The sequence below is a fragment of the Companilactobacillus paralimentarius genome, assembly GCF_963227125.1.
GTDB classification, from domain to species: Bacteria; Bacillota; Bacilli; order Lactobacillales; family Lactobacillaceae; genus Companilactobacillus; species Companilactobacillus paralimentarius.
Map to the genome: position 1 here is coordinate 1,384,118 of NZ_OY724131.1, position 57,671 is coordinate 1,441,788.

Consider the following 57,671-nt stretch of genomic DNA (forward strand, 5'->3'; position numbering starts at 1 on the left):
TGCGCAAATGAGTCTTATTCTCTTAAGAAAATGGTCAAGATTTCTGAAGCCATAACTGATATGTTTGAGTTTTTTTATCTTTCCAATGGTCCCTTCAAGAGGACCATTGGAGTACGGCATTGTGCAACTATTCTTTACATAATTTAAATTCTTACGTAACGTTGAAATAGATGTATCCATAGCGGTATTATTCTTTTTATATCCATAGATGGTTTCTTTGAGTAATGATATATCGTGTTCATGTATCGCTTTCTGAATACCTTGATAAATATCATAAGTATTTTTAAAAACTGGTAGATTGTCAGTGGCTATATCAATAACGTTTCGCGTTGTAGTATATTCGTTGATTCCAAAAATATATTTTACTTTCTTGTCGTCTACATCTGCCTCAGGCAGATGATAGAGACGCCAATTAGACTTAAGTGCTTTATACAAACGGGAATGTTTATCATTTATTTTTTTAAGACAACTGATTCTAACTTGATCCAATGCCCGGCTACATAGCTGAACTATATGAAATCTATCAACTATTATTTGAGCATTGGGAAAAATTCTATGAATGACCGACTGATAATTAGCATTCAAATCAATAGAGACAGTCTTAACGGCTTGCCGTTCTGACAAGCTATAGTTATTTATAAAGTGTTCAATAACTGTTTTAGAGAGTCGATCATGAATCAGCTCAATTAGATGATGTGTTTGTGCATCAATAGCTATAAAAGTAAATATACCGTTAACTGAACGAAATTCATCAAAACACAGGTTTTTTGGAAGACAATCACATCTATTTGGTAATTTGGTATTGTCATATAAGACTCTGCTTACTGTATTTACTGATACTCCGATGATCTTAGCTATTGATGTTAAAGTAAAGGATTCCTTTGCCATAACGAATATTCTGTTTTGAACTTGTTTAGTCATAGTATGATTTTTGATTAATAAATCACTGTGGGCACCGCAGGTGCCACCACAGTTCTTACAAATATAACGTTGTTTATTGAGCATCAAATGATACTCAATACCGTTAAAACTGGCTAATCTAGCATTAGTTTTTCTTTTTCCATTTTTGACTAATGAATTTAAACCACATTGTGGACATCGATACAGTTTATAAGTTAAATCAGCGTTTACGATCTTTATATGCTTTATAACGCCACGATTTTTAATCGTAGCGTCCTTGACTGAAACATTACTTATATTATTGTCTTTTATATCGAGTGCACATAGTATAGAATTGTCTTGGGACATTATTGTTTTCTCCATGTTTGATTGGGTTTGGTCGCTTAAATCTTAACATGAGAACAGTGATGTTCTTTTTTTATTTTCTAGAGATTAAAAAACTGGTATTGATTATTCATCAATACCAGAAAGTATAGAACCATAATGGCAAAATTGAACCTATTATGGAGTAATTTTACTATTTCTGGAATTCTGACATTAATTTTCTCCGCAATAGTCATGTTCTTAATGGCTCGAAAGATCAATCGTGTCGATATGCTTGAAGCACTAAAATCAGTCGATTGATTAGTAACTAGAGAAATAGAATCTAGTGTTATCGATATTTCGAAAAGAGATAAATCAAATTAAAATGAACAAATAAAAAGAGACTATCCAATAAATTATTAAAGGACAGTCCCTGACCCAAATTGCTGGAGTTGCTCCATCTTTTTTTCTTAAAGAACTGCGAACTGTAATTCGACTAAGTCTTCAAAATGAATCATAACCAAGATCAATCATCAAACACTAGATGTTTTCTACCTAACATTGAAAAGAAGAAGTATATCAACAAAGGGATTTTCTTATGCTTCAAGCATATTTAACATGTAACTCGATTCCATTTAGGGTTAGACAACTACTTCAATAAGTAGGAGGTCCATTTTAAACCACACAGCCACATCGGCTTCAATTCAGTCCTTCAAGTTAAAAAAACGTATTGTTCATCTTGAACTTTAAAGACCTGTAATCTTATATAAGAATTACAACCAAATATTATTTTCTGCCCCAACACAGGGAAGAAACATACTGATAAAAGAGGTCCTTTATGCCCTAAGCACAATTTTATAATAGCGCCCTGAGGTCTCAGGGTAAACTTCTAGACGTAGACACTTTGAATATTCTCTCAAGCCTGGTTATATCAATGATTTAATCTAATTGAAGTGAAGCCTGCAATCGTTTGATAAATAGTTGATCAACTTTTGAAAGCACAGTATTTTTCTTCCAGACCACTGTAATTGGTTCTGTCAATTCAGGCTCCAATGGTCGAAAAACTAACTCTTCATTGTTGTTTTCATTTAAAAGGTGCTTGAAGGTCATCATGTAAGAGTGACTACTCTCAACCAACAGTTCCGCATTGAAGGCTAAAGTGAATGTACCGGTGATATTCATTTGTGGTCCTAAGTTTCCCCACCAATTGTCAAAACGATTACTAGTCATAGCTTGGGATGAGATCAACAACGGCAAACCTAGCAAGTCCTTTGGTGTAACGACTTGGTTTAAGGCGAGTAGGGAATCTTGTCTCATGACTACGCCCCATTGATCAATTTCAGGAATTTGCAAATAATTAAAATCGCTTAAATCTCGTTCACCCATGAAAACAGCAAAATCCAAAGTACCATTATTTAATTTACTTTCCATCTCATTAGCGTCTCCACTGACCAAATGAACCTTAACATCAGGATAATCTTGATTAATATTTCCCATAACATCAATAATTCGTTTCATACTGACACTCTCACCAGCACCAATCGTCAAATCTCCACCAATCACTTGATCCGTCAAAATGTTAGCTGTAGTTTTATCTGCTAAATCAATGATTTCACTGGCTTTGGAACTAAGGTATTCGCCTTCGGAGGTCAAAGTGATCTGTCGATGTCCACGAATAAATAATTTTGCACCTAATTCATTTTCTAAATCCGACAATTGTTTGGATAGCGCCGGTTGAGAAATAAGCAGTTTCTCGGCAGCCTTAGTAATATTCTTCTCTTGAACAACGGCTAAAAAGTATCGTAATACACGTAATTCCATCATTGCTTCTCCCATAACTTTTAATTATGCTTATCTATATTTTAGAAGTATTTCAAATATATATAGCAAATCCTTTTATACTATAGTCATTCAGTTGAAAGGGGCACATAAGATGACATGTCAAACAGATTTATTCAAGCTTGATTCTCGTCTAGTAGATCAAAACCAACGTTTATTGCAACATTTAAATACTGGTCGTACTTGTTCAAGGGAAACCAATCAGTTGCTAAGCGAAATATTTGGTTATCAGTTAGATCCAACGAATGAAATTAGATTACCATTTCATACTGATTATGGTCGCAATATTAAACTTGGAAAGAACATTTTTATTAATTGTAACGTCACAATGATTGATATTGGAACTATCAAAATTGGGGATGATGTGATCATTGGCCCTGATACAACTTTACTGACTACCTATTACTCCACTTCGAAAAAAAAGCCAATTGTAATTGGAGAAAATGTTAACATTGGTGGTCATGTAACAATTTTACCCGGCGTCACAATAGGCCCGAGGGCCATCATTATTGCTGGTTCAGTTGTAACAACCGACATCGAGAAAAACGTAACTGTTTCCGGCAACCCAGCACACATCATCAAAGAAGGGAACAAATAAATGAATATAGAAAATAAAGTTATTGTTATTACTGGGGCATCCAGTGGAATTGGAGCCGCAACCACCAGAGAATTAGCTAAGCACCATGCAAAATTAGTTATCGGTGCTAGAAGGTTGGACCGCTTAAATAATTTAAAAGCTGAATTTCCAGATGAACAAATCATTACTCAAAGAGTTGATGTCACTAAATTTGAAGAAGTTCAGGCCTTGGTCGATACGGCTAATGAGAAATTTGGACATATTGATGTTTTGTACAATAATGCAGGTATAATGCCCGTTAATGCATTAATTAATCGTGCTCGTGACGAATGGCAACAGATTTTAAATGTTAATATCATGGGTGTATTAAATGGAATTGCGGCTGTTCTACCAACTATGGTCAAGCAAAAATCAGGTCATATCATTGCAACTGATTCCGTAGCTGGACATGTAGTTGTTCCTAATCTAGCCGTCTATAATGGTTCTAAGTTTGCAGTTAGAGCAATCATGGAAGGATTACGTCAAGAACAGCACAACAACAATATTCGAACAACCATAGTTTCACCGGGTTCAGTTTCTACAGAATTATATAAATCAATTAAAAATCCTGATAATCAAAAAGCTGAAATAGAAGTAGAGAATCAAATTGGTTTATCCGCGGAAAACATTGCTAAATCCGTTGCTTTTACAATTGATTCCCCAGACAACATGGACGTCAACGAAATTATCATTCGTCCCATCAAACAAGATATATAATGAGAAGAAAAGAGAAAATAAATTATGAGTAAATTAGCAAATGACACAAGAGTTTTCAAAATCAATCCCGAAATTGACGTACAAAACGTTCGTTTTAAAAATCGCTTTGGCTTTATCTTGGCAGGGCATCTATACCTACCATTGAACTTTGATAGTAATAAACAATACCCAGCCATTGTTATTTCAGGACCATTCGGTGCGGTCAAAGAACAATCAAGCGGTCTTTACGCTCAAACATTAGCTGAAAAGGGCTTTGTTACTGTAGCTTTTGATCAGTCAACTACTGGAGAAAGTTCTGGTAGTGTTAGAAATGTTGCCTCACCAGATATCTTTGTCGAAGATTTCTCCGCTGCGGTTGACTTCATTGGACTTCAAAAGTTCATTGACCGCGAGAGAATCGGTGTTATTGGTATCTGTGGTTTGGGTAGTCATGTTTTAACTGCGGCATCAATCGATGTTCGTATCAAAGCTGTCGCCACATCAGTTATGTATGATATGTCCGATTCAATGTGGATGGGATTAAATAATTCTAAGACTGAGAAACAACGTGAAATCGAAAAGCAAACTTTGGCAAACCAACGTTGGGAAGATGCTGAAAAGGGTACATCTGCTACCGGATTACACGAATTACCATTTGATGGAAATGACAAACCACTTCAATCAGATACTCTATTCCCAGAAAACTTACCAGCTAATGCTGACTCTGTAACAAAAGAGTTCTTTAATTACTATCGTGGTCGTGCTTTCCATCCCCGTTCAGTTAATTCAGCTTCAGCTTGGACTGCTACAACTCCATGGAGTTATTACAATTTCCATTTGCAAGAACATATTGAAACAATTTCTCCACGACCAGTCCTTATCGTTACCGGTGAAAAAGCTCATTCACGTTATATGGCCGAAGAATCATATAACCGTTTGAAAGATCCAAAAGAGTTAGTTATTGTTCCAGATGCTACACACACTGACTTATATGATCAAATGAATTTGATTCCATTTGATAAATTTGCTAGCTTCTTTAAGGAAAATCTTTAATTAGTTATTTCTTTGTGTACAAGCAACTTCAAAAAAATACTACTATCGTTTTAAAACAGTTTTACCTGCCAAGCAAAAAATTTGGTATCAGTAATCCTAGTACAGATGATGTACTTCATCGTATTCGAAAAATTGAACATGATTTCTAACAACAAAAACTCCTTACAGATAAATTGTAAGGAGTTTTATTATTCTTGTAAAAGCAGAAAAGTGATTTTGAAAGGTAACAAAAGAGTATTCTCCGGACCATTAAAATTTTATTAGTTACTTATTAACACTATTAAGATAAAATATTATATATTAATTATATAAGAAGCAGTTAATTAGTTTTTAAATACTGTATTGAAAGGGATGTGAGAAAATTGGTCTTTCTAACTTTGATTAAATATCAAAAAACATCAGATAGATATAATTAGGAGAAATATTAAATGCTAGATGAAAATTCGTACCAAAATGATGAAGAATCCCAAGCGGATCTTCCCCCGAGTCACAACGAAACAATTTGGAAATTAAATGAGGCACAGTTAAAAAAGATATATGGAACTGACCTTGAAAATGGATTAACAGTTACTGAAGCTGAAAAGCGTCTTAAAGAGAATGGCAAAAATGAGTTAGAAGCCAAAAAGGTTTCTAAGTTCGTTCAATTCATTAAACAATTCAACAATAGTATCATTTATATCTTAGCTGCTGCAGCCATTATGACTTTCTTAATGCATCGTTATTCCGATTCAATTGTTATTGGATTAGTCATTATTGCCAACGCTATTATTGGTTATATTCAGGAACAGCAAGCCGGTAACGCTCTGGAAAAAATTCGAGAAATGTTGGTCTCTAAGAACTTTGTCTTTAGAGATGGCGAAAAATTGGAATTGGATGCTCGTGACTTAGTTGTTGGAGATTTAGTTAACCTAGAAGCCGGAGATGCTGTTCCAGCTGATATGCGACTAATTTCCGCCGATAACTTAAGTATTCAAGAATCTGTTTTAACTGGTGAAACCAACCCAGTCAATAAGATTGAGGAACCAATGGATGCAGACAAGTTGCCATTAGCTGAACGTCAGAATATGGTTTTTGCTTCAACTGCTGTTACTAGTGGTTCTGGACTAGGTATTGTTATTGCTACTGCTGGTGATACTGAAATTGGTAAAATTCAAGATTCTGTTGAAACAGTTAAAGAGAAGCCAACACCACTAATGCGTAACTTGAACTCATTGGGCTTCGGTTTGTCAGTTGCCATTGTGATTACTGCTGTACTTTTGTTCGTAGTTGGGTACTTCCTTGATACTTATAGTTTGCCAACTTTATTGATCTCGGTTATCACTATGGTGGTTGGTTCTATGCCTGAAGGATTACCTGCAAGTACTTCAGTTGTTTTAGCCATGGGGACACGTAAGATGACCAAACGTAAGGTAATTGTCAAGTCATTACCCGCAGTTGAAACTTTAGGTGCTGTTGATATTGTTAATACTGATAAGACTGGTACCTTAACTAAAAACGAAATGACTGTTAAAAAAGCTGTTACCCCAGAACACACTTTCAGTATTACTGGTGTCGGCTATGATGCTAATGGTGGTCTTGATTTCAATGGTGAATTGGAACTAGGTACTGAAAAATATGACTGGCAAAAAGATGAAGGTATGAAGTGGTTGGTCAATATCGCTGGTCAAACTACTGACGCCCAACTACATTTTGAAAATAATCGTTGGGAATTAACTGGTGAACCGACTGATGGTGCTTTAACAACACTCTACCGTAAGCTTACTGGGAAAGATCCTGAAGTAAACGAAATCGATTCTTTACCATTTGACTCAGCCTTTCGTTATTCGGCTCGACTAGTCGATTTTGACAATCAGAGAATTCTCATGGTTAAAGGATCGCCAACAACTATCATTAATGCTTCTAAACAGGGCACTGATGAAACTTATTGGAACGAAAAAATCACAGAATTATCAACTGATGGTCTTAGAGTTGTAGCTTTGGCCTATAAAACAGTTGATTCGTCTGTTGATAATATTTCTAAGGATCTTATCGAGAACCTTAATATGGCAGGTATGGTTGGGATCATTGATCCGCCTCGTGAAGAAGCTAGAAAATCAATTCATGAATTAAGAATGGCCGGTATAAAAGTCAAAATGATCACTGGTGACCATCCTGATACAGCTTCTGCCATCGCTAAAAAGCTAGATCTAGATTCCGTTGTTAAAGCCATTACTGGTCCAGAAATTGACGTTATGTCCGATGAAGAACTAAAAGACAAGATTGATGACTATAACGTTTTTGCGCGGACAACTCCTGCTAACAAATTACGTATTGTTAGAGCACAACAAGCTAATGATCACGTTGTCTCCATGACAGGGGATGGTGTCAATGATGCACCAGCTTTGAAACAAGCAGATATTGGTGTTGCTATGGGTATCAAGGGTACCGAAGTTGCTAAAGAATCAGCTAACATGGTTCTAGCCGATGATGACTTCTCCGATATCGTTGTAGCCGTACGTGAAGGGCGCCATGTCTTCGATAACATCCGTAAAACAATCCGTTTCTTATTACCAACTAGTTTTGCCGAAGGTTTAATTGTTGTTATCAGTATTTTAATGGGACAAGAATTACCACTTTATCCAGCACAATTACTTTGGATCAATATGGTTTCAGCTTTAACGATTCAATTTGCTTTCATCTTTGAACCACCAGAAGCCGGAATTATGGCACGTGGTCCGAGAAATGTTAAAGCGGGATTATTGACCAAACTAGACACCTTTGAAATAATTTATGTTTCATTATTAATTTCTGGATTAGGCATTTGGGCCTTTGATTTCTTAACTGGTAAAGGTTTGCCAGCAATTGTAGGTAGTACAATGGCATTGAATATCATTATTTTTGGTAAGATCTTCTATCTGTTCAACTTAAGAAATGATCATCCGGTCATTTCTAAATACTTCTTCCAAAATAAGATGGCCTTCATAATTGTTGCAATCTTAATCGTTCTACAGTTAGGAATTATCTACTTGCCATTTATGCAATCAATCTTTGAAACAACTAATATCAATTTCTATTACGGCTGGTTTATCCCAATCATGGCTGGTGTTATTGTTCTAGCCATTACTGAACTAGGAAAATTCATTCGCTTTAGAGTTTTGAAAAAAACAATTCACTAACAAAAAATCACTCTCAATCTTATCTATTTTTAGATTGAGGGTGATTTTTTCTGTAATAATCGTATTATCTTCATCAAAAACTCTTCAACATTGCTACATAAAAATCAAGGAAGAATCAAGCCAATGAATTAACAGCTCAAATAATTCACTAATATTAAATGAAATAGGAAAACAAATATGTCTGACTATATTTATTTACAGTTTAAAAATACTTGACTGTACTCCCCAACTTAAGAGGAACAAATCCATAATGAGAATACTTATCTATCGTTTTCGAATCGACTTTCTTTAATTGTGGTTCAATGAACTTAAACATATCGCTATATTCACCTGGTAACCCTGAAATACGTTGCTTGAGATTTAAAGTTAAATCGGCTTGTAATAGAGCTGACCTTAAGCCAAGCAGTACCTTAATATAATCCTCATCATTGTTTAAAGCTGTGTAATACTTCAATAACTCTTTTCTAAAGTTTCCATATTTATTATTTTGAACATTATTATAAGCGGTATCGATTAAACGCATCAATTCTGTCTTTTCATCAGCCATAATTTCATTCTCCTTACGATATAACCATTTTTCTTCATGAATAGGGTGATCAGACCAATTATTATTTACTTTCGATTCAATCAAATTAAATTTTAATTTTCTATATAGATTCCGTGCTCCTGTGAGCTCATCAACTGTCCAAAGGTAGACTTCATCAATATTATCCAATTTGATTTGATCTATTAAGGTATTCAAAAGCTTAGTTCCAATTCCTAATCCTTGGTAGTCCGGATCAACGGCAAACCAACGTAACTGATATTTGCCATTGGCATCTTGCACTAGAGAAACTGTTCCAACTCTTCGACTACCTAATTGTGCGATCCAGATAAGGCTTTTTGATGAGTCATCCGCTAATTCGGCTAAAGTCTGTAAGACATACCTATGAAAAATTGAATTAAACGGTATTTCAGTAGAATAAATTCGACTATGTAAATCGGCAATAAAGCCTAAATCAGTCATATTACCACGACGAACCTTAATATCTTCTGTTTGCTGAAAAAGCATCTGTGCTTCAGATACGTCATTAGCAATAATTTCTAAAACAGAAGGGGTATAATCTTTAAAAATATTCTTTAAATAGTCTCTCGCTTTGTCAGCAAGTTCTTTATGCAGCTCTTCACCAGTACTAGTTAAATCTAAAAGGTAATGCCGTCTGTCCTCAGGATTGAGAGTACGTTTCAAAATACCTTTTTTTTCCAACTTTGTCAGCATCTTACTTAGCTGGCCCTTATCAAAACCTAATTCGTTTTGAATGTCGGTAGCTGTACTAGATTGATGGAAGTGCAAAAAAGCCATAACCCGAGCTTCATTCATTGAGGGAAAGCCTTGATATAATTCCTTTTCAAAACGATTAAAGTAATTAGCATAAAAACGGTTGAAATCTCTAATTTTTTCAATATCTTTATTCATAGAAATACCATCCTTTACAAAGTAAGTATAGAACAACTAGTTGACATATTCAACTGTTGATTTTAGAAACTTTTATTTGAAAATTTTCAGAGAAAATTCATTTTATGTATGTGAAAACAAGTTTCAAATTTACCTATAATTCTTTATCAAGCAGCTCTGGATGATAGGCCATTATACGAGTGGTTCAAAACAAAGGAACTGAATATTGTCGGGACTTTTCTAATAGCAAATATATTTGTGTAATCCATAAATATCTATTTTTAGAAATCACATAATTGACGTACTTAAAAGCGTACCTTATAATGTGTCTTAGTTAAAAAGGAGGTATTAGAATCACATGCAAAGAATGGTCAATCCAACTCAAGCGCGTAAAGATTTTTACAAGATAATTAAATCAGTGAATGAAGATTCTACTCCGATTGAAATCAATGGTAGATCTGAAGATGACAGTGCTGTAATTATGAGTTCTAGAGATTACAAGGCACTACAAGAAACACTCTACCTCATGAATGATGGTACTCTTAATAAAGTACACAAAGCCGTAAATGATGACTCTGGAGATATGGATATTACTAATGGTGTTGATTGGGATAGAATCTAATGTCTAAATACCAAGTAAGGTTTCGCAAGTCATCTAACGGTGATTTAAAAAAGTTAAAACATAGTTTATTACGGAAAAAATTCGATGAAATAGTCCAAAAGTTATCAAAGAATCCATATGATCCTTCTGATGGCTTTGAAAAATTGGTTCCACCGGAAAATAACTTTTATTCTCGAAGGCTTAACATTCAACATAGAGTGGTTTACTCAGTTGATGAAGAACAAAAGATAGTTTATATCTATTCGGCATGGAACCATTATGAATAATCTTTTAGATAAAAACTAAAAATTAAATTTTTCAAATTAGTTATGCAAAGTATTATTAAATAATAAATTGGATTTGGTATAATTGCAGGCCCAATAAATATATTGGCCGCTTCTAATTTTAGCAGATCATTACTTACATCGTCACAAAGTGTCATTAGCGTAGTGAGACAAATAGGCTCGGCTTTAGGTGTATCCCCCATATTTTTATCAATGATGAGTTCAAATATAAAGGCTTTAAGGATTATAGATCTAACTAAATTTAATCATGCATATCTATCGATATATAATATATTTCCTTTTGTTAATATCTAAAAGTTGAAAATTGTATATTTTACAAAACCCCGGCATGACGGGGTATTTAAGAATTGAAAGTTCTATTTGATTATATAGCACTAAAAAATCTCTAAATGTTACAATTTTACTTAGCCTGCGCAGCAAAGTCATTAGAAGACCGAACTTAAAGATCCACCTCGTTCCAATGATCCTACAGATTTCATTTATCAGGCTATAGCTGGTGCCAAATCATTTTCACTGGTTTTTAAGTCCCGTTATAATCACAGTCCTTTAGTTTATCGAAAGGAATTATTAAATTAGAAATTCTACATAAAAGACAAGCCTTACATTATTAGTCCTCATAGAATAATTTAACTTATTTTTTGAATGCTTTTATTAATTTTGACAATGCTTGACCAGCTAGTTACAATAAACTTTAGGAAAAGCTTTTAAAGTTTATTGTAACTAGCTATAAATGGGTTATTGCAATCTATTTTTAATAAGGATGGTAAATAATTATGATTGAATACAATAATTCAAAAAAGAAACTTCTTTCTAATTGGGGAAAAATAGTATTTGAACCAATAACTGATGAAAGAAAAAAAGAATTAGAAAATATTTCAAAAGAGTTAAATAAGTCCAACAATAATATTGTTATTACCAGAAAAGGAATTTCGTTTAACAATTAATTATGGATGATAACCTTATATTGAGACCGATTACGATATTAAAAGAAAGAGATGATATTAAGTTATCATCTTTTAACTGTGTACCCAAAAATATTGAAAAATATAAAAACAGTGTATCCGATTATGAGTTAATAAATGATTTTTTAAAAACCAAAGCATTATCCTATTCTGAAAAAAACATTATGCAAACCTTTCTCTTAATCTCCGAGAAGGAAAAAAGGGTAATAGGTTTTTTTTCTCTGAATGCTGGAAGTCAAAGAATATTTAAAAAATTCAGACTTAAAAAGAAAAAGCAAAAATTCGATGTGCCCACTCTTAATAGAAATACTGAATTACCGACCATAGACATGGTTTGGATGGGAATTGATAATGAATACCAACATAACGGATATGGTCAAAAGTTAATGGAGCAAATTTTCTTCGTCATTGGAAATATATCAAATGTTATTGGCGTAAGCCTATTTGCTGTCTGTGCAATAAAAGATTCACAGTCATATTTTACAAAATTTGGATTTATAGATGTTAGTGAGGGAATTGGGAACACCAAAGGAGATCAATTCATGGCGATAACAATAGAGGAACTTCGTATTATTTTAAAATAATATAATGCGAGAATAAAAATTAAAAACAGAACTATTCTTATTGTTCTGCAATCTACCAAAACAAAAAGCAACTATGGTTTCATTCTACAAATGATACTTAATTGAATGTGTTATATTAACAATATTTTTTATTCCAATAAATCTTAAGCTCAAACAATAACCATATTAGCATGTGAAGGATATACTATCCCTTAGGTACACAGATTAAATAATAAAAAATCTGTATATCTAAGAGGTTTTTGTATGCATTCAAACAGAAAGTATTCATTAGTTTTTTAAAAATTTAGCAGAAGATTCTGAGTACTAATAAAGTAGTTTATAGCAAATGGGATGCTATTTTACGGTAAAAAAGTTTAAAACCCAATTAACCGCCTGTTAGTATAAATAGTTGAACAAGTCATTTCCCTTTAGTAATGCTCGTTCATATACGAATGTAGTTGACGATACGTTATGTTGCTAGATAGAGGAATAAATCTATCCCTAATCCCAATTTGAGACTATTCCAATTCTGTATTGTAAATTAATGACCATTCTTCACTTGAAGAATGGTCATTTTTTATGAAATTCTCTTGCAATCCCGTTCAAGGCCCTCATGACATTCACATTTAAAGTATTCCTCATTCATCAATCATTCCTTTGGAAAGGAGATTGACTGGCATAATACCAGCATTGTTATATAAAACGTCAATTCTTTCGAAATGATTTAATGCTGTATCAATTTGGCATGTTATTGAGCCAATATTTTAGTCGTGGCGGCACCAATACCACTTGATGCTCCAATAAGGACAATCACTTTATTTTTAATCATTTTTTGTTCCTCCATTATAAAATATAAAAAAAACAAACGAATAATTCGTTTGTTGTCTTCAATTTTTTGATATATTACAAATTATCTTTAAAGAATGAATCAAATTTATCAAACGGGATCTTATCCATTTGATCGTACAAATCCACATGATCTGCACCCGGGACGACGACTAATTCCTTATGATCCTTAATGTGATTATATGATTCTTCGGCCATATAACGAGAATGAGCATTTTCACCAGTCACAATCAGGGCAGGGCGTGGAGAGATTTCATCAATATGTGCCTGTAGATGGAAGTTATAATATCCCCAAGGCGTCCCTGCTGTCCAACCGTTAGTTGAATTGACTGAACGTGGGTGAACAGCATGATCTTTATAGTAATTGAAGAAAGCTGTCGTTACTGGATCAGTGTTCTCTGGCAATTTAACTGGTAAAACCGCAATTTCCGTCATAGATTTATTGTCAGCATCAAAGTTCAATTCATGGGGACCATTAGCAGGCGTATCAATCACGAATACTATTATTTGGGCGATTTCTTCGGGACCTAACACACTCATAGATTTTTTATATCGGTAGATACTTGTTTACGCAAGGGACTGTTATTGATAGAACTAGCAAGCTCTGTAGCAACTTGTTCAAGGTAAATTGTGGTTGATTTAATTTCATGTTTACCTTTAGCAACATTAATCATTGTTAGTATTTTTTTAAATACAACTTGCTGAAACACGTTCAATTGCAAAATTGTTTAGTGAGTATAGTGCCATGAAGAGGGAACGACCATACAGAGAATTCATATCTTCTCGTTTGTTGGTGTTATCAGGGATACTGGCTAAAATTGGTATCAATTTATCTAGGTCGTTATCCGATAAAAAGCTTTTTTCTGGCAGGTGATGTGTCAGAGCAACGGTAAAAGAGTATTTGGGATGAATTTATCGTAGGTGCGCAAACTCACGAATAATATCGATATAATCATCAGCAGTATCATTTGGAAAGTACTTTTCAAGTACATTATCGTAAATATCACCATAATGTAATAGCCAAATCAAAAAGTCATGACTAGTTACGTATTGTAAGTTCATATTGATTCCAGCATAACGATTAATAACGTCCAAGACATTGTTGAAATCTAGCCAATCCATGAAAGAATGGAAGTATTGTTCAATTTTGTCATTGTTACCATCGCCAATACTAGACAAGCCACCAAAGCTAGCTATCTTCTCTTCAATGATATTTTTCTCAAAGTTCTTCATTAACATACAAGGATCCTCATATTTTTGTTAGTCTTATTTAAAATACAATACAAACATTAGGGAGACAATTACAAGGTTAAATTCTTATGTAGAATTTAACCTTTCATGGTATAAACAAACCGTTTGATATCAACCGATAGAACTAAAAAAAAGATGCCACACGATAAGTCTGAATGAAAATCCTCGTGTGGCATCTTTTTACAATCACTATGTTTTCAATATCTTGGATAAGTCCTACTAGAGACTCAGTCAATTGATTTCACATGAAATCACTAAAACAAAAGTGACAAGGTATTCATATTAATAGTGATAACGACATTGAATAATGGAATCCCTTGTCAGGGTATAAACAATACGATCAGCCTTATTTATTCTTCGAGACCAACAGATATCGAGATTATATTTTAACGGTTCTGTTTTTCCAATTCCTTCAAATGGATGTAGAACTATATCATCAATTATTTTATTCATGGTGATGATTTTCTAAGTAAATAACAAGATTTAGCTTTCGTTGCACATCAATCTGTTTACTGCTAAGTCCATTAAGAATAATCGTATAAATCTAATAAATCTAAAAAATAATTAGAACTAAGCCACCGACCAACATTAAAATGTAAAAAATTAATTTATCTGACATAATCTTTCTGCCAAATTGTTTTGAGTTACTAATATTACCAACAATGGCAAAAATTGCTAGGATTATTAATCCTATACCCAAAAATATAGTCATACAAAGCCTCCATATTTATAAAAATTTCAAACTGATAAAGTTGTAGACCTTTTGTTATGAACAATTTTATTCATAACCTTCTAAGCTAATTCAAATGTCTCTTAATAATGGTATAAATGCTATCAATTCCGTACCTTTTTATATCTTCTTTTTCAGAAGGTAAATGTTTATTATATAATAACTCATCAACTAGAGCGGATATATAATCGAAAATAATAGTAGATAAAAGTCTAATTTCATGAATGTCCGTGTCATTCGCATAATATAAAAAATACTCATAGATTAAACTCACAATTTGATCATTATGTTTTTTTCGCAGATCGAATACCTTAGGCACAACAAAGGATAACATCTCAATTTGTAAGTGAAACTCTTTATCCTCTGCATCAGTTAACTGATCTATTAAATAAGATAGCCAGGATTTAGGATCGATTTTAAATGTCTGAAAGGATTTTTGATCATTTATCTTCTTCAAAACGAGTAAAAAATAATTATTATAATCATTTAGGAGTGCAGCAAGAATATCATCCTTGCTAGAAAAATATGAGTAGAGTGTTCCGATTGAGACCCCGGTTTGTTTTGCAATCTCATTCGTCGAAACTTCAAAATAATTTTTTTCTATAAATAGTTTTCTTGCTGTCAAAAGAATTCGATTCTTCTTATCTTTTCCTCTTTTTTGAATAGGGATTCTAGTATCTTTTCTTTTGTTCATTCTTCCACTTCATTTATATTTTTTGTAGTAGTTTAGTATATCACATAAACATGAGTTTAAGCTCGCTTATTTTGCAAGTATTTTGATTAATATTATTTTCAAAATACTGTTTTCAAGCTCATCATTTGATACTCTTATTAAAAAGATGAGCTTTTGCTCATATATGAGGTGATGTATGAAGATTACTATCTTAAATTATTCCGGACCATAAAGAATCAACCGATTTAATAATATATTTATCCTTTAAACATATTTAAACGAAAGATCAATTACTGAAATTTATTACGGAGGAATGATTTTGAATAGAAAAATAAATATAACAATAGCAATGGCTTTAGGAATATTTCTTGTTATGCTCGATACCACAATCATGAATATAGCATTACCAGCTATACAAAAGGGAATTGAAGTTGATTACAATCAGCTTTCTTGGGCCTTAAATATTTATACGATTATATTCGCCACATGTACAATTCCTTTAAGTAAATTTGGTGATATTTTTGGAAAGAACAAAACCTATATTGTCGGATTAATTCTATTTGGATTAGGCAGTCTATTTTCAGGTTTTGCTACCACATTTATATATCTGATAATTGGACGAATCTTTTCCAGTTTAGGAGCTTCAATCTTACTTCCACTAGGAAACGCCATAGGTTTATCTACTTGGGATATAAGGAATCGATTTAAAATAGTTGCTATCTTAGGATTGACCCAAGGAGGGGCTGCTGCAATAGGACCAACGTTAGGAGGAATTACCACTGATCTTTTTGGCTGGCATTGGATCTTTTTAATGAATATTCCAATTGTTCTTATTGGAATATTTTTATCTGGTATTTCTTTGAACTTTAACAATGATATAAAATTGAAAGAAAAAATCGATTGGGTAGGTAGTCTTATCTCAATGTTGAGTTTATTTTTTCTAACACTTGGGCTGATTAAACTGAAAGATTAGGGAATTCAAGATTTTAAAACTGTTATGTGTTTTCTAATTAGCATTGTTTTAATAAGTCTTTTCATATTTGCAGAAAGAACCGTGAAACATCCGATGGTAAATCTAAACTTATTCAAAGTTAAGGACTTCTCCGCATCTGCAATTGTCGCTTTACTAGCACAATTTTTTTATATAGGAGTAGTAGTTGTTATTCCAAGTTATTTAACAAATGTAGATCACAAAACGGCGTTGGAAGCAGCATTAATTTTATTGCCGATGTCTTTGACTGTATTTGCATTCGGAGGATTAGGCAGTCTGGTTATTAATAAATTAGGGCCAAGATTATTAGTTCTTGTCGGTATGATTAGTATATTGCTGTCTTACATTTTGATTGTAATGAACGGAGCAACAAATTCTACTTGGCTTTCTGTAGCATTGCTTATATTGGGTATCGGCTTTGGCATAATTGCAGGCCCAATAAATGTATTGGCAGCTTCTAATTTTAGTGGGTCATTACTTACGTCATCACAAAGTGTCATTAGTGTGGTGAGACAAATAGGTTCAGTTTTAGGTGTATCTGTATTTTTATCAATGATGAGTTCAAATCTAAAGATTTTAAGGGTTATAGATCTAACTAAACTTAATCATGCATATCTGTCGATATATAATATTTGGATTCCTGTTTTGATATTATTATTACCAGTTATGTTTTCATTTCCCACAAAGAAGAAGTATTTGGTAAAAGAATAAATTATCATATAACAATATCTACTAGATATGTGAACAGGAACATATAATTTATAAATTATCGGAGTATAGCTTATAATACAATTATTCTATAATATATGTTACTCATCACATAAATATTGAACTAATTGGGGTTAGTAGCAAATCTTTATTTGCATTGTATGTGTCACTGATACGTTTTCTATGATTGCTTCGATATAATATACACCATCAACTACTAATAAAGAGTCATCTGATCCGTCAGAATATTGTTAAGTTAGCAACTAAAAAACACATCAATCAAATTTTTCTGACTGATGTGTTTTTTGATTTTCATTTAACAGAACCAATGTAATAAGTGGGAAATAACAGAGTAGCCAAGATTCATTAAATTTAAGGAAGAGTGCTATTTTTATATTTAAGGTTACATAATATGTATTATAAGAAGTTATGTTATTTGGGGACGTGTCAAGTCCAAGTGCAACATCTTATCAAGCATTCTAATATGAGTTATTCAAAAAAGATCAAAGATATAATAACATCTTTGATCTTTCAGTTGCTAATCATTTTCTAAATGTTTTAAATACGACAAAACATCAGGTTTGTAATCATATTTAGTAATGATTTCATTTAAAGCATCATTATTATGAGTAAAAGCTTTGCCTTCAGTAAAAATACGCTCATATAATTCATAGAATGGTAATTTGTTAGCTTTAGCAAACGCTAACTCATCATCAATTGAATAAGAGACTTTCCGGAAGTCAATTCCACGATAACTTGTCTTATCAAAAGTTAAAATAGCGTACTGAGCGCGTCTGTCAGCACTAAACTTATTCCAAGCAGTATAAGGTTGTCCAATGGAGCCCGGATTGATAATTAATTGATCTTTGCTACTAGTTCGCATTAATTGGTGGTGTGTGTGACCATAAATAGCAATGTCAAAAGTTTTATCAAAAAGAAGCTTGTCAAAGTTCTTTTGCTCTGCATAAGGTAACAGTTCATGACCAAAATTCTTTTTAGGGTAATTGTGAGCCAACACAACATTAAAGTTGCTGATAGTGGTTTGATCATAAATAGGCCATTGACGCATCTCTTTTAGATATTTAGGGTCTAGGTGATCATAAATATACTTGTACAATTCTACTATATAGGTAGTTTGGGGTTCATCAATATAGGCTTTGCTAATAGGTAAAATATCTTCAAAAAGAAAATCGTCCCAGTTTCCTCTTAATTTAATAGGGGCATTTAACGAATCAAGCAATTTTAGAATTGAATTTGTTCCTGGGCCGGGCATTAATAGGTCACCTAGAAACCAATATTCATCAACGCCCTCTTTTTTTGCATCTTCGACTACCCTCTCAAATGCTGTGAAATTCCCATGTATGTCCGAAATTATGGCAATTTTTTTCGTCTTAGTTACCTTCTTTTTTGTTTTTTTGATTTGTGTTTTCGTAAAATATTTAATTTAAAATTAATAATCTAAAAAATCTTGATGTCTGAGAGACGTTCTCAGACATCAAGTTCATCATTTTTAACCAAGAGCTCATCATAAAAATCTATTTTTGAACACATATATAGCTCATAAAATGGTCCTTTTACCTTTTCAAAAGCCTTATTATACTTTTTTCAGCTTCCCTATATTTAATAAAGCTTATTATATCAGTATTTATGAAGAATAAATTATTTTTTGCTGTTTTCGTAAAACAATTAGCTTAACTACTCTATCATTTAACTATTAGACCTTTAATTCCTTCTGATATTGTTCTATTTTCGAAATAAACTTTTCACCGTACTGTTCCAATTTTACTTTTCCTACTCCACTAACGGCCAGAAATTCTTCACTGTTTGTTGGCATACTCTGACACATATTCTTCAAAGTTTTATCGGAAAAGATCATGAACGGTGCTATACCCTGTTCACGGGCTAAATTCAAACGTAATTTACGCAATTGTTCAAAGAGTGCCTCATCGAAACTGCCATCAGCAACGATTGACTTCGATTCTGCGACTACCTTCTCTTCTTTTCTTCTAACAACCGAAGTTTTTCCTTTCAAGACATCTAAGCCCTTGTCAGACAGCAATAAAATGGGATACTTTCCCCCACTACTCTTTAAAAAGCCGTTTGCTGTTAAAAAGTCCAATAGACGGCTAGTTTGTTTCAAAGTAATGTCCTTAAAAATGCCAAAGGTAGATAATTTTTCAAAATGATGCCAATCATTAGCCACGTCATCTTTTCCTACTAAAACTCTTGTCACCATCTTTTTACCGTATTTCTGATCCATTCTCACAACACAGCTCAATGCTTTTTGAGCATCTGAAGTGATATCGACAATTTCACGGTCGTCTAAACAGTTGGAACACTTGCCACACGGTTCAGTATTTTCTTCGCCAAAGTAATCCAAAATAAATTTCATTAAACAGGATTCGGTTTCAGCATACTGACTCATCTTAAATAACTTATTCTTTAAGCTTAATTTATAGTCGTCATCACCTAAAGACTTATCAATAAAGAAACGATGCAAATTCAAATCAGCTGGTGCGTACAACAATACTGCTTCGGCTGGTAATCCATCACGTCCTGCACGTCCAACTTCTTGATAATAATTTTCAATTGTTCCAGGAATGGAATAATGCAAAACATAACGCACATTAGTCTTATTGATCCCCATTCCAAAGGCGTTTGTGGCAACAATGACATCTGTTCGATCATAGAGAAAATCTTCTTGCTGTTGATGCCGTTCTTCATCACTCAAACCGGCGTGATAACGTCCGATACGAACGCCTTTACTTTGAAAATAATTATATAGATTATCAACATCTTCACGTCGACCAGCATAAATAATTCCTGACTCTTTTGCATGACTTTGAAGATAATTAGAAACGAATTTTAATTTATCAACACCATGTTCAATCTTTAAGGTCAAATTAGACCGTTTAAAGCCAGTTTTAACGATATTTTGTTCTGGTATATCTAAGATGCCTGCCAAGTCATCTTGAACCTGTTGGGTAGCTGTAGCAGTCAATGCTAGCCAAGCTGGATTTCCAGGTAGTTTTTTCAAAGACGGTATCATTTCTAAATAACTACTACGAAAATCATGACCCCAAGAAGATAAGACGTGAGCTTCATCAATAGCAATCAAAGAAATATCTAATTGTGATAACCAACTGTAGAATTCATCATTAACGATTTTTTCAGGTGCTACAAATAGTAATTTGACGGCCCCAGTTTCAATATAGCGCATACGCTCTTCACGGTCATGCCATTCAACGGTACTATTCAAAAAGGTTGCTGGAATACCGACTTCATTTAAACTGTCAACTTGATCCTTCATTAAAGAAATCAAGGGTGAAACGACCAAGGTCACTCCGGGTAAAACAGTGGCCGGTAGCTGATAACAAATCGACTTACCACCACCGGTAGGCATTATCCCCATTGCCTTTTCACCGGATAAAACTTTTTCAATTAATTCTTTTTGGCCGATTCTAAATGTATCATATCCAAATTCTTCTTTTAAAATGGCTTCTAAATTCAAGGTAAACTACCCCTCAGACTGTTTAAAATCAATTAAAATAAGCATATCACACTTGGCAAATGGAACTATTTTTTAATTGCTAAAATTATTGTATGTTCGATTTTATTTAAATCAGATTCAATCTGTTTTTGATCATCAATTTGTAAAACACGCTGGCTCTGTAAGAAATACAATAGAATTTGTCCAATTACGGTTCTTAAGAACTGTAATAAATCAAGATCATCCCTCAACTCACCGGTTGCAACAAGTGGTTGCCAAACATTATCAATAAATATATCTTTCATCGTTTGAATTTCATTAAACAACATATTTTTAATTTCATCGTTAATTAGAAGCTGTGAAATCAAAATAATTGCTGCATCCTTGTTTTGAACTAGAAATTGATAGCGATTGAAGACAATAAAATGAATAAAACTAGTTAAATCGTCTCCATTATCCCGTAACTTTTGAGCAAATGATTTACCGTATCCTGGCAAAATATGCTTAATCATTGGCGTTACTATAAATAGCAACAAATCATCCTTTGATTTGAAATATTTAAAGATCGTTGCTTGGCTCATTTTTGACAACTCCGCAATCTGAGCGGTTGAAGTCCCATTGTATCCCTGCTTAGAAAAAAGTGTTATAGCAGCCTGTAGAACCCGCTTTTTACCATTAGGCATCTTCTCTACTGCCAACCAATCATCTAGATCCTGAAATGCTTTCTCCATCCAATCAAACCTTTCTATATTTCTTTAGTCCTAAGACATTCAATATTGTCAAGATGACTAAGAATCCTAATAATATTAAGATTGGTGTTACTATCTGTTCAAAGCCATCTCCTGACATAATAATTCCAGTTAATGCATCACCTGCATATTTCAAAGGTAAGATATATGAAATCACTTTAACACCATTAGCCATCGTGTCTAACGGAATAATTCCCGAGAAAAAGACCTGTGGAACTATTACCAATGGGATGAATTGCATCATCTGAAATTCCGATTTAGCAAATGTCGACATCAAAATACCAAATGCTAATGCGACCAGTGCTAAAACGAAGTTAATTAAAATTACGTAAAAAATACTACCAACAACTTCAACATTTAAAGCCCATACAGTAAATAAAACAATTACCAGCGTCTGCAAAATAGCAATCATGCCATAGCTGAGCATATAGCCGAAGACAATTTCAGATCTTTTGACTGGTGTAGCTAATAAACGACTCAAAGTTCCCGACGTTCGTTCATTTAATAAAGCCATTCCTGAAATTAAGAATACAAAGAAGAAGACGAAAAATCCCATTAAAATAGGTACTATCTTGTCAAAGAAATTTGTCTTCGAGCTTCCATAAACATAACTATTATAAATCTTCGGCTTACTTGCTGACACAGCTTTATTTACTGGTATTCCTAAAGCTAGTTGTAATCTTTGTAACTGATGCCTCATTTGGATAGCTGAGTTACTCAGTAAAGTACTGTTTAAAGCCAATTTAATAGCTTTAGTTTTACTGGCGTCGACGTTGCTATATTCAACGTAAAAATTATTATTACGATAATTGATTATTGCATCGACTTTCTTATCATTTAAAGCCTTCTTAGCTTGTTTAGTTTGATTGTATTTAGAAACTGAAACATGGCTAGCTTTATCCAGACTTTCATTCAAACTAGTATTAACATTTACCGTTGCTACATTAACATCAGTCTGTGAATTAACCGAAAAAACTAATTTCATCAAGAATAATATCAAAATTGGCGCCAAAAACATCAGTACCAAGGTTCTTTTATCCCGAAACAATTCTTTAATAACCCTTTGTGCAATCATCAATGTTCTCATTTTTGTTGTGCCTCCGCTTTTAAAAAGACTTCCTCAATTGAATCTACTTGATAAGTTTGTTTTAGCTTAGTAGGAGTATCGTCAGCAATAATCTCTCCACCCAACAAAAGAGCTACCTCATCAGTCAATTCGGCTTCATCCATGACGTGTGTCGTCACTAGAATCGTTTTTCCTTCTTCTTTCAATTTTTCTAGCTCTGACCAAATCTGTTTGCGCAATGCTGGGTCAACACCTACCGTCGGTTCATCCAAAATTAAGACCTGATTGAAACCTAATAAAGCGATGGCTAAAGATAATCGGCGTTTCATCCCACCAGAATAACCGCCAGCACGTTTATCTAAATCAGCTACCAAATCAACTACCTGTGCTACGTGTTTAATCTGCTTTACAGCATCTTGTTTGGTTAATCCCTTCATGTCGGCATAAAATTTAAGATTTTCACGTCCGGTTAATTGCTCATATAAAGCATCTGTCTGAGCCATATAACCAATTTTTCCCAATAACTTTCGATTAGGCATCTTTTTATCAAAAATCATCGTCGTTCCAGAATCCGGTACTTCCATCCCTAAAATAATCTTAATGACAGTTGATTTACCAGCACCTGAGGGACCAATCAATCCAATAATCCTCCCCTCTGATATCTTCAAATTGACATCTTTTAAGACTAATTGCTTATCAAAGCTCTTAGATACATCGTTTATGGAAATAATAGTTATTGCCATCTATAGTCACCCCTGGGAAAAAGTATAGTGAGTAATTATTTACTCACCTAAATTCAAAGGTAAGTTTACCCCTTGATTACAAGAAAGTAAACCATTATTAATTAATTGCTCCTTCTAAGGTTAACAGTTCCCGTTTCATTGCTAATCCACCACGATAATTACCTAATTGTTGATTCTTAGTTATAACTCGATGACATGGAATAACAATTAATACAGGGTTTTTGCCCACCGCAGATCCAACAGCCCGAACAGCTTTAGGATTACCAATAGCCTGGGCAATCTCTGTATAACTAGTCGTTTGACCATACGGAATTTTCTTTAATTGTTCCCAGACTGATTCTTGAAATTTTGTTCCAGAAATATCTAATTTTAAAGTAAACTTCTTCCTCTTCCCTTCAAGATATTCTTGAATTTGATTTGCATACTTACCTGTCATTTGTTCGGCATCCACTAATTCTGCTTCAAAATAAAATTGTCCTATTTCTTTAAGACCTCTATCGCAAGAACCAATGAACACTAGTCCTTTTTCAGTAGCCCCAACTACATACTCATGACCTTTGATTGAATAGGTATGGTAATAAATTTTAGTAAACATTAATTTTCTCTCTTTCAAATTATAAAAAACATTTTTATTTATTGTTTTTATGTTAAGGATTGTGGTATATACCCGTTTTTTATTGAAATTATGTTTCAGTAGTTATACTATATATAAGTGGTTAAGCGCTTTCAGACAAATTTATATATGTTTTATAATAAACAAATTAAGCGCATTAGCAAGTATAAACTTATATCTGTACCATCCTTACTTGCTAAAACATCAAGGAGGAAGATTTAATTATGGGGTTGTTCTCTAGAAAAAAAGTTGATGAATTTGTTGCACCTGCAAATGGTAAATTAATACATTTGGATAAAGTTAGTGATCCAGTCTTTTCACAAAAGCTTATGGGTGATGGTTTTGCCGTTGCTCCGTCAGATAATACGATTGTAGCACCTATCGGTGGTGTGATTGGTACAGTGTTCCCTACTAAGCATGCTTTAATGATTACTTCTAAACATGGTCTAGAGATCATGTTACATTTAGGAATTGATACAGTTGAATTAAAAGGTAAACCCTTCGAAATGTTTATTAAAGAAGGTGACACCGTTAAAACTGGTCAAAAATTAGCAACAATGGATCTTGAACAAGTCAAAGCTGCTAAGAAGGATTCTTCAATTATGACAATCATCACCAATTCTGATGCTGTTAAGGAAATGGGTACTTTCGAAGAAAAAGATGTCCTAGCTGGTGACCAAGCTTTAGATGTAACAATCAATTAATACAATAGCATCCCTTAGTGACAGTGATCATAGATTACTGCCACTATTTATTTGGTCAAAATTAGACTAAATTTGGTTAGTCGTTTTAACTAACGGTATAATGTTGACAAAAGGAGGGTCTCACATGGTAAAAATCCCCTATTTAGCTGGTTTTGAAGCTCATTTAAAAACTAGGCATATTTCCGATAAAGCACACACAGAATATCTGAACTCACTGACTGACTTTTTCAATTACACGGTTCAACACAATACTGAATATAAAATATCCGAAAACATTCAAGATGTTCATGAGATGGACGTTCGTCTCTTTAAGGACTTTATGCTCGAAAACTTGCAGCTCAGTCCTAGCACAATCAACAAAGTTATCAGTAACCTCAATGTTTACTTCAAGTATCTCTTTAGTGTTAAAAAAACACCTGAAATACCAACTTTGAATATCAATAGTGTTACAGTCCCCAAGCAAACTGATTTTCCTACGGTTGTCTTCTTGAAACTACCCGAATATTTGAAATCAGATTTGAGTGTTTACACAAGATTACTGATTCTAATTATTTCTAAAGGCTTTAACTACAAAGAAGCGTTGGCACCCAATTTTTATCGTAAGTTTAATCAATTGACTTTTAATTCTGATGAGCAAAAATTTCTTGATACTTATAAAACTTATATTGAACCTTTCAAGTCATTTTGGGATGATCAAAATCTTTTTCTGAGTCGTAATAAGGCCGCCAATACTCCGCTACTGACCGTTCCTGCTCTACACCGTGACCTTAAACGTGATAGTGAATCTACAGGCTTAGATTTGTCACCTAAGAAACTTTATACAACTTTTATCCTGTTGGCCCTGAGTACTAAAGAACTCTCTGACGATCAACTACGTGCCCTGGATGCTCTAGATACTGCTTCAGTTCTTTACTACCGTCGACTCAAGCGAGAAACTAATTTTGATATTTAATTACGAGGCTAAGAAATGAAAAATATTGCTGTTTATTGTGGTGCCTCTACTGGTAACCAAGAAATTTATACTACTAGTGCCCAAGACCTTGGTCACTGGTTAGTTCAAAATAATTATGGTCTAACTTATGGTGGTGGTAATAACGGTTTAATGAACATTGTTGCTAACAGTGTTTTATCTGATAACGGCTTTGTACATGGTATTATTACTCAACAACTCTATGACCGTCATCTAGCACACGCCAATTTATCCAAATTAGACATTGTTCAAACAATGTCAGAACGTAAAGAGGCAATGTTACAAGATTCCATCGCTAATATTGCTTTACCTGGTGGTCCTGGAACACTTGAGGAAATCTCCGAAGCATTTTCATGGACCATTATCGGTGTCAGCACACATCCCTGTATTTTTTACAATGTAAACCACTATTATGACAAATTGGAAAGTTTTTTCAATGATATGGTTGACCAAGGATTCATGCTACCTGAGGTTCGTAAAACATTATAATTCAGCGATTCTTTGACAGAAATCTATAATTTTATTCAAAGCTATACTCCACCAAAATTACGGAAATATCAAAAATAATTTCAAGACATTTTATTTAACATTCTTTTTAAAAGGAAGTATATTATAGCCGTCAGATAGAAATAGACAAAAATATCTGGCAAAAATATTCTCCTTAGATATATACATTACAAATGTGATTTTCTCATTAATACTACTTATAATAAATATCCTCCCAATTTGTATAGTATTGAGATACAAATCAATTAAATTTATAAACTCTCTGATATAAAATCAATAAATAAACAAAACACGCCGAATTAATTTTCGACGTGTTTTTTAGTTTATTTGAGAACCGATTCGCGTTTTGGAATTGACGGAAAGGCTCCTAATTTTTGAACCGTTAATGATGAAGCTTTACTTGCATAAACAATTGCATCATGAATGTTGGATAGATTTGGATTCAATTCAGACGCTAACGCACCAATAAAAGTATCACCTGCGGCTGTAGTATCAACGGCTTTGACTTTGAAAGCTGGAATTTGTTCTGACTTACCATTGAGAGAAACAAATGAACCTTTTGATCCCAAAGTAATAATGACACCGCTGATTCCTAAATTATGATAGAACTCAGCTGATTTTTTCAAAGAATCTTCATTAGTAATCTTAATACCAGAAATCAATTCGCTTTCCGTTTCATTAGGAGTAATGATATCTGTCAATTTTAAAAGTTCCTTAGGAATTTCTTTGACGGCAGGAGCGGGATTCAAAATAGTCACCTTCTGAGCTGTATGGGCAACTTTAAAAGCAGCAATAGCAGCAGGAATTGGTGTCTCGAACTCCGTCACGATAAAATCACTCTGTTTAATGATCTCTTGAGCCTGATCAACATCTTCTGCAGTTACCAAAGAATTAGCACCAGCCTGATAAATAATGGAATTCTGACCTGATTTCTGTAAAAGAATGTAGGATTGTCCTGTATCTTCCTTGGGAACCACGGTGATATGTTGTGTATCTATGTGATCTTCTTTTAGAAGTTTCAACATTAGCTTTCCATTACTGTCATCCCCAACGCGACCAATGAAACTAGTCTCCGCTTCTGATCTAGCTGCTGCAACAGCCTGATTAGCACCCTTGCCACCTCCAGCTTTTGAAAAAGAATTCATTTTGATGGTTTCACCAGGTTTAGGTAAATTATCAATATGCATGATGCTGTCAACGTTAATACTTCCAATTACAACTACCTTATTTATCATTTTGCTCTCCTTCAAAAAAAGGGAACATGAAGTAAATTCACATTCCCTTTTAATTCATGTTAATTACTATTTATTTAAACTATCAGTTGTTACTAACTTCAATGGTGATTCAATATTCTTTTTAACCTTTTTACCATTAAAGTGATCATATGCGGCTTGTAGTGCTAAACGTCCCATCTCTTCTGGTTGTTGAGCAACTGTTGCAGCCATCTTACCTGACTTAACAGCTTTGATACCATCCTCTTCACCATCGAAACCAACAATGGCAATATCTTTATTAGCTGATTTAACGGCTTGAACAGCTCCTAAAGCCATTTCATCATTTTGTGAGAAGATCCCAACAATATCTGAATTTCCTTGAAGAATATTTTCCGTAGTACTTAACCCTTTGGCACGATCAAATCCCGCTGTCTGCTTTGCAACGATATCTAGTTTACCTTTAGCATATTTATCAAAACCTTTACCACGTTCACGTGTTGCTGAAGCTCCTGGAATTCCTTGTAACTCAGCAACTTTAGCGTTGTTACCTAACTTTTTGATTAAAAACTCGGCAGCCATCTTACCACCTTTTGTAGAGTTAGAAGCAACTAACGTCAAAACTTTGCCGCCATCACTGGAACGATCAACGGTAATAACCGGAATGCCGGCATCATTAGCATCTTTAACGGCCGGTGTAATAGCTGATGAATCCACTGGATTAACAATCAAGACATCAACCTTTTTGGTGATCAAATCTTCAATATCATTATTTTGTTTAGCCGTATCATTTTGTGCATCAGAAACTTGAACACTCGTTCCATTTTTCTTGGCCAAATCATTGATACCTTTCTTAACAGATACGAAGAATGGATTAGACAATGTTGAAAGTGATGCTCCTACTTTAATATCCTTAGGTTTCTTAGTTTCTACTTTGGAATCGCTTGATTCACCTGAATCAAGACCTGATTTTCCACATCCTGCTAGAGTAAACATAGCTAACGCAGAAATACTAACTGCTAAAAGTACACGTTTTAAAGATTTTTTCATAACTGAAAATCCCCCTTAATATGATTAATCATTTGATGAACGTCTATCTAGTAGTACAGCAATCAAAATTACAATACCTTTAACGATTTGTTGATAGAAACTGGAAATTCCCAACAAATTCATACCATTGTTCAATGTACCAATAATCAAGGCACCAATTAAAGTTCCGAAAATTCTACCTTTACCACCAGCTAATGATGTACCACCTAAAACAACAGCGGCGATAGCATCCATTTCATAAGAGGTACCTGCATCCGGTTGAGCAGAACTCAAACGTGAAGTTAAAATAATTCCGGCTAATGATGCCATCAATCCAGAAATAGTATAGATCCACATTGTAACAATTTTTGTCTTAACACCAGCGATGTAAGCAGCTTGTTCATTGCCACCCAATGCATATGTTTTACGTCCAAATGTTGTCTTATGTAACAAGACATATAAAATTAAATAAACAATTGCCATAATAAATATTGGAACAGGAATACCTAATAAGTAGCCACGGCCCATGAATTGGAAAAGAAAACTATTATTCATCTTGGCTCCAGTAATAGGATTACCATTTGTAAATACATATGTAGCACCACGGAAAATGGTCATAGTAGCTAGTGTAGCGATGAATGGTGCAGCTTTACCATAAGCAATCAAAACTCCATTTAGAAAACCAAGGAGTCCACCCATTAAGAATCCAACTAATAAAGCGATAATTGCCGAAGTACCACTGGCTAACATTGAAGCCGTCACCGCACCAGTTAAAGCAAGGATTGAACCAACTGACAAATCAATACCGCCCGTTAAAATAACAAAGGTCATCCCGAAAGCAATCACGGCATTAATTGATACTTGTCTTAATAAATTTAATAAGTTACTAGGTTGAATAAATCCCGGACTTAGAGCAGTAACCAAGATAATCAAAATGATTAAGGCTACCAAAGGTCCTAATTTACTAATAAACTTTTTGAAATTGAAAGTACTCTTTTCGCCTTTTTCAGCGACTTTAGTTTGTTCTTCCATCGTTTGATCCCCCTGTCGCTAAAGTCATAACCGACTCTTGTGTTGCCGTCTTTGTATCAACAATTCCTGTGATTTTACCTTCATAAACAACCGCAGTCTTATCACTCATGCCTAAAACTTCTGGTAGATCACTTGAAATCATAATAATAGCAACATGTCGATCAGTTAATTCATTCATCAAGTCATAGATTTCTCGTTTAGCACCAACATCGACACCACGAGTAGGTTCATCTAATATTAGTACCCTAGATCCTGAACCAACCCATTTAGCTAAAACTACTTTTTGCTGATTACCACCACTTAAACTTCCGGCACTAACATCAGCACTCTGAGCTTTGACCGTTAAGCGCTTCATCAACATATTTGTGAAATCGTTTACTGATTTATCGTCAATAATTCCGTGTTTAACAAAACCATTGATTGATGGTAAAGCAATATTATCACGTAATGAATCATTCAAAATCAAACCTTCATCCTTACGGTTTTCCGTTAAGAATCCAATTTGATTCTTGATAGCTTCCTGGGGAGAATGAATATGCACTTCTTTGCCATCAATTAAAATTTTGCCTTCGTTGTGCGGATCAATTCCAAAGATAGAACGCATAATCTCTGTTCTACCAGCACCCATTAATCCTGAGAAAGCTAATATTTCTCCTTCGTGAACTTGAAAGTTAACATCATTGAAAACACCTTTCTCTGACAGATGCTGAACCTCAAGTGAGACCTTACCAAAATGAGGATTACGATCTGGATAAAAGTCTCCAATTTCACGACCAACCATGTCCTTAACCAGCTGTTTCATGTTTACATCTTTAGTTGAATACTCATTGATAGAAATACCATCACGCATTACAGTTACTTTATCTGCAATTTCAAAAATTTCTTCCATACGATGAGAGATATAGATAAAACCAACACCTTGCTTCTTCAAATCACGTACTACTTCAAATAATTGAGCAATTTCATTTTCAGTTAAAGCTGCCGTTGGCTCATCCATAATGATAATTTTAGCGTTAGTCATCAAAGATTTAGCAATTTCAATCATTTGCTGACGCCCAACACTCAATGTTCCAATTGGCTTATCAACGTCAATTTTAGTACCCAATTTGTTTAAATAGAATCTGGCTTGTTCACGCATTTTACTTTCATTCATAATGCCAAATTTGTTCTTTATCTCCTTGTTCAGGAACATATTATCAACAACTGACATTTCCAAAAAATTATTCATTTCTTGGTGAATAAATGAAATTCCGTGTTGCTCTGCATCGAGTGGGCCACTAAAATGTGTTTGTTTGCCATCAACATAGATTTCTCCACCGTCATCACCATAGAGTCCGGTAAGAATATTCATCAACGTCGATTTACCAGCGCCATTTTCACCCATCAAAGCATGAACTGCCCCGGATTGAACAGTGAAATTAACGCCTTCCAAAACCTTATTAGTACCAAAGGCTTTAGAAATATTTTTCATTTCAATCTTCATAAAAATCACCTCCGGTTAAAATGTGACCCCGCTCTCCAAAATGATGTTTGAATATGGACTAGCCTCTCCAGTACGGATAAAAGCTTTATTAGTGCTCAATCTCTTTTTCATTTCATCATGTGGAATAAATTCAATTGGTACATCGATCAATTTTTTGATATTAGCTAATTGATCAGGATTCTGTGTCTTAATTTCTTCTGCCAAATAAACTTTTTGAATTTGTAATTCCGACAATACATTTTGTAGAACATCAATAAAACTTGGTAAACCCTTCTGAACAGCCAAGTCGATTTTCTTAGTTCCAGCGGGTACCGGCATACCTGCATCTCCAATTGATAAAGTATCAAAATGGCCCATATCAGCTATTACTGCTGAAATTTGAGTATTTAAAACTAAACCCTTTTTCATCGGTTCGTCCCCCTCTTATATTAGTTCTCTCGTAGAATCTCCAATTTTCAATTTGGTATTTAAAATAATTGTCTTCTTAGCACTACTGGGATTCTTGATTCGGTTAATTAATAACCCTACTACTTGTTCACCAATTTCATTTATTGGCTGAGCCATAGTCGTTAGACTCGGTGTTAGATATTTATTTAAACTAATATCATCAAAGCCAACGACCGAGTAATCTTCAGGTATTCTTTTATTTAATAAATTCAGACCTTTGTAAACACCCATTGCCACATCATCATTAATGGCTATAATGGCTGTCGCATTAGTTTGAACAATTTTATGTGCTGCTTCAACACCACCCTTTGGTCCAAAAGTTGCTCTAAAAACCAACTCCTTTTCAATCTTTAAGTTATATCTTTCAAAAGCTTTTTCGTATCCGGTAAAACGTTTTACTAAGTTCATTGTCAACGTTTCAGGTATTACAAACGCAACATGCTTATGTCCTAAAGATAATATATGCTCCGCAATTTTTTCTCCTGATTCTTCCTCATCAATCAAAACTCGATCATCATTAATATTCAAATCGGCTTGATCAGTCAGTACCATGGGAATATTATTATGTGTCGATAATTTATCAACAATTTCTTTAGACGCTCCCGGAGCTGCTAAGATCAATCCCTTTTGCGTTCCAGAAGCAAATTGTTCAATAAAGTAATCGATATTCTCTTTAAAACCATTAACACTAAAGATTTGAGGAAAATAACCCTTGGGGATAGCAGCCTGTTCAACACTTAATCCTAAACTAGCAAAGAAAGGATTCATAATATCTGGAATTACAATCCCAATTGAATTAGTTCTCTGTCCAACCAATCCCCTTGCATAATAGTCCGGATAATAATCTAATTCAGTTTGGGCTTTGTGAACTTTTTCCTTCGTCTCTTCACTGAATCGTTCACCTTTGCCGTTTAAAATTAAAGAAACTGTCGTGACTGAAATACCCGCCTTATTGGCAACATCTCTAATTGTTGTCTTACGATTTCCTTTCAAAATGAATCACCCCTCAAATCAGTAAATCGTTTTACTTAGGTTACGAGCACATCATATCTTTTTGCGTAAGCGCTGTCAATAATATTTTTGTATGACGAATTTACAATTGAAGTGCAACGAGTAAGAAGAAAATAAAAAAGAACTCATAGCCTGAGTCCTGTAAAATGAAGTCACCACAACAATCATCTAAAGGAGATCCTAGGCTATGAATCCGTACAACCATCTTACCTTAAAAGACCGAGAATGCATACTGTTGGGCATCACTTTAAACGATACCTATCAAGTTATTGCGGAGAAAATTGGGTGTTCTAAAACCACCGTATCGCGCGAAATCAAGCGCAATGGTGGTCGTAAGGTATACTCGGCCGTCAAAGCCCAAGAGAACTATCAGGGACGGCGGCTAAAAAGCCGCCGTCCTAAGCTTCTAACTGATTTGAAGTTACGGGATTTTGTCCTTCACTGTATTGTTAAACGTCAGTGGTCCCCAGAACAAATTTCCGGTCGTTTAGTCCACGAAAACAGTGAATGGCATGTCAGTTATAACACCATTTATCGTGGGATTGAACGCGATAATTTAGGCATCAAATGTAAGAATCACGGGGCTCGTGGCTTTGCCCGTAAGCTCCGTCACCGTGGTAAAACCCGAAAGGTCAAGGGAACCATTAAGGAACGTCGAGGACGATTTAACGACGTCCCTTCCGTTCATGAACGACCTGTTTCATGTGAGAATCGAAGCCGGTTTGGTCATTGGGAAGGTGATACCGTTCGCGGTAAAACCGGGCGTTCGGCCCTGGTAACCTTGGTGGACCGCAAATCTCGGTATTTATTATCCCAGCGGGTTCCCAAAGTAAACGCGAAGAACGTCACACAAGCGATGATTGACCTCTTGCATACTGTGACGCCCAAACAAGTTCGGACGCTTACGCCGGATCGTGGAACTGAATTCGCAGGATACCGCGAAGTTAGTCAAGAGCTAAGTATCCCAGTCTATTTCCCAGATCCTCATGCGCCTCAGCAGCGGGGAACCAATGAGAATACCAACGGACTTATCCGTGAGTATTTCCCCAAAGGAACCGACCTAGACCAACTGACTGACCAAGATATCGACAAGTTTGTCAGGGATTTAAATCACCGACCACGTAAGGTCTTAGGCTGGAAGAGTCCATTTGAAGTTTTCTTCGGGACAAAGTTGCGCTTGATTTGACAATTCGTCATACATACTGGAGAAAAATAGTCTCAATCCTTTCGGATCAAGACTTAAATAATTTTTATATAAAAGCTGTGATAATTCCCGCTACAACTACTAAAACCAAACCAGAAATAACCATGATCATTTCTTTATGAGTTTTGCTTTCATGCAAAATATAGATACCACCAAGTGTTCCGATAATAACATTCATTTGAGAAAGAGTAAATCCAGTAGCTAATCCGTTCACATCTTTACGTGATGAGATCAAATATGTCAAAGCAGCAAAAGCAAAGAAGATACCACTAATTATATTTAAATAAGTGCTCTTAGATCTATATGGCTTAGCTTGGCGATTGCTCTTTGTAATAAAGGCAAAAATAGTTGATGCAACTGCCATACCTAAGGCTTGTGGCAAGAATGCTTGAAAACTGTCGACAGACACTGCCTGTGGAAACGCTGAATAACCAACATAACCGATCGTAGCAATTAATACTAAAGAAATACCCTTAACGACGCTTGATTCACTCTCAGCAATTTTTTTCTCACTATATGTTGTTAAGTAAACTCCAATAATAATTAATACAATTGAGAAAAAGCCAATCAACTTAGCCATTACTGAAGGCCATTCACCTAAAACTATTACACCCCACAATGAAGTACCGATCAATTGAAAACCAGTTGAAACTGGCATTGTTTTAGAAACGCCCATTTCGCCAAAAGCATAGAATACTAAACTTTGTGCAATAGACCAACAAGCACCAGATAAAAAAGTAAATAAGAAATTTTTACCTGTTAGCAACGGCGTTTGCATAACGACCGCCACAACAATTGCAGATAGTAAAGTACCATATGTAGCACCAATAATTTGATTAACTGGTTTCCCTCCGAACTTTCCAGTCATAATTGGGAAGACACCCCAACCGATCATTGGCATAAGGCCAATTAAAATATTTACTACATTCATTTTATAAAACTCCCTCTAGTTCTAAAATAAAAAAAGCATTTTTCAGCAATGTTGCCATTATATCAAACTTAAGAATGCGTTTTCAAGGAAAATGTTTATTTTCATTAATTTTATTATCAATATTTTAATTTTAATAAGTCAAATAAGACCGATAGCCATAGCACTTCTTTAAATCTCTTAAATATTCTTTATAAAACTTATTATGAAAACGCATGTTGGAATTTCTGATAGTTTGCTTTCCTATAATATAACGATTTCAAAAAATTCTAGCCACAAAAAAAATAAGAAACCCGAAAAGGATTTCTTGTCTTTTTAAAATCATAATATTAAATTAGAATTTAGCATCCAATGGAGGAACAACTTGTTTCTTACGTGATACAACACCAGGTAAACTAGCCTTGTTGTCTGAAACCTTAGTATTAAGTGCTTCTTCAAATGTCTTGATAGCACTATCGTCACCGATAATAATACCAGTTGTGTCGCTTGTTAGGATATTTGTAATTAGCAATACGAACAAATTGTAACCTTTGTCAGCACTTTCAGCTTTAATATCCTTAACAAAATCTGCTTCGCGTTTAAGGGTGTCATCAATGTCAACAGTATTAACTTGAGCAATACGTACACTATTACCCTTCATATCAAAGCTCTTAGCATCCATATCAATTAGTTCTTGTGTTGATTTACTGTCAAGATTTGTACCAGCTTTCAACATTTCAAGACCATATGATTCATAGTCGATACCAGCTGTCTTAGCTAAGCTCTTCAAAGCAGCTCTATCTTCATCAGTTGTTGTAGGTGATTTCAATAATAGAGTATCGGAAATGATTGATGAAGCCATCAAAGCAGCAATCTTAGCAGGAACTTCGACGTCATTTTCGTTGTACATCTTCCAGATGATTGTACTTACACAGCCAAGTGGTTCTGCACGATAATATAGAGGCAATTTTGTTTCGAAGTTAGCAATTCTATGATGATCAACAACATGAGTGATTTGAACATCGTCGATATCAGGAACACTTTGTTGTTTTTCATTATGATCAACTAACATAACCTTTTTAACTTCGCCATTAATGGCTGAGATAATACGTGGGTACTTAGCATCGAAATGATTATAAACAAATTTTGTTTCCAAGTTAGGTTCACCCAAAGCAACTGCTTCAGTATTATATCCTAATTGATTTTGTAAGTATGAATAAGCAACAGCTGCTGAAACTGCATCTGTATCAGGATTTCTGTGTCCAAAAACTAATTCTTTTTCTTTTGGCATGAATTTGTGCGCCCCTTTTTAATATTTATCTAGAAGATTTAAGACGATCAACATAGCTCATCTTATCTAAGAAATTATCCCATTCATTGAGGAAATCTTCAATTCTTGGAATCTTTTCTTTATCCCCTCGATATACAAATGATAAATCACTTGTTATAGCTGGTTCAAGTGGTGTTTGATAAAGTTTAAACATTGATTGATGTGCAATACAAAAACTCAATGGTAAAACCGTATAAACTCCGGATGATTCCTGTGCAAATTTTAATAATTGATAAGGTGCCGAGAATCGAGCAATTACTTTAGGAAAGTCAACCAATGCATCTCGATATCTCTCACTAATCAATTCATAAAAATAATAGCTCTTCAAATAAGTAGCCCACGGCTTAGCCGTAGCATCCTTGTAACTAACACTTTTCTTTTTATTAATCTTTTCATCATCATGAACTAACATAATATTGTCGCTCATAATCTTCTTAGAACGATATATTTTCCAACTCTTAATACTTTTATCCGGCAAGTACATAATGGCTAGATCAATTTTATTATTTTGGATATTATCCCAAAGTTCCTTACGAGTTAGTAAGTTTAAGTCAATGATGACATTAGGATTAACTCGATTGTATTCAACAATAAAATCCTCAATTACAACCGATTCGGCAGTCGACAAAAGTCCAATACTAATTGTACCGGATCTTTCCGAGGATTCTTGTTGAATCTGATCAGTTACATCATTGATCAAGTCAAACATCTGATGTGTTGCTTTTAAAAGCAGAGTACCTGCATCGGTTAAATAAATCTTCTTACCAATACTATAAAACAGCGGTGCACCAACAACTTTTTCAATTTTTTTGATTTGTTGTGTCAATGCTGGCTGCGTGATTCCTAACAATTGAGCAGTTTTTGTATAACTCATATTCTTAGTTAACTCATCAAAATAATTTAATGCTTTAGAACTAAAAACACGTCTCGATTTCTCATCTAACAATAAGAAGATCCTCCTAGTTTGTGGAAGTAAAAAATAATGTAATTAATAAGATAATAATACTATATAAAACAAAAATCTGTCATTCATATTACTTATTTTCTAACATTTTTTTCACAAATCTAAGTGGAATACCATCCGTCTCAGGATCCATAATAAAGGAACCATTAGAATAACGGTCAGCATTCTGATGCATTGCTGGATCAATTTCAATCTCTTTATTTGAATCAGTTATGATCGATAGTTGTATATCATTATTAATATTTGTTACCAAACAGATTCGGTGTGGTTGACGCTTTAACTCTCTGAGAGTCAAAACACCACGACGAGCACGACTAGTTACGGGTATCTCAGATAATTTCATTTGTTTATATGATCCACGTTGTGTCAAGACTGCAATTTTATCACTGTCGTTAGCTGCTAAGAAGTAGCCAGCTAATTGATCACCGTCTTTCAAACTGACAAATTTAACACCCATTGCTTTTCCACTAACAACTGGTACTTCTTCAATTGGAAAGGCTGAAGCATAAGAATGCTCTGTAAAGACGTAAACCAATTGTTTAGAATCATTTGGTACATAATAAACATCAATTACTCGTGAAGTATCGGACTTCAACTTACAGTACTTGGAAGCTCTAGATTTGTATGTTCTTCCTGGTAATAAATCACTGAATGCCACTTGCTTAATATAATTTTCGCTAGTTCCTATCAAGAAATTACCAGTTTCTTCCAATTTTTTGAAGACAAAAGCCTTGAGAATTGACTCATCTGTATCCAATCCAATCTCTTGAGAAAGATGTGAACCGGTATCCTTCCAACGGCTATCTTCAATTTCAAAAATTTGACGATAAATCAAATTACCTTTGTCAGTGAAAATAAAGACGTGATCCAATGTATTAACATTTTCATCAATAATTGGATAATCTTCATTCTTCAGACCATTATCATCAGCGTCGGAAGCTTGATAAGAACGTAGACTACTTCGTTTAACATAGCCATCATGACTAACCAATAAGCGAACGTCTTCACTGGCAACCATAACCTTTGTATCAACTTCAATTTCAGCAACTTTGGCTTCAATCTTAGTACGACGTTTATCGGCATAAGTATCACGCACTTGTGTCAATTCTTTTTTGATCAATGTCATTAAAGTAGTGTGGTTATCAATAATTCCGTTTAAATGATCGATTTGCTTATGAAGCTCAGCATCTTCCTTTTCTAATTCCGTTACATCAGTATTAGTTAAACGATATAACTGCAAAGAAACGATAGCTTCGGCTTGTTCATCACTAAATTTATAACTCTTAATCAAATTGTTCTTAGCATCAGACTTATTCTTACTTGAACGGATAGTCTTAATAACTTTATCCAAGATCGATAAAGCCTTGATCAACCCTTCAACAATATGAAGGCGCTTCTTAGCCTTATTCAAGTCAAATCTACTGCGACGTAGGACGACTTCTTCTTGATGTTTAATATATTCCTTCAAGATTTGAATCAAACCGACCTGTTGAGGACGCATGTCAGCAATGGCAACCATATTAAAGTTATACGAAACTTGCAAATCAGTGTTCTTAAACAAATAGTTCAAGATACCATTAGCATCAACATCACGTTTCAATTCAACAACAATTGATAATCCCTGGCGATCACTCTCATCACGTACCTCAGCGATTCCTTCAACTTTCTTAAGAACACGAATTTCATCCATCTTCTTAACCAGTTGAGCCTTATTAACTTCGTAAGGAATTTCAGTAATAACGATTTGAGACTTGTGTCCACGAATCTCTTGAATCGAAGTCTTAGAACGAATGTAGACACGTCCTCGACCACTTGTATAGGCATCTTTAATCCCTTGCTTACCTTGTAAAATACCACCAGTTGGAAAATCTGGCCCCTTAACGATCTTCATCAATTCGTCCAAAGTAATATCAGGATTATCAATCATTTTGATTGTGGCATCAATAACTTCACCTAAATTGTGAGGTGGAATTTCTGTAGCATAACCAGCTGAAATTCCGGTAGCACCGTTAACTAATAAATTAGGAAAACGTGCTGGTAAAACTTTAGGCTCTTTTTCAGTATCATCAAAGTTCCATTCTTCATCAACAGTATCTTTGTTGATATCACGTAACATTTCAGTTGAAATCTTACTTAAACGTGCTTCAGTATAACGCATAGCAGCTGGTGGATCACCATCCATCGAACCATTGTTACCATGCATTTCAATCAAAGGATTACGCAATTTCCAATCTTGAGACAAACGAACCATTGCCTCGTAAATTGAGGAATCACCATGGGGATGGAAATTACCCATAACGTTACCAACACCCTTGGCTGACTTACGAAAGCCTTTGTCATAAGTATTACCATCCAAAAACATTGAATAGAGAATTCTTCGTTGAACAGGTTTCAAACCGTCACGAATATCTGGTAACGCTCTTTCTTGAATAATTGATTTTGAATATCTCGCAAATCGATCTCCCATGATTTTTTCGAGCGAGATATCTTGAATTTTAGGAGAATTTTCAGTCACTATATATCACCTATTCCTTATTCAATAAATCGTCGACAAGTTTACTATCGATAGGATCAGTATCATCATCAACTTTTTCCAAGATATTGTCGCCTTCTTCAGTTCCATTGAAACGAACATTATCTTCGATCCAATCACGTCTAGGCTTAACTTTATCACCCATCAGAGTTGTTACACGACGTTCAGCCAAAGCAGCATCATCAATGTTAACTCTGATTAGGATACGATTTGTTGGATCCATTGTTGTCTTCCAAAGTTGATCGGCATTCATTTCACCTAAACCTTTGAAACGTTGCAATTCATAACCTTTACCCATCTTTTCGATGTCTTTTTGAAGTTCATCTGGAGTCCAGGCATATTCAATTTTAGTTTTAGCACCTTTACCCTTTTGAAGCTTGTAAAGTGGTGACAAAGCAATATAGACATGTCCTGATTCAACTAACGGACGCATGTAACGATAGAAGAAAGTCAACAACAAGATTTGAATATGTGAGCCATCATCATCGGCATCAGTCATGATAATAACTTTGTCATAATTACGATCTTCTAATTTGAAATCGGCACCAACACCGGCACCAATTGTATAAATCATAGTATTGATTTCTTCGTTTTTATAAATATCTTCTAACTTGGCTTTTTGAGTATTTAAAACTTTACCACGCAAAGGCAAGATAGCTTGGAACTTACGATCTCGTCCCTGTTTTGCAGAACCACCGGCTGAATCACCCTCGACAAGAAACAATTCATTCTTATCAGGATTCTTGGATTGAGCAGGAGTTAGTTTACCAGAAAGCAAACCATCAGTTTTTTTATTCTTTTTACCACTACGAGTACTCTCACGAGCCTTACGAGCAGCATCACGAGCTTCTCGGGCCTTCAAAGCCTTTTTGACTAACATTTGAGCCTGTTCACCATTCTCCAATAGATAAAAGCTCATTTGTTCATAAACTAGTTGGTCAACAGCTGATCTAGCTTGAGGAGTTCCCAATTTGCCCTTTGTTTGACCCTCAAATTGAAGAATCTCTTCAGGAATTCGAACTGAAATAATAGCTGATAGCCCTTCACGAACATCGCTACCTTCCAAATTCTTACTGTTTTCCTTTAACAATCCTACCTTACGAGCATAATCATTAAAGGCTTTAGTCAATCCAGACTTCATTCCGGCTTCATGTGTCCCACCATCAGCAGTACGAACATTATTAACAAACGAGATGATGTTCTCCGAATAACCATCATTATATTGACCAGAAAATTCAATTTCAATGTCAGAGTTAGTACCTTCAACGTAGAAAATACCACCTAAAGCATCTTTTCCTTCGTTCAAATACTTTACAAATGATTGAATACCATCTTCGTAATGGAAAATATCTTGTTTCTCTTCTTCACCACGTTTATCAGTAATAGTGAATTTAACGCCCTTTAACAAGAAAGCTGATTCCCGTAATCTTTCAGCTAATGTATCATAGTTAAATTTTGTTGTTTGAAAGATAGTAGCATCTGGTTTAAAGCTTATAGTCGTTCCGCTATCCTCCTTGGTAGTACCTGTCTTTTTCAAAGTTCCAACTGGATGACCACCATTTTCAAAACGTTCTTCATAAACTTTGTGATCACGAACAACTCGAACGGTCATCCATTCTGACAAAGCATTAACAACTGAAGAACCAACACCGTGCAGTCCACCAGACGTCTTGTAACTATTCTCTGAGAATTTACCACCAGCATGCAGAACCGTCAAAATTACTTCAATAGTTGGTTTACCACTAGCGTGCATCCCTGTTGGCATTCCACGTCCATGATCAACGACAGTAATACTACTGTCTTCATTGATAGTAACGTTGATTTCTTTACCAAATCCTGATAGAGCTTCATCGACTGCATTATCGACAATTTCATATACCAAGTGATGTAATCCACGTGAATCAGTGGAACCAATGTACATACCTGGTCTTTTTCGTACAGCTTCTAATCCTTCAAGGATTTGAATTGACGAATCATCATAAGATGATTTTGGCATTTATATCATTCCTTTTCATTTACTACGTAGTGCAATATTTCAATATTATAACACTATTACCTTAACACGAATATATGTTCGTACATAAGAAATCTTTTAATTTCTAACAAAATAGTGGATAATGTCTAGGTTGGTATTTATAATTCTCTAATAAAAGCACCATAGAAATACAATATACCAAAAAAATAAAGCTAAGAGAGTGATTTTTTGATGAAACTTCTCATTTGTGCAATATTAGCCTATCTAATTGGCTCATTTCCAACTGCCTATATCGTTGGAAAAGTTTTCTTTCATAAAAATATTTTTGATTACGGTAGTGGAAACGTAGGGACTACCAATGCTTATCGTGTTTTTGGCAAATTTGCCGGAACAGTTGTCCTAGTTATCGATATTTTAAAGGGAACTTTAGGTGCATTGATGCCAGTCTTCTTTAATCTCGATCGTCACTGGATTTTATTCATCGGTATTTTTGCCGTTATCGGACATTGTTTCTCCATCTTCCTTAAATTCCGTGGTGGAAAAGCTGTCGCAACCAGTGCAGGAATACTTTTGGCTTATAATCCTCTACTATTTGTCATCTGTTTTGCTTTTCTTGCCACAATCGTTTATACAACCAGCATGGTCAGTGTTGCTAGTTTGACCACGATATTATTCTTTACGATTGCCACCTTATTCCTTCACGATTGGATTCTAACTACCGTTGCCGCCATTATTACTGTTATTATTTATGTACGTCATATTCCCAATATCAAGCGACTACTCAAAGGAAAAGAAAATTTAGTTCCAATTGGTTTGAGATATAAGAAACAACAAAAGGAACAACAAAAATAATTACTAATTCTAAAAAACGACCATTTAAATTGGCCGTTTTTTTCTTTCATTTTCTTTAAATTAATCCTCAAAAGCCCTAGTTACTGATAAAATATGATTAAAGTGATTAGCACCGTTTAGGGGGAACATGACAATGGATAAAAAATATCCTAGTAGATCCGAATATCGTCGTTCAAATGGTCTTAAAAAATCTTTCTATCAAAGATGGTGGTTTTGGATCATAATTATTCTTTTAATTGTTGGTGGAGGTGCTGGCGGTTATTATTTATATTCTCATTCCCAGGAAAATACTTCGAATGTTCAAAAGAAAACTACTACTTCAAAGACCAAACCCAAAAAGAAGAAAAAATCAGTAACCACTTCAGGGATAACTTTAAAACAGTACAATAGCATTTATATCAGTGACAAGGACGGTCTATCTTTAGATATTTTAACGAAATTCTTTGGTAAATCTAAAACTAGTACTGTAAGCAAGGTAAATGATAAACAGACTAATATGGAAACATGGTCTAAAATCGCTAACGGTACTAAGAATTCCAAACTGATCGTACAATTTTATAATGATCACGCTATTGAAAAAACTATCTCTGGCCTTATGGTTGATCGAAATTCTAAAATTACTCTAGTCGATTATGCCAAAATTGATAACGATCAAACAACTGATCAAGTTACTCAAACACTTGGCAAACCTAATTATTACTCTGAAACAAATGTTGATGGTACTACAAACACAATATATAAATATACAACTGGATTAGACGGCGAAGATGGTGCTAACTGCACAATCAATTTTACTAATGGTAATGTCAGTGGTAAAAGCCAAACAGGATTAAAATAATGACCTAAGTAAATCACTGTATATCATTTTCACTATGTCATACAATATTCTTATAAAGATAACGTATGGGGGGTTAAATCTTGAAAGTTACTAAATTAGTCATTGGCATACTTATGATTGTTTTATCTCTATTTATTTTTTTCGAAAGTATGGCCGCTGGATTTGTTAATACAGTTGAGAATAAAGGAAATACCAGTGGATCTGCCGGTATTATAATGGCAATTGGCTTTCTCGCTACAGGAATTGTATACATTGTTACTAGAAAGAAAAACGGTCTTGGTGGGGACATAGCTAATGCAATTATATTAGGACTATTTGGAATCGTTGGTCTAGCAAACTCTGATAAAGTATATCAGGATTTACTAGTTTGGATCATACTTGGGTTTATTATTGGTTTTGGCTTCTTGATTTGGCATATTATTGCCAATAAAATTAGCAGTAATAGTAGTATAAAACATCAGAGCCAAGTTAATAATTATTCTTCTAATCAAGGATCTAATTCCATGCCTACTAGAGCTCAATATCGTCAAAGACGAAACCATAAATAAAAAATTAATTTAAAAAGGTATCCTAGAGTAAAGTATTTTCCTTATTCAGGATACCTTTTTAAAAATAGATTGAAATTGTACCTTTAATTCTTTTATCGCCACTCTATTAAACGTTGTACATAAAAAGTCCTAATACCTTAATGGCATTAGGACTTTTATTCTTATTTCACCGATATGCTGAAATATGCTTTGAACTGTTCATTAGGTGCTAAACGGTTAATACCGTATTTGGTCTTTAATTGATTGTCACTATCGTTTTTATCAGCAATCCCCCACCAAGGTTCAATACACATAAAATTGCCTTCTGTGGGATATGAGGACCACATACCAAAGAATTTAGCGTTACCTGTATCTAGAATAACTTGATGTTCACTTTTATCACTTGAAATCGTCACTTGTGTTGGTTCATTCAACCGATAAACAATTGCATCATTAACAAAAGCTTCATGACTCAATGGAAAGTCTTGATTATCAACTTTCTTTTCATTGTTAAGATCAATATTTCCTGTTTCACCATTAATCGGAATCAAAGTTCTAGTTTCCTTAGGGTCAACTTTGACAGTAAAATCTTCATAATTCAACCCCTTCTCGAAAGGCACTGAAAATCCGGGATGTGCACCAATTGAAAAGTACATATCCTCTGATTCTTCCAAACTATCAACTAAGTAAGAAATCTGAAGTGTTTCCTTAACTAATTGATAAACGATTCTTAACTTAAAGTGATATGGGTATTTTTCTAAACTAGCTTCACTTGTTGTTAGACTCAAGACCAATTTAGAATCTGATTGAGAATCGAGTGCAAACTCTTGATCTCTAGCAAACCCATGTTGTGTCATATGATATTCTTTATCGTCAATATAATAATGATTATCTTTTAAACGACCAACAATTGGGAATAATACTGGCGCATGTCTTCCCCAAACATTAGGGTTAGCTTGCCACATGAATTCTACCCCTTTAGTATTCTTGACACTGATTACTTCAGCGCCTAAAGACTCCACCTTAACTGTTAAAAAATCATTTTTTAATTGATAGACTGTCATAATTGCCCCCTATAGAATGTAACGTGAAAGATCTTGATCGCTGGCAATCTTACCAACTTGTTCACGAACATATTCACGTGTAATAGTAATATCTCCCATTTGCATATCAGGACCTTCATAGAGAATATCAGCTAGGATCTTCTCTAATACAGTTGAAAGTCTTCTTGCGCCAATGTTTTGGTTACTATTATTTAACTCAAAAGCAATTTTTGCAATCTCTTCAACTGATTCTTTAGTAAATGTTAAATGTATTCCATCAGCTCTTGTAAGCGCAACATATTGTTTTGTTAAAGCATTGTCTGGTTTTGTCAAAATTTGAATGAAGTCATCTTCAGTCAAGTCTTGTAATTCAACACGAATTGGGAAACGTCCTTGCAATTCAGCAATTAAATCACTTGGCTTGCTTTCAGCAAAGGCACCACTAGCAATAAAGAGAATGTGGTCAGTGTCAACTGGACCATACTTGGTATTAATTCGTGAGCCTTCAACGATAGGCAAAATGTCACGTTGAACACCTTCACGAGAGACTTCACCTGAAGTCTTTTTATCTCCGGCAGCAATTTTATCAAATTCATCAATAAAGATAATTCCGTTGTTTTGAGTTCTTTCAATAGCTTTTTGATAAATTTCATCATGATCAATACGTTTTTGAGATTCCTGTTGAATCAACAATTCACGTGCTTCTTTAACAGGTAAAGTTCTAGTAATAGTCTTCTTAGGCATTAATGAATCCATCATACCGCTCATATCAAGACCCATTTGTCCCATTTGATCATCCATAGGACCAACTTTTTTAGATTCTTCGACCTTAATAGTTACTTCTTCATCTTCAAGTAAGCCTTTATCTAATTGTTCTTTAACTGACAAACGTTGATTACGAATATCATCTGTAACCTCAGCATTAGCATCAGGATCGTCGTCAACTGTATCGGCATTATTAAAGATATTACCTAAAGCTTGGCCTCCACCATTTTGCATGTTGTTAAGCATGCTCATGAAATCATTATTATTTTGTTTCTGTTCTTTTTTAACACCAGGAGCTAATAATTTAACCAGTTTCTTATCAACATCGCGGCGAACTTCTGGTCTGATATCATCAATCTTTTCTTTTTCAACCATTGAAACAGCAACACTAACTAGGTCACGAACCATTGATTCAACATCACGACCAACGTAACCAACTTCAGTAAACTTAGTAGCCTCTACTTTAACAAAAGGAGCATTAACAATCTTAGCTAATCTACGGGCAATTTCAGTTTTACCAACACCTGTAGGTCCAATCATCATTAAGTTCTTAGGTGTGATTTCTTGTTGTAACTTTTCAGGTACCTGCATACGACGGTAACGATTATATAAAGCAATCGCTACAGCTTTCTTTGCATCAGTTTGACCAATAATATAGTTATCCAATTGAGCAACAATTTGTTTTGGTGTCAATACTTCTGTCATTTATTAATCCTCACTCTAATTAAAATTTATCTGAAATAATATTTTCATTGGTAAAGATATCGATTGAAGAAGCAATCTTGATAGCTTCAACGGCCATTTCTTGGGCGTCCATATCTTTAGCGTGGCGTTGCATGGCGATGGCAGCCGCTTGTGCAAAATTACCACCTGAACCAATTGCTACAACATCTTCATCCGGTTCAATAACTTCACCACTACCAGAAATTAAAAGAAGATTATCTTTATCCATAGCAATTAACATAGCTTCAAGCTTTTGTAGAGTTGAATCTTTGCGCCAATCTTGTGCCAATTCAACCGCAGCACGTTTTAAATTACCTGAATAAGCCTTTAATTTCTTTTCTAACCAATCTTGGAGTGTAATAGCATCTGCTACACCACCAGCAAATCCAATGACAACTTGATCATCAAAAATGCGTCTCACTTTATGGGCTGAGCCCTTCATAATATATTTTTCACCTAATGTAACTTGACCATCACCAGCGATTGCGGTGTGTCCATTGTGTTTTACAGCAACTATTGTAGTCATTTATTTACCTTCTATCTTGGAAAATATTTTTTATAATCTTTTTGCAAATGTTCCATTGTGACGTGCGTATATATCTGTGTCGTCGACAAACTTGCATGTCCCAATAATTCCTGAACCGTTCTCAAATCAGCACCATGTTCCAACATGTGAGTAGCAAACGTATGACGAATCATATGCGGATGAATATCAGCTGTTAAACTGGTTTTCTTGATAATTTGATTCAAGATATACTCAATTCCTCTACTTGTCAAACCTTTGCCACGACTATTTACAAAAACATATTGGTGATCCTGATGATTCTTTTGCATCAATTCCTTGCGACCGTCATTAAAATATTTCTCTAACGCACTTTTTGCATAACTTCCAAAGGGAACATAGCGATCTTTATCCCCTTTACCATGTATCAGAACAATATTGTTAGCGAAATCAAGCTGGTCTAGTACTAGATTAGCACATTCACTCACACGCATGCCAGTGGCATAGAGCAATTCTAATAAAGCTGAATTTCGCTGAGATAAAGGATCATCGCCTTTAACTGCATCGAATAATTCTTCCATCTCTTTTTCATAAAAGAACCGTGGTAACTTGCGCCCTTTGTGACGTATCTGTACTAAATCAAATGGATTTTGTTTAATAAATTTATTTCTCACTAAAAAATTATAGAACGATCGCAATGCTGAAATTCTTCGTGCCACTGTATCGGTGGCATAGTTTTCTTCATCTAAATATGTTAAATAAGTTTCAACATCGACTCGTCCAATTTTTGTAAATCCAGTAAAACCACCATTTTTAGACAAAAAAGAAACAAAATTATCTATATCCTCTAAATAAGATTTTTTTGTTTCTTTTGAGTAATGATGATTAACCATTAAATTATCAACAAATTTATCGATTAATTCTTGTTCTATCATTTATTTTTGAATGTCCTCTTCATAATCACCGTTTGGACAGAGTATTTGACGACCACCCTTAACCTTCTTTTCGACTAAGTAATGACCATCTTTTGGACAATCACGTCCAACTGGTTTATCCCATGAAACAAAATCACAATCTGGATATCTTGAACAACCGTAGAAAATACGATTCTTCTTAGATTTTCTTTCGATAACTTGACCCTTTTTACACTTAGGACAAATCACACCAATTTCTTTGACAATTGGCTTAGTGTTACGACAATCTGGGAAACGTGAGCAGGCATAAAACTTACCATAGCGTCCCATCTTAATTACCATTGGAGCACCACAGATATCACAATCCATACCTGCTGGTTCATCTTTAATTTGAACTTTTTCAATCTTATCTTCAGCAGATTCAAGTTCCTTAGCAAATGGTTTGTAGTAACGATCGACTACTTTAACCCAATTTTCTTTACCCTCTTCAATATTATCTAATTCATCTTCCAAATTAGCGGTGAAGTCGATATTAACGATATCTGGGAAGTAACTTTGAATTAAGTTGTCAACGATCTCACCAAGTTCAGTTGGTTCAAAACTCTTACCGTTCAATTTAACATAATAACGTCTCTGAATTGTATCAATAGTTGGAGCATAGGTTGAAGGACGTCCTACACCATTTTCTTCCAGAGCTTTAACTAATGAAGCTTCAGTAAATCTTGCAGGTGGTTGTGTAAAGTGTTGAGCCGGATCATTGGATTGCAATTTAGCCTTATCACCTTCAGCAATCTCTGGCAAGATATTATCCTTTTTGCTTTTTTCAGATGTACTTTGATAGACCTTACGATATCCCTCAAACTTCATTTTAGAACCATTAGCTCTAAACATGACTCCATTTTGAGAAAGATCAACTGTCATAGTGTCAAAAACAGCTGGTGTCATTTGACTGGCAACAAATCTTGACCAAATTAAGTCGTACAAGCGATATTGATCACGACTAAGGACATCTTTTAAAGATTTAGGTGTTCTCATAGTAGATGAAGGGCGAATAGCTTCATGGGCATCTTGAGCCCCTTCTTGATTTTTATCCTTACGTTCCTTAATAGCTGCGAATGGTTCCCCATATTCTTCATGGATGAACTTTGAAGCCTCTGCTTCAGCAACTTTAGAAATACGTTTAGAATCAGTACGCATATAAGTAATTAAACCAACTGTACCCTCTTTACGTCCCAAATTGATTCCTTCGTACAATTGTTGAGCAATCATCATGGTCTTTCTAGTCTTAAAGTTTAGGCGCTTATTAGCTTCTTGTTGTAAAGAACTAGTTGTAAATGGAGCAGCTGGGAATCTTTTACGTTCCTTCTTAGTAACTTTATCAATTTCAAAATCGTTCTTTTTATCGACACGACCTAATACTTCTTGAACTTGATCATTATTTTTTAATTCAGCTTTCTTTCCATCTAGTCCATAGAAATTAGCTTTAAATTTATCTTTACCATGCTTAAATGTTGATTCAATCGTCCAATATTCTTGCGGAACGAAACTCTTGATTTCATTTTCTTTTTCAATTACAAGTTTCAAAGCAATCGACTGAACACGTCCAGCACTGAGTCCCTTTTTAACTTTAGCCCAAAGAATTGGGGAAATTGAATAACCCACTAATCGATCCAATACACGTCTGGCCTGTTGAGCATCAACCAAATTCATATCAATTGATCTTGGAGTCTTAAATGCTTGTTTAACTTTATCTTTTGTAATTTCATTGAAGACGACACGATTCTTACCATCATCTTCTAATCCTAATAAGTGAGAAACATGCCAAGCAATAGCTTCACCTTCACGATCCGGATCGGCTGCCAGATAAACTCGCTTAGCTTTTTTTGCTTCCTTCTTTAAATCTTTAATAACTGGGCCTTTACCACGAATAGAAATATACTTTGGTTCATAGTCATGTTCAATATCGACACCCATTTGACTCTTAGGTAAATCACGAACGTGACCTAAACTAGCAACTACGTGATAATTACGTCCCAAATACTTCTCAATTGTTTTTGCTTTTGATGGTGATTCAACAATCACCAAATTCTTTTGTGTTGATGGCACGCAAAGTGCTCCTTTCCAAAATGAATCAATTAAAACTGTTCAATATATTAATCACAGAATTTTATTTTGTCAATTCAAAAGATACATTTATCTTTCAAACATCGTTTATAAATCATTGAAATTGATCAAAGGGATGGCTCCCTCCTCAATCAACTTATTACAACCAGCCGAAAGGTTAACGTCGATTCTACCGGGAATAGCTAAAACATCCCGATTATTCTCCAAAGCTAAATCAGCAGTAATTAAAGAGCCACTACGTTTTTTTGCTTCGGTAACAACGACTTTTTGACTGAGACCAGCAATTATCCGGTTTCGTTGAGGAAAATGCCAAGGTTCGATTTTCGTCATTGGTGGATATTCGGTAATAACTAAACCCTTTTTCATAATTTCCGCCTGTAAGTGAAAATTCTCTTTAGGATAAGTCACATCCAAACCACTACCAATCACAGCAATCGTCTGTCCCTGATTCTTTAATGCGGTCTGATGAGCCCAAGAATCAACTCCCTTAGCTAAACCGCTCACAATAGTATAACGATTTACAAGTCGTGGGACAAGACCACTTATGCAACGAAAACTATAATCTGATGCTTGTCTAGCACCAACGATCGCGATGCATTCAGTTTTAAGTAAAGCAATATTCCCTTCAAAAAACAAGAGTGCGGGCGGATTATAAATCGTTCTTAACAATTCCGGATACTCAAAATCCAAATAATTTACAGCTTTTAACGAACCTGTTTTTTGCTTATCAAATAGGAAACGGAAACGTTGAAACTTATCTAAGCCCCACTCCTGTTTTAATAAATTAAAGGATTCAGTTATTAGATTAGCACTATTTATAGATTTTTTTATAATTTTTAGCATTATTTGATTCGAAATCATTCCTGTTAAACGACACTTAATTAAAAAACCAGTTAATTCATTCATAATAAAAACATCACTCCCTTAACTTAAATTACGAAAGTGATGTTCCTATTTTAATATAATTTAGAAATTTTTCTAACGGGGGAAAAACTCAAACGATGAATCTTAGTGCGACCAAACTCATCTAAAGCTTTTAAGTGTTGTTTTGTACCATAACCATCATTATTTTCAAAACCAAACTCTGGATAGATTTTGCTATACATCGTCATTAACTTATCACGAGAAACTTTGGCAACAATACTAGCAGCACCGATACTTAACGACTTAGAATCACCCTTAATCAACTTTGTTTGAGGTATATCAACAGGAATCGTCATGGCATCAACTAAGATATGATCAGGCTTTAAATAGAGCTTATTAATTGAATCTCCCATTGTCAATTCTGTTGCATGATAAATATTTTCCTGATCAATTAATTGTGGACTACCCACTGCTACACTGATATCTATTGCTTGTGCACAAATTAACTTATACAGCTCATTACGTTTTGCAATCGACAATTTTTTAGAATCATCAACTTCATACAAAGTATTATCAGCTGGCAAAATAACAGCAGCCGTAACGACAGGACCTGCCAAAGGACCACGTCCCACTTCATCGACTCCAGCTACTGCTAACCCATGATCCCAAAATGGTTTTTCAAGAAATTCTTTTTTGTGAAATTTCTCAATCAATGCTTTTTGTTTCAATTGTCTCTTATAATATTGCTCTAATAATTTTTTAATCCCACTACGTTCATCTTGTGAAAATTCATTCAGTTGCTTTTCACTCACATCAGTTTGTTTCAGAATATCTTTTGCTTCAGCAATCGTATATTTACTCTTCATAAAACTCCCCAGGAATATCAAATGTAAGACGTCCCAATTTCAACTTTCTAACATCGTCGATAATTCTTCTGGAAGCTCGATCGTAGTCATCCTTATAACCAAATTTTTTCGTTAGATCCATTAAAACTTCTGGCGTTGTATGATTAAAAATATCCGACTTATCTAATTTGTAGCTTTCAAGCAATTGATCCATATAATGAGTTTCCATAAAATTAAGCGCATAAATGGCTACATCATCCGGTGCATAGATTTTATCTTTAATTGCACCAGACAAAGCTAATTTCATTCCTACTTTGGGATCATCGATCTTAGGCCACAAAATACCTGGAGTATCGAGTAAATCGATTCCAATATTAGTTTTTAGCCAGTTTTGATTCTTAGTTACACCGGGTTTATTGCCTGTAATAGCAACATTCTTCCCAACAAAACGGTTCAAAATAGTCGACTTACCGACATTAGGAATTCCTATGCACATTGCTTTGATTCGATAATTTTGCACACCATTACGTTCATAACGGTCAATCTTATCTGACAACTCTGAACGAATCAGACTCTTGATTTTACCTAGGCCCTTATTGTGCTTGGCATCTAGCTCAATTGATTTAGTACCTTCTTGTTCAAAGTTGAGTTTCCAGTCAGCCGTTACTTTTGGATCTGCCAAATCTGACTTATTAAGAATAATAATATGTTTTTTTTGATCAATTATTTGTTCCAAAACGGGGTTTCTGGATGAAAAAGGTAATCTTGCGTCAACGATTTCAAGTACGATATCGACTAATTTAAGCCGATCTTGGACTTGATTCTTCGCTTTGTTCATATGTCCTGGATACCACTGTAATGCCATTGTCTTCACCTATTTTCTATCTATTTCTTGATACTTTTGGTACACCTCATCAAAAATTGACATACTGGGTAAATAACCTGCATTCAATTCTAAATAGTCTGAAATCTTTTGATAATTCTCCTCATGCTTAGGAAAAGATTGATCGTGAAATGCATTATTTGCAAATTCTGCATCTGGTTCAACACTGTCCGCATTTCTCAGTGTCATCAAAAATTCATAAAAACTTCTTCGCATCTTTACTCCCTTCTATTGATTGTCGGTGATCTTTGTATTCATTACCTCAAATGATAATTTATCATGCTTCAAATCAATATTCTTTGCACGAATACCGTATCCTTCTTTGGTAGTAAATTTAGTAAATTTCAACAACATTGTCTTGTCTTTACCGTTAATGCTTACCCAATCAGGGGTCTTAAAACTATTCTTAATATAATTCATTACAAAGGAAATTGGCAACGATAAGTCCCCAATCTTCATTTCTTTAGCTTTTAAGAGTACATCCCCGTTAGTCTTAGCATATGGTTGCATCAAAATTGTGAAGTGGATTTTGGCACCCAAGAATTTAATTGCACCAGACAATTCAGCATCTTTTTTCAAAACTAATTGATATTCAGTTTTACCATTATTCAAAGTATTTTTTAAATAGTACTGGGCCATTTTATTGGCCTCACTCTTATTCATATTAACAGTAAAAACTTTATCATCATTATTGATCTTAGAACTAACTTGGTAGTTCTCCGACGGTGAACTTAAGACCTTAGTACCTAAATAACCAAAACCCACTACTAGAATTGCTACTAAAGCAATAAATGCATATTTCCAATAATTCTTATTCTTCATAATTATTTAAAAAGCCACTCCTTTTTCGTAACACTAACTTCATCGAACACTCTTTGAGTCATCATATCGTAACCAGTCCCATTGGGATGAAAATGATCTTTCTTATAAAGATAAGGATTAGTTCCTGTCTTCTTAACTTTTTTATCAATAGTCTTATTTTGATATAGATTATTGATATCAATGAAATAGGTTTTATTAAATTCACTGGCTACTTTAGCAGATGCTTTATTCCAGTTAATGAATGCTATTTTAGCATTTTTTACATTCGATAAATAGATACTAAAAGGATTATAAATACCTATTAAATAAATTGGGGCTGAATCATTATAATTCCTTAAATCAGTCAATAATTGTTTTAATCTTTTATCAAATTTAACCTGTTCATCAGCAATATCACCTGCAGTTAGATCAATTCCTTTACGCTGCAATAAATGCATAAAGTCATTACCACCAACTGTCACGGTGATGATATCAGCTTTGGGTAAATCTTGGTGCATCTTTTTGTCAGACTTGATACGAGCCATAATCTGATTACTTGTATCACCGGAAACACCATAATTGTGTGACTGTGTAGGAACATTAAACTTTGTTTGCACTTTAGACTGTAAACGAGTTACATAGCCGCCACCTGCTTTAGAAGAATCTCCGACCCCTTGTGTCAGTGAATCTCCAACTGCAACAATACTAATTTGTTTCTTTTTAGGAATAACTTTTTTCTTTGGTTTTACTATTTTCTTGGTTGTTTTAGTTACTTGTGTAGTAGACTGTCCACTTTGCTTATTGTTAGTGAAATAATAGGCTCCACCGCCAACTACGATTAATATTAAAACTATGATTATAATCCAAATACTTTTCTTCTTCATTAATTAATCCATCTTTCAAAAAAAAGCTGATGCATTCATCAGCTTTTACTCTGTATAAAATTCAATTGCAAAGGCTCCAGAACCAGCATGTGTAGCAATAACTGGACTTGTTACTCTTATGAGTAGTGGCACATCAGGAATAATCTCTTCCAATTTGGCCTTTAACTCATTAACATAATCCATTTTATCAACATAAGAAATTCCTACAGCTTTAATATTCTTTAAACCTTTGATTTCTTCCATTACGTTATTCATATACTTTTCAATTGTCTTACGACCACGACCACGCTTAACAATATCTAGACTATTATTCTTCACTGTTAGAACCAAGTTAATATTCAATAAGGTTGAAAGCGTTCCGGCAAATCTGCTCAAACGACCTCCACGTAGAATATTTTCAATACTTGTTACACCCATGTAAAGATAAGTATGCGCACGAAGTTCGTCTAAAGCCTGTTTAATTTCCTCAACAGATTTACCTTCTTGGGCCATTTGAGCGGCTCTAATTACTTGGAAGCCTTGGGCACGATCTGTAAATTCTGTATCAATAACTTCCATATTGCGATCAACCATATCTTCAACTTGTCTAGCTGCATTAATGGTACCACTAATAGACGGCGTCATAATCAAGGCTAAAATATCTGTATAGTCATCAGGAACCTTATCAATGACATCCATAAACGTTCCAATTGATGGTTGAGATGTCTTAGGCAAATCCTTTGAAGAATCCATTTCTTCAACGAATCTTTCTCGTGTGATATTAACGCCATCAACATAAGTTTTTTCATCAATGCTGATTGTCAAAGGAACGACACTAATATTATACTTTTCTATTTCCTCTGGTGTTAATTGTACCGATGAATCGGTAAGGATTTTTACTTTGCTCATTTTATCCCTCTTTCATAGGGTCTTGTTTCTTATTTCTTTTAATTATTATAACAAACTTAATAGGGTCTAATGATAAATAACTAATCATTTTACTAAAATAAATATGCCAAATCTTTATTAATTATACAATACCATAATCATATGAAAAGCCCTGTGAGACGTTTATAATAATTATAGTAAACAGTCCAAATAATTGAGGTTTTAACATGACAAAAAAACACGACTTTTCTAGAACTTACTTGATCACAAATCAAGTCTTCAGTGCTGTCACTCATGGCATCGGTATAATTTTAGCAATTATTGGTGCCATATTCCTATTAATCAAAGGATTTCAACAGGGAAAACCTTTGAACATTACAGCCTATTTTATTTATGCATTCACATTATTCTTTTTATACCTTAGCTCAACGTTATTCCACAGTTTATACTTCACTAAAGCTAAAGGTGTTTTTCAGATATTTGACCACAGTTCAATCTTTTTGATGATTGCAGGTACCTATACGCCGTACTGTCTGATTGCTTTACATTCCACATTTGGAATCATTATCTTATCATTCATTTGGTTGTTAGCCATTGGTGGGATTCTCTACAAAATCTTTAATGTCGGTCGATTTAAGTACTTTGAAACATTACTCTATGTTCTTATGGGCTGGGCTATTATCGTCGCCATGAAACCACTCTATTACGCAATTGGTGGAACTGGTATTGCTCTATTAGTTGCTGGTGGTGTTGCTTTTACATTGGGAGCCTGTCTCTATTTAATGAAGAACATTAGATACATTCATGTAATTTGGCACATTTTTGTCATGATAGGCACGGCTTTGATGTACTTTTCAGTATACTTCTATGTAGTTTAAAGTTTGTCCCAAGTCTCGAAGGTATATGGGTAGATATTCTTATCATCCATTTGGCCTTCTTTTTTTTCGACTAATTTAAACTTACTATAGTCGATTGAACACATCTTAGTATCACCTGTAAACTCATGATCGATTTTAGTCAGATACAATCTATCAACATCATCTTGAAATAATTTAAAAATACCACTCCCACCGATAACCATAACTTCGTCGTCAGGTTGTATATATTTTTTCAAGTCGGCCTTATCATTAATAAGAATCACAGAGTCAGGCACTTGATAATCAGGATTTTTAGAAATAACAATATTTAATCTCTTAGGTAAAGGACCATTAGGAAAACTTTCAAAAGTCTTTCGTCCCATAACGATAGGATGGTTGACTGTCACATCTTTGAAATGGTGCAAATCATTAGGTAAAGACCATGGTAAGTGTCCCTTTTCACCGATGATATGATTCTTATCTTCAGCCCAAACAAAACTTATCATTTACATTTCCTCCTAAACAGCTACCGGTGCCTTGATGGCAGGTTGTGGATTATAGTCGTTCACCATTATATCTGAAGCCTCTATTTCAAAAATGCTTTTATCACTTTTAATCTCTAATTGTGGTCCCATAGTTGGTTTACGGCTAAGTTGTTCTTTAACTTGATCCAAATGATTCAAGTAAATGTGAGCATCACCCAAAGTATGAATAAATTCTCCCACTTCTAATCCCGTCTCACGTGCAATTAAATGCGTCAAAAGTGCGTAACTTGCAATATTGAACGGTACCCCTAAGAAGAGGTCCCCACTTCTTTGGTAGAGTTGACAGGACAATTTATTTTCATTTACGTAAAATTGGAACAATGTATGACATGGTGGCAAAGCCATCGTAGGTACATCTTCTGGATTCCAGGCACTAACAATTAGTCGACGTGAATCAGGAGTCTTTTTAATTTGGTCAATTACATTGGCAATTTGATCAATAAAACCACCATCACGTTTTTGCCAATGACGCCACTGAGCCCCGTAAACATCCCCTAAATTACCGAATTTTTGAGCAAAGGTTGTATCAGTTAATATGGCTTGATCAAATTTATCTTTTTGAACCTTATACTCTTTGGCAAAATCAGTATCCACTAAACTGCGACGTCCGAAATCACTCATATCGGGTCCAGTATAATCAGCACTTTCAATATAGTTCTTAAAAGCCCATTCGTCCCAAATATGATTGTGATGCTCCAATAAGTACTTAATATTGGTATCACCATGCAAGAACCACAATAATTCACTCTTAATTAAACCAAAAGGAATTTTTTTAGTTGTCAAAAGAGGAAATGACTCTTGTAAATTAAAGCGCATTTGATAACCAAAGGTACTAATTGTTCCCGTTCCTGTACGATCACTTTTTTTGTGACCTTGATTCAAAACATATTGTAAAAGATCTAAATATTGTTGTTCGTTGTGCATTTTCTTCTCCTAGGCAAATTGACTTAAATATTCCCAACGTTCCATCAGTTTTTCTTCAGCTTGGTTCTTTTCATCAAGTTCTCTTTGATAATCCATTAGTTTTTCATAGCCATTATCTGGATTATTCAATTCATCTTGTAAAGCAGATATTTCAGAATCTAATTTGTCGATCTGAGGTTCCAGTTTTTCATACTCTTTTTGTTCTGCATAAGTCAATTTTTTCTTAGGCTCTGCTTTTTGTTCCTGTTCCGCTTTCTGTTTAGCCTCGACGTGCTTTTGTTCCTTAACCTCATGATGCTTAGCTTGCTTCTTAGCCGT

General features: G+C 34.4%; 57 protein-coding genes and 1 pseudogene (2 of these 58 running past the window's edge). 18 read left to right on the plus strand and 40 right to left on the minus strand.

The features are described 5' to 3' along the window. Positions 1–1,248: the 5' portion of an ISL3 family transposase gene (locus ACI6PB_RS06645; protein WP_056950777.1), read on the minus strand. It extends 3 nt beyond the left edge of the window; only the first 1,248 of its 1,251 coding nucleotides appear in the window; it begins with the start codon at positions 1,246–1,248; its stop codon lies beyond the left edge, outside the window. A gap of 135 nt (positions 1,249–1,383) precedes the next feature. On the opposite strand from ACI6PB_RS06645, the gene ACI6PB_RS06650 reads away from it, so the two are divergent. Next, positions 1,384–1,524: a hypothetical protein gene (locus ACI6PB_RS06650; RefSeq protein WP_404327189.1), complete on the plus strand. Its 141-nt coding sequence runs from the start codon at positions 1,384–1,386 to the stop codon at positions 1,522–1,524. A gap of 618 nt (positions 1,525–2,142) precedes the next feature. On the opposite strand, the gene ACI6PB_RS06655 is transcribed toward ACI6PB_RS06650, so the two are convergent. Continuing rightward, positions 2,143–3,027: a LysR family transcriptional regulator gene (locus ACI6PB_RS06655; protein WP_309510929.1), complete on the minus strand. Its 885-nt coding sequence runs from the start codon at positions 3,025–3,027 to the stop codon at positions 2,143–2,145. A gap of 109 nt (positions 3,028–3,136) precedes the next feature. Between ACI6PB_RS06655 and ACI6PB_RS06660 the strand changes: the two genes are divergently transcribed. The 4 genes from ACI6PB_RS06660 (at position 3,137) to ACI6PB_RS06675 (ending at position 8,562) form a co-directional block, all read left to right on the plus strand. Further along, positions 3,137–3,640 carry a sugar O-acetyltransferase gene (locus tag ACI6PB_RS06660; protein WP_404327190.1) on the plus strand — a complete coding sequence of 168 codons (504 nt, stop codon included), beginning with the start codon at positions 3,137–3,139 and terminating at the stop codon, positions 3,638–3,640. Beyond that, entirely contained in the window at positions 3,641–4,375 is a 735-nt protein-coding gene (locus tag ACI6PB_RS06665) for an SDR family oxidoreductase (protein WP_404327191.1), read from the plus strand. It abuts the gene before it with no gap. Between the two features lie 24 nt (positions 4,376–4,399). Next, positions 4,400–5,407 (plus strand): alpha/beta hydrolase, encoded by a 1,008-nt coding sequence (locus ACI6PB_RS06670; RefSeq protein ID WP_404327192.1) that lies wholly within the window; start codon positions 4,400–4,402, stop codon positions 5,405–5,407. A 428-nt stretch (positions 5,408–5,835) separates the two neighbouring features. Beyond that, positions 5,836–8,562, plus strand: a complete 2,727-nt coding sequence (locus ACI6PB_RS06675; RefSeq protein WP_404327193.1) for an HAD-IC family P-type ATPase — start codon at positions 5,836–5,838, stop codon at positions 8,560–8,562. 202 nt (positions 8,563–8,764) lie between these two features. Here the strand turns inward: ACI6PB_RS06675 and ACI6PB_RS06680 are convergent, their stop codons facing one another. Then, entirely contained in the window at positions 8,765–10,018 is a 1,254-nt protein-coding gene (locus tag ACI6PB_RS06680; protein WP_404327194.1) for a GNAT family N-acetyltransferase, read from the minus strand. Between the two features lie 337 nt (positions 10,019–10,355). Between ACI6PB_RS06680 and ACI6PB_RS06685 the strand changes: the two genes are divergently transcribed. From ACI6PB_RS06685 to ACI6PB_RS06700, 4 genes are all read left to right on the plus strand, one after another. After that, complete coding sequence (locus ACI6PB_RS06685) at positions 10,356–10,619, plus strand: type II toxin-antitoxin system Phd/YefM family antitoxin (RefSeq protein WP_051564325.1); 264 nt, start codon at positions 10,356–10,358, stop codon at positions 10,617–10,619. Continuing rightward, positions 10,619–10,885 carry a Txe/YoeB family addiction module toxin gene (locus tag ACI6PB_RS06690; protein WP_025086225.1) on the plus strand — a complete coding sequence of 89 codons (267 nt, stop codon included), beginning with the start codon at positions 10,619–10,621 and terminating at the stop codon, positions 10,883–10,885. Before ACI6PB_RS06685 ends, ACI6PB_RS06690 begins: the two co-directional genes overlap by 1 nt. A 791-nt stretch (positions 10,886–11,676) precedes the next feature. Further along, positions 11,677–11,847, plus strand: coding sequence for a hypothetical protein (locus tag ACI6PB_RS06695; RefSeq protein ID WP_156407824.1), 171 nt, complete (start codon positions 11,677–11,679; stop codon positions 11,845–11,847). Positions 11,848–11,867: 20 nt separating this feature from the next. Continuing rightward, on the plus strand, positions 11,868–12,449 hold the full coding sequence (locus ACI6PB_RS06700; RefSeq protein ID WP_309510921.1) for a GNAT family N-acetyltransferase: 582 nt from the start codon (positions 11,868–11,870) through the stop codon (positions 12,447–12,449). Between the two features lie 882 nt (positions 12,450–13,331). On the opposite strand, the gene ACI6PB_RS06705 is transcribed toward ACI6PB_RS06700, so the two are convergent. The 5 genes from ACI6PB_RS06705 to ACI6PB_RS06725 all read right to left on the minus strand — a co-directional run bounded on the left by ACI6PB_RS06705 (position 13,332) and on the right by ACI6PB_RS06725 (position 15,949). After that, positions 13,332–13,814, minus strand: coding sequence for an alpha/beta hydrolase (locus ACI6PB_RS06705; protein WP_404327196.1), 483 nt, complete (start codon positions 13,812–13,814; stop codon positions 13,332–13,334). A gap of 372 nt (positions 13,815–14,186) precedes the next feature. Further along, positions 14,187–14,513, minus strand: coding sequence for a hypothetical protein (locus tag ACI6PB_RS06710; protein WP_404327197.1), 327 nt, complete (start codon positions 14,511–14,513; stop codon positions 14,187–14,189). A gap of 294 nt (positions 14,514–14,807) precedes the next feature. After that, positions 14,808–14,978 (minus strand): Txe/YoeB family addiction module toxin, encoded by a 171-nt coding sequence (locus ACI6PB_RS06715; protein ID WP_081784532.1) that lies wholly within the window; start codon positions 14,976–14,978, stop codon positions 14,808–14,810. Positions 14,979–15,078: 100 nt separating this feature from the next. Further along, positions 15,079–15,237 carry a hypothetical protein gene (locus ACI6PB_RS06720; protein WP_156407816.1) on the minus strand — a complete coding sequence of 53 codons (159 nt, stop codon included), beginning with the start codon at positions 15,235–15,237 and terminating at the stop codon, positions 15,079–15,081. An 85-nt stretch (positions 15,238–15,322) separates the two neighbouring features. Beyond that, entirely contained in the window at positions 15,323–15,949 is a 627-nt protein-coding gene (locus tag ACI6PB_RS06725) for a TetR/AcrR family transcriptional regulator (protein WP_404327198.1), read from the minus strand. Between the two features lie 298 nt (positions 15,950–16,247). Here ACI6PB_RS06725 and ACI6PB_RS06730 point away from each other — a divergent pair. After that, positions 16,248–17,630: pseudogene (locus ACI6PB_RS06730) on the plus strand (MFS transporter). Between the two features lie 535 nt (positions 17,631–18,165). On the opposite strand, the gene ACI6PB_RS06735 reads toward ACI6PB_RS06730, so the two are convergent. The 6 genes from ACI6PB_RS06735 to ACI6PB_RS06760 all read right to left on the minus strand — a co-directional run bounded on the left by ACI6PB_RS06735 (position 18,166) and on the right by ACI6PB_RS06760 (position 24,270). Continuing rightward, complete coding sequence (locus ACI6PB_RS06735) at positions 18,166–19,071, minus strand: metallophosphoesterase family protein (RefSeq protein ID WP_404327967.1); 906 nt, start codon at positions 19,069–19,071, stop codon at positions 18,166–18,168. A gap of 270 nt (positions 19,072–19,341) precedes the next feature. Beyond that, entirely contained in the window at positions 19,342–21,138 is a 1,797-nt protein-coding gene (gene recQ / locus ACI6PB_RS06740) for a DNA helicase RecQ (protein WP_025085724.1), read from the minus strand. A gap of 65 nt (positions 21,139–21,203) precedes the next feature. Next, positions 21,204–21,848 carry a TetR/AcrR family transcriptional regulator gene (locus ACI6PB_RS06745; RefSeq protein ID WP_025085723.1) on the minus strand — a complete coding sequence of 215 codons (645 nt, stop codon included), beginning with the start codon at positions 21,846–21,848 and terminating at the stop codon, positions 21,204–21,206. Between the two features lie 4 nt (positions 21,849–21,852). Then, positions 21,853–22,953, minus strand: coding sequence for an ABC transporter permease (locus ACI6PB_RS06750; RefSeq protein WP_404327199.1), 1,101 nt, complete (start codon positions 22,951–22,953; stop codon positions 21,853–21,855). Continuing rightward, on the minus strand, positions 22,950–23,675 hold the full coding sequence (locus tag ACI6PB_RS06755; protein WP_025085721.1) for an ABC transporter ATP-binding protein: 726 nt from the start codon (positions 23,673–23,675) through the stop codon (positions 22,950–22,952). Before ACI6PB_RS06755 ends, ACI6PB_RS06750 begins: the two co-directional genes overlap by 4 nt. 97 nt (positions 23,676–23,772) lie before the next feature. Further along, positions 23,773–24,270, minus strand: coding sequence for a methylated-DNA--[protein]-cysteine S-methyltransferase (locus tag ACI6PB_RS06760; RefSeq protein WP_404327200.1), 498 nt, complete (start codon positions 24,268–24,270; stop codon positions 23,773–23,775). Between the two features lie 242 nt (positions 24,271–24,512). Between ACI6PB_RS06760 and ACI6PB_RS06765 the strand changes: the two genes are divergently transcribed. The 3 genes from ACI6PB_RS06765 to ACI6PB_RS06775 all read left to right on the plus strand — a co-directional run bounded on the left by ACI6PB_RS06765 (position 24,513) and on the right by ACI6PB_RS06775 (position 26,451). After that, positions 24,513–24,992 carry a PTS glucose transporter subunit IIA gene (locus tag ACI6PB_RS06765; RefSeq protein ID WP_034543968.1) on the plus strand — a complete coding sequence of 160 codons (480 nt, stop codon included), beginning with the start codon at positions 24,513–24,515 and terminating at the stop codon, positions 24,990–24,992. Between the two features lie 124 nt (positions 24,993–25,116). Next, the gene (locus ACI6PB_RS06770; RefSeq protein ID WP_025084911.1) at positions 25,117–25,944 is read left to right on the plus strand and encodes a site-specific integrase; all 828 of its coding nucleotides are present in this window, start codon (positions 25,117–25,119) and stop codon (positions 25,942–25,944) included. Positions 25,945–25,959: 15 nt separating this feature from the next. After that, a complete protein-coding gene (locus tag ACI6PB_RS06775) occupies positions 25,960–26,451 on the plus strand; it encodes a TIGR00730 family Rossman fold protein (RefSeq protein WP_373887534.1) in 492 nt (163 codons plus the stop codon). Positions 26,452–26,792: 341 nt separating this feature from the next. On the opposite strand, the gene rbsK is transcribed toward ACI6PB_RS06775, so the two are convergent. The 6 genes from rbsK to ACI6PB_RS06805 all read right to left on the minus strand — a co-directional run bounded on the left by rbsK (position 26,793) and on the right by ACI6PB_RS06805 (position 32,664). Then, the gene (gene rbsK / locus ACI6PB_RS06780) at positions 26,793–27,704 is read right to left on the minus strand and encodes a ribokinase (RefSeq protein WP_034543970.1); all 912 of its coding nucleotides are present in this window, start codon (positions 27,702–27,704) and stop codon (positions 26,793–26,795) included. A 66-nt stretch (positions 27,705–27,770) separates the two neighbouring features. Continuing rightward, positions 27,771–28,730, minus strand: coding sequence for a D-ribose ABC transporter substrate-binding protein (locus ACI6PB_RS06785; RefSeq protein ID WP_404277543.1), 960 nt, complete (start codon positions 28,728–28,730; stop codon positions 27,771–27,773). A gap of 24 nt (positions 28,731–28,754) precedes the next feature. Next, a complete protein-coding gene (locus tag ACI6PB_RS06790; RefSeq protein WP_025084913.1) occupies positions 28,755–29,741 on the minus strand; it encodes an ABC transporter permease subunit in 987 nt (328 codons plus the stop codon). Then, positions 29,725–31,224 (minus strand): sugar ABC transporter ATP-binding protein, encoded by a 1,500-nt coding sequence (locus tag ACI6PB_RS06795; protein ID WP_404327201.1) that lies wholly within the window; start codon positions 31,222–31,224, stop codon positions 29,725–29,727. The genes ACI6PB_RS06790 and ACI6PB_RS06795 overlap by 17 nt, the downstream gene beginning before the upstream one ends. A gap of 15 nt (positions 31,225–31,239) precedes the next feature. Further along, positions 31,240–31,632 (minus strand): D-ribose pyranase, encoded by a 393-nt coding sequence (gene rbsD, locus ACI6PB_RS06800; RefSeq protein WP_309510912.1) that lies wholly within the window; start codon positions 31,630–31,632, stop codon positions 31,240–31,242. Positions 31,633–31,647: 15 nt separating this feature from the next. Then, positions 31,648–32,664: a LacI family DNA-binding transcriptional regulator gene (locus tag ACI6PB_RS06805; RefSeq protein ID WP_148299155.1), complete on the minus strand. Its 1,017-nt coding sequence runs from the start codon at positions 32,662–32,664 to the stop codon at positions 31,648–31,650. 205 nt (positions 32,665–32,869) lie between these two features. On the opposite strand from ACI6PB_RS06805, the gene ACI6PB_RS06810 reads away from it, so the two are divergent. Continuing rightward, the gene (locus ACI6PB_RS06810; RefSeq protein ID WP_056955655.1) at positions 32,870–33,868 is read left to right on the plus strand and encodes an IS30 family transposase; all 999 of its coding nucleotides are present in this window, start codon (positions 32,870–32,872) and stop codon (positions 33,866–33,868) included. A 64-nt stretch (positions 33,869–33,932) separates the two neighbouring features. Here ACI6PB_RS06810 and rbsU read toward each other — a convergent pair whose 3' ends face one another. The 5 genes from rbsU to parE form a co-directional block, all read right to left on the minus strand. Next, a complete protein-coding gene (gene rbsU / locus ACI6PB_RS06815) occupies positions 33,933–34,817 on the minus strand; it encodes a ribose/proton symporter RbsU (RefSeq protein ID WP_056955703.1) in 885 nt (294 codons plus the stop codon). A 331-nt stretch (positions 34,818–35,148) separates the two neighbouring features. Next, positions 35,149–36,084 carry a manganese-dependent inorganic pyrophosphatase gene (locus ACI6PB_RS06820; protein ID WP_025084917.1) on the minus strand — a complete coding sequence of 312 codons (936 nt, stop codon included), beginning with the start codon at positions 36,082–36,084 and terminating at the stop codon, positions 35,149–35,151. Positions 36,085–36,109: 25 nt separating this feature from the next. Continuing rightward, positions 36,110–37,069 (minus strand): LysR family transcriptional regulator, encoded by a 960-nt coding sequence (locus ACI6PB_RS06825; RefSeq protein WP_025084918.1) that lies wholly within the window; start codon positions 37,067–37,069, stop codon positions 36,110–36,112. Positions 37,070–37,157: 88 nt separating this feature from the next. After that, a complete protein-coding gene (gene parC, locus ACI6PB_RS06830) occupies positions 37,158–39,602 on the minus strand; it encodes a DNA topoisomerase IV subunit A (RefSeq protein WP_404327202.1) in 2,445 nt (814 codons plus the stop codon). A 10-nt stretch (positions 39,603–39,612) separates the two neighbouring features. Then, positions 39,613–41,616 carry a DNA topoisomerase IV subunit B gene (parE, locus tag ACI6PB_RS06835; protein ID WP_025084920.1) on the minus strand — a complete coding sequence of 668 codons (2,004 nt, stop codon included), beginning with the start codon at positions 41,614–41,616 and terminating at the stop codon, positions 39,613–39,615. A 210-nt stretch (positions 41,617–41,826) separates the two neighbouring features. Here parE and plsY point away from each other — a divergent pair, with 210 nt between their 5' ends. From plsY to ACI6PB_RS06850, 3 genes are all read left to right on the plus strand, one after another. Further along, positions 41,827–42,447 (plus strand): glycerol-3-phosphate 1-O-acyltransferase PlsY, encoded by a 621-nt coding sequence (gene plsY, locus ACI6PB_RS06840; protein WP_025084921.1) that lies wholly within the window; start codon positions 41,827–41,829, stop codon positions 42,445–42,447. Between the two features lie 133 nt (positions 42,448–42,580). Further along, complete coding sequence (locus tag ACI6PB_RS06845) at positions 42,581–43,285, plus strand: DUF3862 domain-containing protein (protein WP_025084922.1); 705 nt, start codon at positions 42,581–42,583, stop codon at positions 43,283–43,285. 80 nt (positions 43,286–43,365) lie between these two features. Next, positions 43,366–43,833, plus strand: a complete 468-nt coding sequence (locus ACI6PB_RS06850) for a hypothetical protein (RefSeq protein WP_404327203.1) — start codon at positions 43,366–43,368, stop codon at positions 43,831–43,833. A 161-nt stretch (positions 43,834–43,994) separates the two neighbouring features. On the opposite strand, the gene ACI6PB_RS06855 is transcribed toward ACI6PB_RS06850, so the two are convergent. From ACI6PB_RS06855 to ACI6PB_RS06910, 12 genes are all read right to left on the minus strand, one after another. Continuing rightward, the gene (locus ACI6PB_RS06855) at positions 43,995–44,876 is read right to left on the minus strand and encodes an aldose 1-epimerase family protein (protein ID WP_404327204.1); all 882 of its coding nucleotides are present in this window, start codon (positions 44,874–44,876) and stop codon (positions 43,995–43,997) included. Between the two features lie 9 nt (positions 44,877–44,885). After that, on the minus strand, positions 44,886–46,325 hold the full coding sequence (gene hslU, locus ACI6PB_RS06860) for an ATP-dependent protease ATPase subunit HslU (protein ID WP_309510908.1): 1,440 nt from the start codon (positions 46,323–46,325) through the stop codon (positions 44,886–44,888). Positions 46,326–46,344: 19 nt separating this feature from the next. Next, positions 46,345–46,869, minus strand: coding sequence for an HslVU peptidase proteolytic subunit (gene hslV / locus ACI6PB_RS06865; RefSeq protein WP_404327205.1), 525 nt, complete (start codon positions 46,867–46,869; stop codon positions 46,345–46,347). An 11-nt stretch (positions 46,870–46,880) separates the two neighbouring features. Then, positions 46,881–47,780 (minus strand): tyrosine recombinase XerC, encoded by a 900-nt coding sequence (xerC, locus tag ACI6PB_RS06870; protein WP_025084926.1) that lies wholly within the window; start codon positions 47,778–47,780, stop codon positions 46,881–46,883. After that, positions 47,781–49,865 (minus strand): type I DNA topoisomerase, encoded by a 2,085-nt coding sequence (gene topA, locus ACI6PB_RS06875; RefSeq protein ID WP_404327206.1) that lies wholly within the window; start codon positions 49,863–49,865, stop codon positions 47,781–47,783. A gap of 105 nt (positions 49,866–49,970) precedes the next feature. Continuing rightward, positions 49,971–50,789: a DNA-processing protein DprA gene (gene dprA, locus ACI6PB_RS06880; protein ID WP_025084928.1), complete on the minus strand. Its 819-nt coding sequence runs from the start codon at positions 50,787–50,789 to the stop codon at positions 49,971–49,973. A gap of 50 nt (positions 50,790–50,839) precedes the next feature. Next, the gene (locus ACI6PB_RS06885; RefSeq protein WP_025084929.1) at positions 50,840–51,613 is read right to left on the minus strand and encodes a ribonuclease HII; all 774 of its coding nucleotides are present in this window, start codon (positions 51,611–51,613) and stop codon (positions 50,840–50,842) included. After that, a complete protein-coding gene (gene ylqF, locus ACI6PB_RS06890) occupies positions 51,603–52,457 on the minus strand; it encodes a ribosome biogenesis GTPase YlqF (RefSeq protein ID WP_025084930.1) in 855 nt (284 codons plus the stop codon). The genes ACI6PB_RS06885 and ylqF overlap by 11 nt, the downstream gene beginning before the upstream one ends. 9 nt (positions 52,458–52,466) lie before the next feature. Further along, on the minus strand, positions 52,467–52,691 hold the full coding sequence (locus tag ACI6PB_RS06895) for a YozE family protein (protein WP_025084931.1): 225 nt from the start codon (positions 52,689–52,691) through the stop codon (positions 52,467–52,469). A 12-nt stretch (positions 52,692–52,703) separates the two neighbouring features. Beyond that, positions 52,704–53,297, minus strand: coding sequence for a YpmS family protein (locus ACI6PB_RS06900; protein WP_056955705.1), 594 nt, complete (start codon positions 53,295–53,297; stop codon positions 52,704–52,706). Positions 53,298–53,299: 2 nt separating this feature from the next. Further along, positions 53,300–54,160: a GDSL-type esterase/lipase family protein gene (locus ACI6PB_RS06905; RefSeq protein ID WP_309510907.1), complete on the minus strand. Its 861-nt coding sequence runs from the start codon at positions 54,158–54,160 to the stop codon at positions 53,300–53,302. Positions 54,161–54,205: 45 nt separating this feature from the next. After that, positions 54,206–55,048 (minus strand): DegV family protein, encoded by an 843-nt coding sequence (locus tag ACI6PB_RS06910; protein WP_404327207.1) that lies wholly within the window; start codon positions 55,046–55,048, stop codon positions 54,206–54,208. 206 nt (positions 55,049–55,254) lie between these two features. Between ACI6PB_RS06910 and ACI6PB_RS06915 the strand changes: the two genes are divergently transcribed. Next, positions 55,255–55,905 (plus strand): PAQR family membrane homeostasis protein TrhA, encoded by a 651-nt coding sequence (locus ACI6PB_RS06915; protein ID WP_404327208.1) that lies wholly within the window; start codon positions 55,255–55,257, stop codon positions 55,903–55,905. On the opposite strand, the gene ACI6PB_RS06920 is transcribed toward ACI6PB_RS06915, so the two are convergent. The 3 genes in view from ACI6PB_RS06920 to ACI6PB_RS06930 are tightly spaced (at most 12 nt apart) and all read right to left on the minus strand, a layout consistent with a single transcriptional unit that may run on beyond the window. Then, a complete protein-coding gene (locus ACI6PB_RS06920) occupies positions 55,902–56,390 on the minus strand; it encodes a dihydrofolate reductase (protein ID WP_025084935.1) in 489 nt (162 codons plus the stop codon). The two genes, ACI6PB_RS06915 and ACI6PB_RS06920, sit on opposite strands and share 4 nt — an antisense overlap. 12 nt (positions 56,391–56,402) lie before the next feature. After that, entirely contained in the window at positions 56,403–57,353 is a 951-nt protein-coding gene (locus ACI6PB_RS06925; RefSeq protein ID WP_404327209.1) for a thymidylate synthase, read from the minus strand. 9 nt (positions 57,354–57,362) lie between these two features. Beyond that, positions 57,363–57,671, minus strand: the end of a protein-coding gene (locus tag ACI6PB_RS06930) for an ATP-binding cassette domain-containing protein (protein ID WP_025084936.1). 1,596 nt of this gene lie beyond the right edge of the window; 309 of the gene's 1,905 nt are visible here — the last part of the coding sequence; its start codon lies off the right edge, out of view — the gene reads right to left on this strand; the stop codon is at positions 57,363–57,365.

Excerpts from the sequence above, each read along its gene's own strand:
- ACI6PB_RS06650 (WP_404327189.1), top strand. The coding sequence starts at position 1,384 with ATGGCAAAATTGAACCTATTATGGAGTAATTTTACTATTTCTGGAATT.
- ACI6PB_RS06655 (WP_309510929.1), bottom strand. The coding sequence starts at position 3,027 with ATGATGGAATTACGTGTATTACGATACTTTTTAGCCGTTGTTCAAGAG.
- ACI6PB_RS06660 (WP_404327190.1), top strand. The coding sequence starts at position 3,137 with ATGACATGTCAAACAGATTTATTCAAGCTTGATTCTCGTCTAGTAGAT.
- ACI6PB_RS06665 (WP_404327191.1), top strand. The coding sequence starts at position 3,641 with ATGAATATAGAAAATAAAGTTATTGTTATTACTGGGGCATCCAGTGGA.
- ACI6PB_RS06670 (WP_404327192.1), top strand. The coding sequence starts at position 4,400 with ATGAGTAAATTAGCAAATGACACAAGAGTTTTCAAAATCAATCCCGAA.
- ACI6PB_RS06675 (WP_404327193.1), top strand. The coding sequence starts at position 5,836 with ATGCTAGATGAAAATTCGTACCAAAATGATGAAGAATCCCAAGCGGAT.
- ACI6PB_RS06680 (WP_404327194.1), bottom strand. The coding sequence starts at position 10,018 with ATGAATAAAGATATTGAAAAAATTAGAGATTTCAACCGTTTTTATGCT.
- ACI6PB_RS06685 (WP_051564325.1), top strand. The coding sequence starts at position 10,356 with ATGCAAAGAATGGTCAATCCAACTCAAGCGCGTAAAGATTTTTACAAG.
- ACI6PB_RS06690 (WP_025086225.1), top strand. The coding sequence starts at position 10,619 with ATGTCTAAATACCAAGTAAGGTTTCGCAAGTCATCTAACGGTGATTTA.
- ACI6PB_RS06695 (WP_156407824.1), top strand. The coding sequence starts at position 11,677 with ATGATTGAATACAATAATTCAAAAAAGAAACTTCTTTCTAATTGGGGA.
- ACI6PB_RS06705 (WP_404327196.1), bottom strand. The coding sequence starts at position 13,814 with ATGAGTGTGTTAGGTCCCGAAGAAATCGCCCAAATAATAGTATTCGTG.
- ACI6PB_RS06710 (WP_404327197.1), bottom strand. The coding sequence starts at position 14,513 with ATGTTAATGAAGAACTTTGAGAAAAATATCATTGAAGAGAAGATAGCT.
- ACI6PB_RS06715 (WP_081784532.1), bottom strand. The coding sequence starts at position 14,978 with ATGAATAAAATAATTGATGATATAGTTCTACATCCATTTGAAGGAATT.
- ACI6PB_RS06720 (WP_156407816.1), bottom strand. The coding sequence starts at position 15,237 with ATGACTATATTTTTGGGTATAGGATTAATAATCCTAGCAATTTTTGCC.
- ACI6PB_RS06725 (WP_404327198.1), bottom strand. The coding sequence starts at position 15,949 with ATGAACAAAAGAAAAGATACTAGAATCCCTATTCAAAAAAGAGGAAAA.
- ACI6PB_RS06745 (WP_025085723.1), bottom strand. The coding sequence starts at position 21,848 with ATGGAGAAAGCATTTCAGGATCTAGATGATTGGTTGGCAGTAGAGAAG.
- ACI6PB_RS06750 (WP_404327199.1), bottom strand. The coding sequence starts at position 22,953 with ATGAGAACATTGATGATTGCACAAAGGGTTATTAAAGAATTGTTTCGG.
- ACI6PB_RS06755 (WP_025085721.1), bottom strand. The coding sequence starts at position 23,675 with ATGGCAATAACTATTATTTCCATAAACGATGTATCTAAGAGCTTTGAT.
- ACI6PB_RS06760 (WP_404327200.1), bottom strand. The coding sequence starts at position 24,270 with ATGTTTACTAAAATTTATTACCATACCTATTCAATCAAAGGTCATGAG.
- ACI6PB_RS06765 (WP_034543968.1), top strand. The coding sequence starts at position 24,513 with ATGGGGTTGTTCTCTAGAAAAAAAGTTGATGAATTTGTTGCACCTGCA.
- ACI6PB_RS06770 (WP_025084911.1), top strand. The coding sequence starts at position 25,117 with ATGGTAAAAATCCCCTATTTAGCTGGTTTTGAAGCTCATTTAAAAACT.
- ACI6PB_RS06775 (WP_373887534.1), top strand. The coding sequence starts at position 25,960 with ATGAAAAATATTGCTGTTTATTGTGGTGCCTCTACTGGTAACCAAGAA.
- rbsK (WP_034543970.1), bottom strand. The coding sequence starts at position 27,704 with ATGATAAATAAGGTAGTTGTAATTGGAAGTATTAACGTTGACAGCATC.
- ACI6PB_RS06785 (WP_404277543.1), bottom strand. The coding sequence starts at position 28,730 with ATGAAAAAATCTTTAAAACGTGTACTTTTAGCAGTTAGTATTTCTGCG.
- ACI6PB_RS06790 (WP_025084913.1), bottom strand. The coding sequence starts at position 29,741 with ATGGAAGAACAAACTAAAGTCGCTGAAAAAGGCGAAAAGAGTACTTTC.
- ACI6PB_RS06795 (WP_404327201.1), bottom strand. The coding sequence starts at position 31,224 with ATGAAGATTGAAATGAAAAATATTTCTAAAGCCTTTGGTACTAATAAG.
- rbsD (WP_309510912.1), bottom strand. The coding sequence starts at position 31,632 with ATGAAAAAGGGTTTAGTTTTAAATACTCAAATTTCAGCAGTAATAGCT.
- ACI6PB_RS06810 (WP_056955655.1), top strand. The coding sequence starts at position 32,870 with ATGAATCCGTACAACCATCTTACCTTAAAAGACCGAGAATGCATACTG.
- rbsU (WP_056955703.1), bottom strand. The coding sequence starts at position 34,817 with ATGAATGTAGTAAATATTTTAATTGGCCTTATGCCAATGATCGGTTGG.
- ACI6PB_RS06820 (WP_025084917.1), bottom strand. The coding sequence starts at position 36,084 with ATGCCAAAAGAAAAAGAATTAGTTTTTGGACACAGAAATCCTGATACA.
- parE (WP_025084920.1), bottom strand. The coding sequence starts at position 41,616 with ATGCCAAAATCATCTTATGATGATTCGTCAATTCAAATCCTTGAAGGA.
- plsY (WP_025084921.1), top strand. The coding sequence starts at position 41,827 with ATGAAACTTCTCATTTGTGCAATATTAGCCTATCTAATTGGCTCATTT.
- ACI6PB_RS06845 (WP_025084922.1), top strand. The coding sequence starts at position 42,581 with ATGGATAAAAAATATCCTAGTAGATCCGAATATCGTCGTTCAAATGGT.
- ACI6PB_RS06855 (WP_404327204.1), bottom strand. The coding sequence starts at position 44,876 with ATGACAGTCTATCAATTAAAAAATGATTTTTTAACAGTTAAGGTGGAG.
- hslU (WP_309510908.1), bottom strand. The coding sequence starts at position 46,325 with ATGACAGAAGTATTGACACCAAAACAAATTGTTGCTCAATTGGATAAC.
- hslV (WP_404327205.1), bottom strand. The coding sequence starts at position 46,869 with ATGACTACAATAGTTGCTGTAAAACACAATGGACACACCGCAATCGCT.
- xerC (WP_025084926.1), bottom strand. The coding sequence starts at position 47,780 with ATGATAGAACAAGAATTAATCGATAAATTTGTTGATAATTTAATGGTT.
- dprA (WP_025084928.1), bottom strand. The coding sequence starts at position 50,789 with ATGAATGAATTAACTGGTTTTTTAATTAAGTGTCGTTTAACAGGAATG.
- ACI6PB_RS06885 (WP_025084929.1), bottom strand. The coding sequence starts at position 51,613 with ATGAAGAGTAAATATACGATTGCTGAAGCAAAAGATATTCTGAAACAA.
- ylqF (WP_025084930.1), bottom strand. The coding sequence starts at position 52,457 with ATGGCATTACAGTGGTATCCAGGACATATGAACAAAGCGAAGAATCAA.
- ACI6PB_RS06895 (WP_025084931.1), bottom strand. The coding sequence starts at position 52,691 with ATGCGAAGAAGTTTTTATGAATTTTTGATGACACTGAGAAATGCGGAC.
- ACI6PB_RS06900 (WP_056955705.1), bottom strand. The coding sequence starts at position 53,297 with ATGAAGAATAAGAATTATTGGAAATATGCATTTATTGCTTTAGTAGCA.
- ACI6PB_RS06905 (WP_309510907.1), bottom strand. The coding sequence starts at position 54,160 with ATGAAGAAGAAAAGTATTTGGATTATAATCATAGTTTTAATATTAATC.
- ACI6PB_RS06910 (WP_404327207.1), bottom strand. The coding sequence starts at position 55,048 with ATGAGCAAAGTAAAAATCCTTACCGATTCATCGGTACAATTAACACCA.
- ACI6PB_RS06915 (WP_404327208.1), top strand. The coding sequence starts at position 55,255 with ATGACAAAAAAACACGACTTTTCTAGAACTTACTTGATCACAAATCAA.
- ACI6PB_RS06920 (WP_025084935.1), bottom strand. The coding sequence starts at position 56,390 with ATGATAAGTTTTGTTTGGGCTGAAGATAAGAATCATATCATCGGTGAA.
- ACI6PB_RS06925 (WP_404327209.1), bottom strand. The coding sequence starts at position 57,353 with ATGCACAACGAACAACAATATTTAGATCTTTTACAATATGTTTTGAAT.